Origin of the sequence: Portibacter lacus (assembly GCF_021533215.1) — a bacterium.
Lineage (GTDB): Bacteria > Bacteroidota > Bacteroidia > Chitinophagales > Saprospiraceae > Portibacter > Portibacter lacus.
Genome location: NZ_JAJNKA010000003.1, coordinates 461,372 through 519,042 on the forward strand (window position 1 = coordinate 461,372; position 57,671 = coordinate 519,042).

Consider the following 57,671-nt stretch of genomic DNA (forward strand, 5'->3'; position numbering starts at 1 on the left):
TGTTTCTTAGCTATTTCCACTTTTTCTTCAGTAGAATATCCACCGATCTCGATGATCTCCATCCGATCTAATAAAGCGGGCTGGATGGAATTCAGAGAATTTGCTGTAGCTATAAATAAAACCTTAGATAGGTCATATTCCATTTCTAGGTAATTGTCATAGAATGTTTCATTCTGCTCTGGATCTAATACTTCCAGTAATGCTGATGAAGGATCTCCTCTATGATCACTGCCTATCTTATCAATCTCATCTAATATAAACAATGGATTTCCTGAGCCAGCTTTTTTTACACTCTGAATGATTCTACCTGGCATTGCACCGATATAAGTTTTTCGGTGTCCTCTGATTTCACTTTCATCATGCAATCCACCTAAGGACATTCTTATAAACTTTCGCTGAATAGCATTTGCTATAGACTTCCCTAATGAAGTTTTACCAACTCCAGGAGGTCCTACTAGACATAATATAGGTGCCTTCATATCACCTTTCAATTTTAGAACTGCAAGGTGTTCAAGAATTCTTTGCTTTACATCTTCTAGACCATAATGATCTTTATCAAGTACTGTTTTTACTTTTTTCAAGTTGAAATTATCCTTAGTATATTCATTCCAAGGCAATTCCAGCATGAGCTCTAAGTAATTCATCTGAATAGAATACTCAGCAACCTGAGGATTCATTCTTTTAACTTTATCTAAAGTTTTAGAAAACGCTTTAGCTGCTTCTTCTGGCCATTTTTTCTTCTTTGCTTTTGCAGCAAGAACCTCTAGTTCTTCTTGTTGAGGATTCTGACCTAACTCTTCTTGAATCGTTTTTAATTGCTGGTTCAAGTAAAAATTACGTTGCTGCTCTTCGATGTCGCCTTTTACTTTAGAATCAATTTGGTTCTTAATCTCAAGCATGTTCAGTTCTGAACTCATATGCTTTAAGATGGTCTCAGCAGATTTCAAAGGGTCTTTAAGCTCTAACACTTTTTGCTTTTTCGCAACAGAAACATTAAGATTCGAAGCGATAAAGTTTTGCAAGAAGCTATGACTCTCTATGTTATTAAGCATCATTACAGCTTCCGATGGAATCTGAGGAGATAGCTCTATGATTTTCTTAGCCATATCTCTAATCGAGGAAATAATGGCTTCATATTCTAATTTATTATCAACAGGATCCATCGTTATCTGAGAAATCCTTCCATTAAAAAATGGCTCTTCGAACATCAATTCTTCGAGAACGAACTTCTTTCTCCCTTGAAGAATCGCCGTTGTAGAACCATCTGGCATTTTTATCTTCTTGATAATTTTAGCTACTGTTCCTACTTCATACAAATCTTCAGCATCTGGCTTTTCTACCTGTAGTTCTTTTTGAGAAACTACACCGATGAACTTATCATTATCAAAAGCTTCATTAACCGCAGCGATTGACTTATCTCTTCCGACAGTAATCGGAATCACAACGCCCGGAAAAAGGACCGTATTCCTCAATGCTAATATGGGGATTTCGCTTTTTATAACGTCATCGTAATTATCTTCACTTGCCCCTATAGAGAAAAAAGGAATAGATTCCTGATCATCTTGAACGGGTGCTTTTTTTATTGTTTCAAACATATTTTATTGCTATTTTATTGACTTTCGTCATGGCAATATTATAAGTCAATTTTTATACCACTACAAAAATCAATACGTAATTATGACAATATGTAATGTACGCATCTTTTTATGCGACAAAAAGTCAGATCAGGGTAAGTTTTATAATTACTATATACCTTTTATGTCAATGTTGGACTAAGCTTTTCCAAGTTTTTTTATGCCAATCTTCACTTCCTATACTTGCAAGTTTTCATTTAAACTATGGGGAAAAGCAATTAAAACTAAATCTTTCATTTCCATAATTGGATGCTCTACCTAGTTGTGTAGCTGCCAGCACATTTACATTTTTTATAGAAAATCACAGCTATGATACTGCTTTATAGTGGCACATTATGTTGCAAACCTGGCGAGCTCTATACCATATGCTCTATTTTGAAGTAAACAAGCAATACGATATTTTATTCTGCAAATTCGTACAAAACTGCCATTCACACCGATTTATTCTGGCCAAATGCAAACTTTCCATGTTTTTGAATGATTTGTCCATGCTGCAATTTGACATATGACACTACATTAGCTCACGAATCAAATAAACTGGAATAATATGGAAAAACTTAAATTATTGAACATTACCAACAACCCAAGTAAATCAAATACTAACTAAACTTGACGAAAAGGAGAATAACTAAGGGTTCAAATCAAACAAGTAGATTAAAAGAAATTTAAACCATTATAAAATTCACTGTATACATTTCTGGTGGGTAAAATATTTTCATTTTAAAAGACTGTTACGTTAGATATCTCCAAATAAAAATTTAAAAGTTAAGAATCCTTAATAGAGATTATTCATGAAATCTTGTAAGGGTTGTTGAACTCAAATAACACACTGTTAAAAGACTATTATTTTCTGCTACAAAAGAAAATTCACCTATTTATCTGAAATGAAATGAAAATAAATAAAAACACAAAATTTGCAAATTTCATACTTCTAATAGTTTTGCTTTTTATGTTTTCTAATTATGTTGACAAAGAAAAAAATGCGCTAGAAAACAAACCAGAACTAGTGGATCTTGTATATCCATTACTAGATACTGAAAATTCAAGGTGGTTTTTCTTTTCATCTGCAAGTAGGCCCTTCGGCATGGTTAATCTAAGTCCAGATAACCAGATAGGAGGAGCTTGGGGAAGTGGATATAGATACAATACGGATACCATAAAAGGTTTCAGTCACATTCATGCTTGGCAGATGGCAGGAGTATCCGTAATGCCAGTTATTGTTCCTAAAGAAAATCCTCACTCCATTTTTACAGATTTCTATTCCAAATTCAGCCATGAAAAGGAAAAGATAACACCTGGGTATCACTATTTAGAGCTGGAAAGATTTGATATAGCTACCTCCTTAACCAGTACTACCAGAACAGGATTTCATGAATATGCATTCCCAGATGATGGTAACGCCGCTATTTTATTTAATCTAAATACCATGCTCGGACCATGCGAAAATTCAAATGGAACTTTAGAGCAAAATAATGCTAGAGAACTTGCAGGAAGTGTAGTAATGGAGCCAACCCGAAGAAGACCAAAACCCTTAACTGTCTATTTCAAAGTCAAACTAAATTCTAAAATATCAAACATTGAAAAAGATAATAAAACTGGGAATTACCTAGTCAATTTAGAAAATCCAGCGGATAAAGTTTTAATGAAAATAAGTATATCCTATACTTCTTTAGATAATGCAGAGCAAAACATGGAAGTTGAGCTTCCGCATTGGAACTTTGATGAAACGGTACTTGATTCGAGAAAAGAATGGAATAGCCTACTGGGAAAAATAGAAATAGAAGGAGGTAGCCAAATTGATCAAAGAAGATTTTATACTGATTTATGGAAAGCACTACAAGGTCGGCGTATCATAAGTGATATCAACGGAGCCTACCCAGATCGAACTGGCGAAGATTTCAGAATCGGGCAGTTACCTCTCGATTCCGATGGAAAGCCTAAATTCAATCATTATAATTCTGATTCATTTTGGGGTGCGCAATGGACGATTAACACATTGTGGGGCTTGGCTTATCCTGAAATAATGGAAGAATTTGTTTACTCGTTATTGCAATATTATAAAGATGGCGGATTGATTCCAAGAGGACCATCAGGGGGGAACTATACCTATGTAATGACTGGTGCTTCTTCTACTCCCTTTATCGTAAGTGCCATTCAGAAGGGCATTGTTACCGAGGATTTAGATGAAATATACAAAGCTCTGAAAAAGAATCATATGGCAGGTGGAATCATGGAAAAGTCTGGATATGAGCACAATACTCAACTCGGAGGCGGATTAAGATATTACATCAAGTCAGGTTATGTTCCCTACCCTATCCCTGAAGGAAAATTCGGTGGACACCAAGATGGGGCAAGTTTGACGATGGAATATGCATATCAAGATTGGACGCTTGCTCAGCTTGCTAAAAAACTAAACTATGATGAGGATTATCAATACTTCATCAATAGGTCTAAAAATTATGCTAATGTTTTTGACCGCGAGGTGAACTGGATGCGCCCTAAGAATGTGGACGGAAAATGGAAAAAGAATTTTGATCCATACCAAGCTGTAAATGGATTTATAGAGTCGAATGGAGCACAATCAACGTGGTTCGTCCCTCATGATTTAAAGGGCTTAGCTCAATTAATGGGTGGCGAAGAAAAAGCCGTTGAAAAATTAAACAAGCAGTTCGAAGAAGCTGAAAAACTTAATTTTGCTGCAGGAACCTCTCACGCCTTAGAATCACATCCAGAATATAGGAGAGTTCCCATCAATTTTGGGAATCAACCTTCTATTCAGACCTCTTTCATTTTCAATCAAATAGGAAGACCTGATTTGACGCAATATTGGACAAGAAGGGTTATTGCTAAAACTTTTAGTGGATTATCTACGGAAACAGGATATAATGGAGATGAAGACCAAGGACTCATGGGAAGCTTGAATGTTTTGTTAAAGATTGGTCTATTTCAAATGAATGGAGGAACAGAAGACAACCCGCAATATCAAATTGGTAGCCCATTATTTAAGAAAGTAACTATTCACTTAAATGAGGATTATTATAATGGAGGACAATTTATAATTGAAGCTCATAAAAATTCTACAGAAAATATTTTTATAAATAAAGCCGAACTTAATGATAAGGCAGTGTCGGATCATGAAATTTCGCACCAAGAAATAACAGCAGGAGGAACCCTTAAATTAGAAATGGGGAAAATTCCGTCTAAAAGCAGCGCAATCAAATAATTAAATTTGATCACCCTTAATTTTATATTTTGAGGTATTTTTAGTCGAAGTGATCTTAAGATGAAATCAGTTCTAGAAGATTTATGAAAAAATTGTTTTTAATTATATGGTTCGGTTTTACTTGTTTTTTTTGTGCGTTTTCACAAAATATCAAGTTCGATCATTATAATGAAAATAATGGCTTATCCCATAATTCGGTTAGACACATTGTACAGGACAAATATGGTTTCTTATGGATAGGAACCTTCTCTGGACTTAATCGATTCGATGGGTACAATTTCAAATCTTACCTAAGTAATTCCTCGAAAGAAAATAATATCCTTAATGATGACATTACGGATTTAGTCTTAGATGAGCAAAAAAATAATCTTTGGATCGGAACCAGAAAGGGATTAACACTTTTTAAAACAGACACCCATAAATTCACTACATATTTACCAGAAGAAAATAATCCTAACAGTCTTCCAGAAGAGGAAATAAGATCCATTTATGTAGACAAATTCGAACGTATATGGGTGGGAACAAAGCGCATGGGTGTACATCTATTTCATATGAATGAAAATAGGTTCGAGAAAGTTAAAATCGAAGGTTTTAACTATATAAAATCCATTTTCGAAGATAAGAAAGGGAATATCTGGATAGGAAGTTATGATACTGGAGGCGTTGCGAAAATAACATTAGACTCTGAAGGGAATGTAGTTCAGATCGTGAAATATGACTTAAGTCCACTTGACTCCAACGAAAAAAACCCATACTTGTATCTCATCTATGAAGATGCGAAATCTGATATTTTTGCAGGTACACGAAAGGGACTATTTAAACTTAACAAAACTACAGATGTTTTCGAGGATCTCTATATAGAAGATTCTAAAATAAGAAGTGATTTAGGCCCCTATTTTTTAGATATTACCCGTGGCCCAGACAAAAAGTACTGGGTTGGAACATTGGGAGGTTTATTGGTATGTGATCAATTAGAAGATATTGCCAAAGGAACATTTCAGTGGCATTTTACTATCCTATCTGATAATACTTCACTAACAGATAATCTGGTTTCATCCTTATACTTTGACCCTTCTGGTGTCCTTTGGATTGGAACTGAAGATGGCCTTGACAAATACGATCCTTATGAAAATCAGTTTAACCTCAACAAGGGTATCTCCGTACACATCGGTGACAAAGCACCTAGAATAAGAGGCTTTGCGAAAACACATGATGATAAGATCATCGTGGCAACGAGACACAATGGTTTGTTTATTTCTAATAAGGAAAAATTTAAACCACTTTTCAATAATCAAGCAGATATCGCTTCGATCGCTTCTTTTGATGGGAAAACATTTTACTGTGGGCTTTGGGATGGAAAAGTCATCGTTTACAATTATATAACCAATACTTCTAAGGTTATTGACATCGGCGTTGGCCAATATCCTATTTTTTCCATTGAAAAATATGACGAAGATAATCTAGTCATTGGTTCATACGGATCTGGAGCGGTTGTTATAGACACAAAATCATTAGAGCAACAAAACTCTTCTGGTAATTTACTACCTGAATACGAAATTAATAGAATCACGAAAGGGAATCACAACATCATCTGGTTCGCTACGGAAACAGGAGTTGTTAAGTACAATATAGCAGATGAAGAGATAAACATTTACCAAGAAAAAAATGGACTACTACATAATAATGTCAGTGATATTCTGGAAGATAAAGAAGGAAAAATATGGGTAGCTACACGAAACGGTATATGTCTATACGACCCTGCTCTTGATCATTTCAAGCCATTAGAAAAACCAGAGGAACTGTCCAATAAGTGGGTAACCGATATGGTTAATGATGAGAATGGGAATATCTGGTTCAACATGAATAACAACAGTGTTGCTAAATTGAAACCAAACCGGGTAGACTTTAATATTTATCAAGTAAACAGTGGGAGTCGACTAGATTTTTTCAGTTCTAGTGGATTTTTCAATTTTAACAATTCTAATATTTACCTCGGTGGGAAAAATGGAATCATTTACTTTTCTCCTAATACGATAAAAGATAATACAAGATCACCTCGGCCATACATTTCTGAATTCAAAGTACAGAATAATGAGGTCGCTCCCTCCGAAAAAGTGAACGATCAGGTTCCTTTTGAATTTGATATAAATGAGGCTAAAAATGTCGAGCTTAGTTATGAAAACAGAAGCTTCTCACTAACCTTCTCCTCTCCTTCCTATTCTAATGAAAAACTCAACAAATTCGAATACAAATTAGAGGGTTTCGATGAAGATTGGATAACCACCAGCAGCAGTAATAGGACTATCCAGTATACCAACTTATTTCCTGGCAAATATGAATTCAAAGTAAGATCTGCGAATAATGATGGCTACTGGAGCGATGTTGCTAACTATAAAATCGCTATCAAACCACCTGTCTGGTTAAGTTACCAAGCACTCTTTATTTATGCCCTTCTTTCATTCTTAATATTTTATTTCATAAGAGAAGAATTAAGAAGTCGAGCAGTCCTGAAACAGGAATTGATTGGAGAAAAAGTAAATCGAGAAAGAGACGTTAAATTAAATAATGAAAAGCTGCGGTTTTTCACTAATATTTCCCATGAACTAAGAACCCCGTTAACCCTAATTTTAGGTCCTGTTAAGCAATTAATTGAATCTAGAAATGAAGAGGGTACAGAATATCAAAAAAGTAGATACAACCTTATCTATCAGAATGCAAATCGATTGTACAATCTGGTCAATCAAGTTTTAGATTTCCGAAAAGCCCAAACTGGAGAATTGTCCTTAAAAGTTTCGAGAACGGAAATCGTTGGATTTACGAGGAACATTTTCGATTTCTTCAAGGAACTAGCTTACAATAAAAAAATTAGTTACAATTTCAATTCAGATAGTGAAACCATCCATGGATGGATAGACAATGACAAGTACGATAAAATTCTATACAACCTACTCTCGAATGCATTAAAGTTTACCGACAATAACGGCAACGTAGACCTTTTCCTGCATCAACGTAATGGAAATATTATCGTAGAAGTAAGTGATAACGGAATAGGTATTCCACAAAAAAGTCAAGAGAAGATCTTCGCAAGGTTTTATCAAGACATGAGTAACAAGCATTATAATACGGGATCTGGAATAGGACTTTCCTTGGCAAGATCGTTAGTAGAGCTTCACAAAGGCGAAATTCAGGTCGAAAGTAAACCTAATGAAGGAAGTGTATTTACTATCGAGTTACCTATATTAAAAGATTCATACGAAAAAGAAGAGATTTTTGACATCATTTCAGCTAACAATGACCAGGAATCCTATAAATTAAATCTGCCAAAAAAAGTAATTCAGAATACGGATCTGAAGGAGAAAATCTTAGTCGTCGAAGACAATGTAGAACTGAGAAAATACTTGGTTGACTTTCTTACAGATTATTATAAAGTATATGAAGCTGAAAATGGTGAGGAGGGTTTACAAATATGCCGGCAAATAAGGCCCACATTGTGTGTAGTAGATGTAATGATGCCCGTAATGGATGGACTTGAATTTTCTAAAGAACTAAAAAGGGATGAGTTTATCAGCCATATCCCTATTGTTCTTTTAACTGCACTAACTGAGAACGACGACAAGGTAAAAGGGTATAATGTAGGGGCTGATGGATACTTATCTAAACCATTCGATTCCGCACTGCTTCGGACAATGATTGAAAACATAATTAAGACGAGAAAAGAATTGAAATCAAAATTCTCGGGAGATGCCGATAGTGGAATTGCCTTGTTAACTCACTCCTCTATCGATGAGGATTTCATGAAGAAAATCACTAAGATTATCGAATCTAATTTGACAGAGGTCGAATTATCCACTTCTTTTTTATGTCAAGAACTAAATATGAGTTCCTCTAAGTTATATCGCAAATTGAAAGAATTAACCGATATGGCACCTAACGAATTTATAAGAACCATCCGACTGAAGAAATCAGCAACTCTTTTAAAAACGAAGAAATACAATGTTTCAGAAGTTACGAATTTGATAGGTTTTAATGATCCATTATATTTTAGTCGCTGTTTCAAGAAGCAATTTGGATTTCCACCAAGTAAATTGTTGTAATGAATAGGATTGATTATCCATAAGCTTAGGAGGATTCTGCTTTATATTTCTATTTTTAGCATAGACTATTCACAGAACAATAATAAATCTCAATTAAAGCACCCCACGATGAAAATAAAAAATCCACTTCTCTTCATTACCCTTTGTATATTCTTGTGGACTTGTAAGACAGCCGAAAAGAACGAAGTTGCAGACATTCCATATGATGGAACTTGGGAATCACTGCAGCAAATGCCGGTTCCCGATTGGTTTAATGATGGAAAAATTGGCATTTTTATTCACTGGGGTCCGTACAGTGCAATAGGTCATCTGAAGAAAGGAAGAGGATATGCTGAGCATGTTCCAAAAGGGCTTTATAAAGACACAAGTTATTACTATCCTTATATGAGAGAACGGTGGGGAGCTGCGCCGCCAGAATTTGGTTACAAGGATATCATACCTGATTTCAAGGCTGAAAATTGGGATCCAGAGGAATGGGCCCATCTTTTTGCTGAAGTAGGCGCTAAATATGTGGTGATGACCGCTGAACACCATGACGGCTGGGCCAACTGGGATTCAGAAATCACACCCTATAATGCCATGGATATGGGGCCTAAAAGAGATCTAGTAGGTGATTTAGGTAAAGCTGTAAGGAAACATGGACTTAAGTACGCTCCATCTTATCATCGCGAGCGACATACTAGTTTTTTTACGACCAAACAATATCTAGTCCATCCAACACCGCATGATGATATTCTTGAAGAAATCAAAAAAAATCCAGAAGCAGAACGACTTTATGGCCCTTTTGGGTTTAGCAAAGAGGCAACAGATGAATACGTAGCAAGATGGAAGGAAATTCAAGAAAAATACCAACCAGATTTTATGTGGATCGATGACATCCCCATCTTCACTAGGGATGGCAACAACTCCCAAGTAGAACCCAAAGTTTTCAAGCCTGAGATTCAATACTTTTACGATCAATGTAGACTAATGATTACAGATTTCATGAATGATGCAAGTCAGAGAAATCATGAAGTATATATGAACAACAAGGGTGCAAACAGGAATTGGCCGGATGGGATAGGTTGCTTAGAAAAAGACAATTTGAAATTAAAAGTCATCGGCCCGAAGTGGCAAAGTTGCACCACTTTCGGAACGTCTTTTGGCTATCTGGAAAATGATAAATACAAATCTCCCGAAGCGATTATTGCGGAAATGGTCGAAGTGGTTTCTAGGAATGGTAACTTTTTAATCAATATAGGACCAAGGGCAGATGGAAGTATTGTCCAAGAACAGCAAGACTTGTTACATGAAATGGGGAATTGGCTGAGAATAAACGGAGAGGCTATTTATGGAAGTCGATATTGGAAAGTGAACCACCAAGAAAAAGGAAATCTAGCATTTACTACGAATGGTAAAAATCTATTTGCCATAGCACTAGAAAAACCAATTTCGCCCCTAGTCATTGAAGCTAGTAAAGGATGGAATCAGAATGATGTGAAATCCGTCAAACTTCTCGGATCTAATGCTAAGATTACGTGGAACTTAACTCCTGAAGGCTTAGAAATCATTCCGCCGTCTGACTTGGGTGATAGTCAATATGCTTGGTCTTTCAAAATTGAAACCACTAAAGAACAACATGAAACATCGGCTATTCAGTCTGATGTGAATAAAGCCTTGGAAAATCTTTAAATGATTAAAGAAAATGAGTATGTATGCTAAGGTGATATTTATAATATTGGTTTACTCGATGCTATCTTCTTGCGTCGAAGAAAAGAAACCAAACATTGTTTTTATCATGGCGGACGATTTAGGTTGGCAAGATGTCGGGTTTATGGGAAGTAAATGGTTCGAGACTCCTAATCTTGATCAGTTTGCAGCTGAAAGTCTTGTTTTTAATAATGCTTATATGTATCCAACCTGTTCACCTTCCAGAGCAGCGCTGCTAACTGGGAAGCATTCTTTCAGAACTGGAATATATAATGTTCCCGTCTTAGAACGTGGAAATGCAGAAGATAATATATTTTCAAATTGGTCAGTAGGTTTAGAACATCCGATGTATTCGGAACCACTACAAAAGGCAGGTTATCGATTGATTCATCTGGGCAAGTGGCATCTAGTCGGTCCAGCACCAGAACTTGAGGTCAATCAACCCTATCAACAACATCTATCACAACCTGGCAACGGAAATCTGGACTGGTTAGAAAAGCACCTTAAACCAGCAATTCAAGCCTACTACCCGTTAAGAAGAGGATTCAATAAAAATGTGGGTGGAACTTGGTGGGGAGATCCTGCCAGAGGATACATCGATGGATATCAATCTGAGAGTGGTGGATATAAAGCCCCATTTAAAAATCCATTTATTGAGGACAAAGCAGACGATGAATGGTTGACTGATCGATTAACGACTGAAGCCATCGATTTTATTGATCAAAATAAAGGTGAACCCTTTTTTGTGAACCTTCATTTTTATGCACCACATCGTCCTACCGTTCCTAGGAATAAGGAATGGCTTCAGAAATTCATGAATAAAATGCCCGATGCTGTTACAGGCCAAGGTGAAAAAAATCTGGAAGAAATAGCTGGATATGCGACTATGATTGAGTCCATAGATGAAAATGTAAAGCGAATTCTTGATTATCTCGATGCAGAAGGATTACGTGAAAATACCATCATCATTTTTACTTCTGATAATGGATATAATGGTATTCAAAGTGGTACTAATACCTTAAGAGGAGCTAAGGGGACCGTTTATGAAGGAGGAATTCGTGTTCCAGCCGTTATCAACTGGAAAGGTCACATAAATCCAGGTAAATCGAATACGCCCATTTGTGGTATGGATTATTTTCCGACGTTTTTAGACTTGGCACGTGTCGATGATTTTCAAGGCGAATTAGATGGCAATAGTTTATTTCCCATTTTATCGGAGAAACCATTTAATGAGCGACCACTTTATTGGCATATAGCTAGTACCTATAAGAATCCACCTTGTTCTATCATTCGAAAGGGTGAATGGAAGTTGATTCAATTTCTTAATGACGGCAAATTAGAACTATATAACTTAGCAGATGATTTAAAGGAATCTAATAATCTTGCAGAAGAAAAGCGAGAGGTCAGTAATCGATTGTTAGCAATGCTCACCACTTGGCGAAAGGAAAATAACGTGCCGCTTCCGCCTGCTTCGGTTCTAGAGTATTAGCTAAATGGCTGAGTTATTTAAGACACATCATTCAATATACTATATGAAAAAACAAATACAATTATTACTTCCAGTCCTCTTTATTTCACTCTGTGTTGCTTGCAATAATGACCAGCAATTAAAAACAAAAAATCAGGAAGAGTGGTCTATTGATTCGCAAGAAAACTGGACAATAAATACTGCTTCGCAAACTAATTTAGAAATAGCCGATGGTAAGTTACGCCCTAAGGATAGCATGGCTACATTCCAGAGTTCCATCAAAAAGTTTGATGACAAGCGATCCTTGAAGACGATCACATTTTCTCAGTCTCCAGAATGGTTAAATTGGGAACCCGTTCCTAATATTGGCCCTTCTAATCTGGGAGATGCTCCGGTAGCCCTACAGCTAGGTGATGGGAATTATTGGATGTTTGGAAGATATAGACTTCACAAAAGTCAGAAAGATGGTGAATTCAAGCCTGAGTCTACTACATTAGATGGTTATAAAAACATTGACCTAAAAACCACTCCTTTCGACAATCAGTTTAATGCGCCAGGAGGCCTAAAACCTAGTAAAGGTGGTTATCACGCTTGGCAAAGTAAAGACATGGTTAATTGGGTGCACCACGGACCAGTGACTGAAAAATTCTCCAAGTGGGTCACTTCTGCGGAATATGTTGATGGCAAATTCTACCTCTACTACGATTTTCCAAATGATCAAAATCCGCACCTATACATTGATGAAGATATAACAGATGGAATACCAGGGAAAAATATGGGAATGGCATTTAATGATCCGTCAGATGGATCTGATTGTGCAGTCATTCGAGATCTTGATGGTATTTTTCATATCATCGCTGAGGATTGGTCGCCTATTAATGCGTCGACGCACGCTTGGGATTCGCCTCTAGCAGTTCATGCGACGAGTGCAGACGGTTTTAATGATTTTAAAATTGTGAATTATCCAGTGGATGAACGAACCGAAGCCACCGGTAAGTTTGAAGAATATCCACATCCGCACTGGCATGCAGAAGATCCGGAAAACTACCCTAGTAAAATTGCGAAAGAAGATATTCCACAGCACAAAATTAAAGCTGGTGATCGACGTGCATTTGCTAAGTATGAAATCCATGAGCCAGAGCAAAGTGCATATGGAGATTGGGCATCTATTGCCATCGGCGGACAGAATTATTTGTTCTGCGATTTCGATCCGGCAGGTAGTCATGGAAGGGAGCATATGAGTGTTGCTTGGTTTACTTCCAGTGATATAAATGAGCCATTTACTTTCTGTGGTAATATAGGCCAAGGACATCCTGACCCAGATATTATGTTTGCCGAAGGTCAATTTTATTTACTTACACAGATGAATATCGATTATGTGAGCTCAGGACCATGGGTGGAAGGTGTAGAAGTCCGCGTAGGTGTGGATACCACGAATAATGGTATCATAGATCAATGGACGAAGTGGCAGGAAATCTCAGAAGAATATGATTACATAGAGGGTTTTGCGAAACAAGTAGCCAAATCTCCGGCTATGCCAGATGTGTCAGCGCTTCCAGAGGGATATGCCTTTCAATTTGAAGTAAAGCTAGAAGATCGAACATCAAACGCGTCGAAACCGATATTGGATAAAGTTGTTCTCGCATTTAACAAATAAGTAATTATGAAGACTAGATATAATCTATATTTTTTTCAATCATCAAAGAAGTTTAGAGACTAAGATGAAGCGAATTATTGACACACCACATCTTGTCATTTTCCTAGCTATTCCCTTAATATTCGGTTTGTCGTTTATTGGATATAATACCGTTATTGATCTTCAGTATCATGATACTTATATCGTAGTGGGTATGTTTCAATTGGGAATTACATTCTGCATTTTGCTTGGTTTCATAGGATTAATTTACTGGTTGCTCAGAAAAATAAGGTTAATCGCCTGGATGACGCAAGTTCATGTCTTGATAACCATATTGACTATAGCATCCATGGTCGTAAGTGGGGCATTAGCAGACACGTTATATGGTGAAAAATTTAACCCCATCAGCCTGATCATGTTTAATTTAACCAACCTGCTCCTTCTCAGCCAATTTATATTTGTCATCAATATCATTAAGAGTTTGATTAGGAAAAAACGAGAAATACAATAACGAAAACTATGTTTAAAAATCACAGCAATGCTTCAAACTTGGTTCTAGTATTCCTAATCATTCTTTTCGGAGCTTGCAACAATACTGGTGAAGTAAAATCTTCGATCAATTCTGATGTAGCAGAAAAGTCAATTACATTTACTTACCAAGATGTCAGTGGTATAGGGAAAGACAGTGTGTTTAACCGAAGAGACAACAGTGACATCATCAAAGTTGGTGATACCTATTATATCTGGTATTCTCGAATGGACAGTCCGATTACTTCTGGTTATTGGGCTACAATTTGGTATGCAACTTCGAAAGACGATGGTCATTCCTGGGAGGAACAAGGAATGGCACTGGGACTGGGTGATAAGGGATCATTTGACAGCCATTCGGTCTTTACACCAAATATCTTAGCACACGGTGGAAAATATTATTTATATTATACAGGCGTCCAACCCACTCCTGGCAACCCAGATGGCATTTTCGAAGGAAATCATACCACAGACTTTACAGCTATAGGGCTTGCAGTGGCTGATCATCCAGATGGCCCATTTAAACGAGTTGAAAACAACCCAATCATAAAGGTCAGTCAAACACCAGAAGATTTTGACAGTTATCGAGTAGATGATGCGAGTCTTTTGGTAAAAGATGGTCAAATATGGCTGTATTATAAAGGACGATCTATTATTCATGGATCGAAGGGTCCGGGACTAACGGAAATGAGTGTAGCAATAGCTGACAGACCTGAAGGTCCATATAAGAAACATAAAGGTTCACTTCTAGACAAAAGCCATGAAGTATTGATCTGGAAAAAAGGGAACAGTGTTGCTTCGTTAGCATCGATCAGCAAATCAATCAATTATGCAGAAGATGGTCTTGATTTTTCAGTAATGGCAGACAGCTTGACCAATATTCCGAAAGCACCTGGTTTGTTCCGACCGGACCTGGCAGGAAATGATACCAATGAAGAAACACCTGGGTGGGGAATTTCGATGACTGGCAAAAAAGGTGAAGTTTACTTGATTCGCTTTGAGATGGAGTAAGCTTATATAAATGCATGATTCAGTGCTACTTTAAACCTTATGTCTGTATATTAATAAAATATGCCAATTTCTGAATAAATAAAGTAAGCCGTTTTAACTCCAGGGGGATGGAAGTCTAGCTTTAGTCGGAGAGAAAACGATAAGACAAATGCTGCACTACATCAAGTAGTTAGTTGTTTACTATTTATATTCTTTTATTTTATTATCAATTAATCTTATCACTTTATCTTCCTCCAAATTTAAGATACTCATACTTAGTTTTATTATTTCATCATAGTTGTTAGTTTTATTATTGATAAGTTCGCGAATCCCTTCATCTCCTTTTATTTCAAAAATAACTTCACATATTAAAGCTCCTCCTGGGTAAGCAGCAGGATAGCCATTCCAGTCTGTTTGATTGTTTAAAATATTCTTTAATGAAAATGTCTCATTTATATTATAATCATGCGCCAATTTTTTCATTATTACTAAGTACTCTTCTAAATTTTCTTTTGTTCCCAAAAATGTTGCTAAGCCCTCTTCAATTACATGCCCTCTATTTTTATTCGTAGGAAGCAATTTATGAATGAATTCATGCGGATAAAACTCATCACCTTTGCTTGATAAAATCATACCTTCTCTTGCTTTTCCTGTTGTTATACCAGTAAAGTAGTAATCAAAATTTTCTAGCTCACCCATTTCATCAATATCATTTGCCAAATAGAATCTGAACTTGCTATGAAAATTAGGATTAAATCTTTGAATTATTTTATTGCAAAAATTTACTGCTTTTTTAGCTTGTAATTCATCAAAATCATGCTCGTCTGAATATACATATTCGATAAAACCTACTTGTTTTTTCTGCCATTTTCTTGTTTTTTCTACTAATAAGTTCTCAAGTTTCCAATTCCCTTCCTCTCTTAATGCATTTAGTTTATGTATACACCATACTTTTGAACCCACATAAGGTGGTTCTATAGCTGAGTTTGAATATAAGACCCTTATTTGATACTTTTCATTCTTAGGTTCAATGGAAAGAACGAATGGAGTATAAATTCTAAAAAGCTGACTACTGCTTATTCCATTGTATATACTAATTCTGGAGAAGTCAAAATCTTCAAATTGTGCCTTTTCTTCGCTGTTCCAATATGGATTATCATAAATCGAATCCGATTGTGAATTGATGTAATTTTCATATAAATCCAATACTTCTTTTACATCATTATTAGTAGTGTCAACCCTTGAACTTATATGTACTGTGATATGATCTTTCGTTCCTTGAAATAATTCATTATTCACCTTTTCTTCTTTAACATTGCCACTGTCACAACTAAAAAGGAGAAGGATTAATAGAAGTCTTATCATTATATTTTGTTTTTAATCGTTTCCCAACTGTGAATTGAAAGAGTAGCGACGACAATCGGAGGAAGTGCTTTTTGTGAGCTGTTAGATCTAGTTACCTTTTATCTACAATCCTATATATAGCTCATTAACTCTCCTCAGTAGGACAATAAATATCGTGAAATTAGAATTTTTTATCTAAGCCAATAGGAAACTTTGACTCTTAAATTGTAAAACATTAAGTCGCGTATTCTGAGTTTTGTAATGATTGGCTTTGAAAGCTTTGGTTAATTTTTAATAATTTGTCCTTTGTAAAGTTTCCTCATGTATTTTAATCTAATATGAAATTTTTTTTCACGTGTTTGTTCTGTCAGATATGTCTTCTGGGACTTAGCCAAAACTTAGAGTTTGTTACAATTGATAGTACACTCTTGAAGGGTGCCAATCGAGTTTATGCTATACTTTTTGATAGAGAATCTAATACAATTGTTGATGAAGTTGTGTTTGAAGAGTTCGATCATCATTTTGATTTTATAAAATTAAGCACGAAGAATATTAATTTAGAGAATCTTTCGGTTGGATTGATATACAATGGAATTTCAAGAATCAAATATGACAATAGTTATTCTGAGTTTAAAATATCGGATGAATTTGTTAGTGGTTTTATTATTTATAAAATTGAAAATTACCATGTGGATATTCTACCTAAATTAGGGCAGAATTTCAGTTTTAGTGATCGTTGGAGTTATAATTCAGATAAAGTCGTTTTAAATATTACGAACATTCCTCATCATTATGAGCCCTATAATACTCACGAATTTGAATACAAAGATTATGAATTTCGTAAGAATTTAATGCAAAGGGATACTAGGATAATTGACTATAATTTTAGTAATGATTGTATGGTAGATTTGCTTTTTTATTCTAATAAAATGGAATCCTTTAGACATTTGCTTGTACCTTGTTATGAGTTCGAAGCTGAAGGAGAAGTGATTAAAGATTTTACAGACATGGATAGCACTTTTTCCATTCTGAAAGTCAATACAGAACTTACCTCTAAAGATTTAGATATTCGAGGAAGTTCTGAATTTGGAGACAAGTTAAAGTTGAGGGAAATTTTAAACCATGAAGAACCAGCTAAAACCTTTATTTTTAGTGACAAGTATGGTATTAGTAATATCGAAGTGAATGCGCGTTTTGAAAAAGAAAAATTTTTTGATTGGGAAAATTCGATGACTAAAAGAGTTTATTTAAATAAGACTTTATCCTTAGTTGAATCTTTGACGATACCAGATTTTGAATTTATTGATTACGAGTTAGATGAATTTGACGGTTCGTTTTCACTTAGAACAGAGTATGAAATAAGTAATTGGAGAATAAGAGCTGAACTTGCAAGTCCTGTGAAAAATGCAGAAGGCTATCACGTTTTGAATTCGATAGTTTTATTTTGTGGTGATCTTAAGAAAATTACGATTCCTCCACTCAATAAAAGCGCACTTTTTAATTTATTTGGAATAGATAAAATTTTAATCAATAGACCTACCGTGATTGATTTAGAAAGCTATATAGATGGTTGGCAAGTGCTCTTTCATCAAGAATCTAATCTGCTTGATTAATAAATTAAGAGAAGAGGATAAATGACAAAAAGCTCTAATATCTTTATAACAAACACACTGATTGGATACTTGTTTATGATTGAGATAGAATAATTCAAACTCTAAATTGATCTGGGTACAATTGTAAATAAAATTAAACACTAGATTATATGTCAAAGAGTTTTCATGTAACTTGGAATAATCTTAAGGGTAAAACAAATAAAGAAATATTTATCACTAGAACTACAATTTCGGTTCCGGTCCCATCCATAACTCTAGTTTTCCTCCGTTCACAATCTCTTCATGCATAAGATAATATCTATCCAATGTCTTTCCATTCAATTCCATTTTCTGAATGAAGATGTTTACAGGTGAATTGTTATTCGCTATTATTTTAATTTCTTTTCCATCGTAGTATTTCGGATCCAGTTCTACCACAATTTCATTAAAAACTGGACTGGTGATTTCATACTTATTATCTCCTGAGTTAATAGGATGAATTCCCATGGCTGCTAGGATATACCAAGCAGACATCTGTCCTACATCTTCATTTCCACACAATCCATATGGCCCCACTCCGTAGGCCATTGGTATTATTGGTACATATTCCGATGTATGCGCCTGGAAAGAAAATTTATTTCGGTTGCGGGAATCCGAATTGGGGTGCAGCTGCGGATGGTATTTATAAAATAGAAAGACGCCCTCAATGGTCTGAAAGCGGACATACGAAGACCACCTTCAGTTTTCATAAAGAAGTTTTTAGTGCTCCTAATATATTAGGTGTTTTCGCAGGCCATATCCATCGAAATTCTGTAGAAGTTGTTAATGGAAAACCACAAATCATTACTGATGATAATGCGAGTGGTGCATTCTTAGATGTAGACTTCTTGCCATTAGAGGAGAAAGATAGTAAGTTGATCTGATCTAATAAAAACTCGGAAGGGTGTGATGTAACCTCGAATAGATTGTTAATCTTGTTCATTTTGCGGAGTAATAAGTCAATGTCTTATTATTATTATTATTATTATTATTATTATTATTATTATTATTACTGCTAAAGCTCTATTCCTAAATGTGCTAATGTTTCTAGATCTAAATGTCCAATTGGCAATCCATTTTCTCTTTGATATTCAATAAGCTTTGCCTTCGTTTTTTTATCCATTATATGGCTAAAACTTGTAAGCTTTATTCCGAGTGCAGTACGAACTTCTTTCAATAAACGACTCGTAACCTTATCAGCACACACTACCTCTCGCCATTCAATATATGCTCCTTTCTTGTTTAATTCATCAAAATAGTAGTACTCTAAAATGAATTCATCTGTAGCTTTTGTATTTTTTAAATACCCTTCAACATAAATTTCTTCAGCTTTTATCTCAACTAAACACCACACCATACAATCCTCAGGATTAGAAGACAAACAATTCACATCTCGACCTTTTGTTACCCATTTTTGATCTGCTTCCTTAATTACAATTGTGGTATCCGTAACGAAATTTTGTAAAATATTTTCATCATTTCCAACGTACACAGGATAAGCAATTTCATATTCTTCCTGCAAAGAAGTAAACAAGCATTTGGCATGGCATTTCCCAGGTGTATAAGGGGGCCGATCATTATCTTGAGATTTCATAGCATTGCTATAAAAGATGAAACATACCAAACTCAATATTTTCAACCACTTAAATTGCATACTTAATTTACATGATATAGTAATTGTCACTTATTAAAGTTATAATTTATTTTCTAAACCTAATGCTCACTCAATCTGATATTCATCATATAGATACTGAATTGCTTTTTCTATCACCTTATCATTGCCAGAGATAATATCTGTCGCGGTGTACTTCACATAAACATCAGGCACATGCCCCACCCCATCAAGGCTTTCCCCCATTAGGCAATAGAAATTGCTGAATAGAAAATCTATAATGCCATGCGTTCGGTAAGAATCGCATATTACTCACGGTCGAAAAATCTCCGTGTCGTATCTCCTATCTGGGTAATGTGCTCAAATGATTTCATATGGAGCAGGAAAACCTCTCCTGCACTTATCGTCTTCCTATCTGTTAAAACAATTACTGGTTTCAAATATGGATTCTGATCATTGGATAATGTTCGATATTCCTTCTTGTCATCGAAGTCATTGTGATCGAGCCCATTTCTAGTTTGGACAGTATTTTAAGCTGTTTTTACCAAATTTCTCTCTAGCAATAATGACCTCTTCATCAGTTAAGCCATTGAAATTATTTGCAGGCATCCTATTATTTTATTTAGTACTATGAGTTGATCTTAATGAACTGTTGCTAATTAGACTATAATCCAACAATGAAATTTTCATATTTATGTTTTTTCCATTGCTCAGCATAGCTTCATCGAGCTACCTACTCCTATCTATCTTCACTTCTAGTGATCTAATTAATCAAGATCTCTCATAGTTTTCTAACTTTTCTCAGCTTACTTCTGCAGAAACAATCTCCTCTTCCAAGTCAAACACCTCCTTCTTCTCTACCTCATCCAATTCAAATTTCAAATTGTCAATGATAAATTCCTGACGTTCTGGTGTATTCTTACCCATATAGTAACTCAAGATGTCTTCGATCTTCGTATGCTGAGTTAAGAAAACAGGTTCTAAGTGAATATTATCACCTATAAAATCTTCAAATTCATTTGGCGAAATCTCTCCAAGACCCTTAAATCGAGTTACTTCAGCCTTTCCTCTTAATTTCTTAATGGCATCTTGCTTCTCCTTTTCAGAATAACAGTAGAAAGTCGACTTCTTATCCCTCACACGGAATAATGGAGTCTCTAAAATATATAGGTGCCCTTGCTTTACGAGCTCAGGAAAAAACTGCAAAAAGAAAGTCAATAAAAGTAACCGAATATGCATTCCATCCACATCCGCATCTGTTGCAATTACAACTCGATTATATCTCAATCCATCAATTCCATCCTCTATGTTCAATGCGTGCTGAAGCAAGTTCAACTCTTCATTCTGGTAAACGATTTTCTTAGATAACCCATAACAATTAAGTGGCTTACCTCTCAAACTAAAAACAGCCTCTGTCTGCACATTTCTAGCCTTGGTGATCGAACCAGAAGCGGAATCTCCCTCTGTTATAAAGACCGTTGTATTTAATTTTAATTCATCATTGCCCTTGTTATCGCTATAATGAATTCTGCAGTCTCTTAATTTCTTATTGTGAAGATTCGCCTTTTTAGCTCTTTGATTAGCTAGTTTTTTGATTCCAGAGATTTCCTTTCTTTCACGCTCTGATTGTTGAATCCTTTTTAATAAAGCCTCTGCCGTTTCCGCGTTCTTGTGTAAGAAATTATCTAGGTGTAATTTCAAGAAATCAACCACAAATGAGCGCACTGATGGTGCATCCGGCCCCATATTGATAGATCCTAGTTTGGTTTTGGTTTGTGATTCAAATACAGGCTCTTCTACCCTTAGACTTATTGCTCCAACTACGGCAGTCTGAATATCTTTCGTATCAAAATTCTTTCCGTAGAATTCTCTTACTGCTCTTACTATTCCCTCACGGAAGGCTGCCAAGTGTGTTCCACCTTGAGTTGTGTTTTGTCCATTTACAAAGGAATAATATTCTTCACCATATTGCTCTCCGTGGGTTAAGGCAATCTCTATATCCTCCGCTTTCAAGTGAATAATCGGATATCTGATAGAATCCGGTTCTGCTTTACGCTCTAATAAATCCAATAATCCATTCTTAGAATAGAAAGTCTTACCGTTATATTTTATTCTCAGTCCTGAATTCAGGTATGCATAATTCCAAAGTTGATTTTCTATATATTCGGCTCGGAATCTGTAATTTTTAAAAATCTCATCATCCGGATTGAATTCAAATAAAGTACCATTCGCTTCATCCGTTTTTCTGACTTTATCATCTTCTTGTATAACTCCTCTGGAGAAAACCGCAATCTTAGTTTCATTATCTCTTATAGACTGAACCTTGAAGTAACTAGAAAGTGCATTAACTGCCTTCGTACCGACTCCGTTCAGACCTACCGATTTCTTAAATGCTTTACTATCGTACTTCCCTCCAGTATTGATCTTAGATACACAATCTACCACCTTACCGAGCGGAATACCTCTACCATAATCACGAATACTTACCTTGCCTTCATCAATTACGATTTCGATCTTAGTACCATGTCCCATAACATACTCATCGATAGAGTTATCTAGAATCTCCTTAACTAAGATATATATCCCATCATCTTGTGATGATCCATCTCCTAATTTACCAATGTACATCCCAGGTCTAATTCGGATATGTTCTTTCCAATCTAGGGACCTAATATTGTCTTCCGTATATTTCACTTCGCTCATAGTAGTGCAAATTTAATAAATCATATTAAAATTTTCCTTTATTTATACGGGAAACCAATAAGTACTAGGTAGATAGACTAGAATGAGGAGGTTAATATCGATAAAAAGAGCCTGAAAATTGACCTACATATCCACCAGCTATATAACAAATGAACGAACCGCTAGATAGTGACTGATTGCACCACCTAAAACAAACAAATGCCATACAAAATGAAAATACTTACGCTGGTCATTGGCATAAAAATAGACCCCTACCGTATAAAAGAATCCACCAAGAGCAACGTATAAAATCGTATCCAGATCAAAACTTTTAATAAACGGCTTAGCAATAAACAGAACCATCCATCCCATAGACAAGTATAAAATGATCGACATTTTCTCGAATCTACCGGTAAGAAAAATCTTAAAAATCGTACCCATAAGTACAATGCCCCACATGATGCTGAAGAAAATCCACGCTTTCGTGCCTGACAAGCATCCGAAAATAAAGGGTGTATAGGTTCCAGCTATCATAAAGTATATCGCAATATGATCAACTTTCTGAAGTTGGCGTTTTATAGAATAATTCTTAGAAGCGTGGTATAAAGTGGAACTGACAAATATGAACAGAAAGGAGAAAATGTATAAATTTTGAGGCCATTCGAATCCTAAAACTGGCAGGAATACTATACCAAATACAATACCTAAACCGTGCGAAATGGTATTCGCAAATTCTTCCTTCGCATTATACTGCATGAAATCTTACTCCTTATTTCTTTCTGGGAACATCTGTGCTACAAATGTGGGAAATGAAGCACTTCCATAATGCGCGAAACTACTTTCTGCTTTGACATCCAGAACATAAGTTTCTGCAAAATGATCTAGGAACTTGGTGAAATCCTTATATTCTATATTTTTAGAATTAGGTTTCGGATAGTATACGATATGATCTATACTGCCATCACTATTCCAAAAAAAGTTTATCCAAATTTTCAAACCTTTGATATCAAAACCTATCGCTTCCGCTTCTTCTTCCATATCTGCAAGCATATAGATCCATTTCTTATAGGCTACATCCATTGCATCATCACAGACATCTAAAAGAGAAGTCGTCGTATTACCCACTAGTTCACCATAAGCATTATCGTCTTCGGAGATCAAGAAAGTCACAGGAACTTTAGAGGATGAATCTGTACCAGTAGCACTTTGCGAAAAGACACTTGTACAAGATATAAGCAAGACCAGGATGTTACAAATTATTCTCATTAGCTATATAACTATAAATACTCCTAAATAATTATAAATCAAGGTAATAAATACGGTAATTATATAATAAAGTCTTTAGGGATTATACTAAATTCAATGATTAAATATAAAATTATAATTCAAGAATCTTGCCTAAGTTCAAAATTAATTTTATAGATTACTTAAAAATATAGAAGATGTGGATTGATTTAGGATTTTTAATTTTTCTGGGATATGGTTTTTACTTGGGATATTCAAGGGGAATCATTAAGACATTTTATGCTGTCCTTTCCATAATAATTGCGATCCTTCTTAGTTTTAAATTATCTCCATTCCTTATTGAATTCTTGGATTCTACCTTAAAACTTGGCGCCACTTTTAGCTTCATATTAGGTTTTATTATTTGCTTTATTTCTATTGTTTTTATAGTTCGCTTATTTGGGAAGTTATTTGTAAAAGTGCTAAAAACAGTCAAACTTAATTTTATAAATAAAATTGCAGGAGGAATTGTAATGGCGATGTTATTCATCGTTTGCTATTCTGGTGTGCTCTGGTTTTTAAATCAAACTAAAATAATTTCTGAACCCCAAACTGAAAAATCCATAACTTATGAATATCTAGAACCTATACCTAATCAAGCACGAGGTGCATTCTCACAGTTAAAGCCAGCATTTAGAGGATTTTGGGATAAGTCGACAGAAGCCATAAATCAATCAAAGAATACTGAAGAAATAGAAACAAATGAAGTTATTCAGAAATAGTCTCGGCAGCAACAATCAACCTTCTTTTGAGTATTTGCATGAAGAAGATACTGATTATGAAAGCTTTATTCCTTGGAAAAACAGCTTTTCAGGTAATAATTTTTTTGAATGGTTTCGTAGTAAGCTTTCAGATTTTGAGGAAAATGAGCTACAAAATGATAAGAATATTTTTTTCTTCAAAAACGAATCTACATTTGCTTTTAGAGTAAATGCAGACGTGTTAAATATCAGCCCATCTATCATATGGAATTACTGGAAAGACGAAGTTTTAGACATCGGCTATGTCTTAAAAAATAGTGAAACTGAATATAAAGACAAGGAAAATGTGCAGCGTTACTATCTAAAACCTAGACTAAAGCATAAGGTTGAGAAAGAGCAATTGTATGGAAACATTACGCTCGAACTTCTTAAAAATGAAGCAAAACCTCAGTATATCATGATGAAGTGTACATGGTATGTTGACCAAAACTTCAAACCCGCAAGAACTTATAACGACCTACTTAAGATTCTTACGAATTAATTGTATTCCAGAGTAAATCCTTCATCTGCAAGATATTTTCTCCTGTAACCGCTGAAAACCAAATAGATGGAATATCCTTAGGGATATCATCTGACATCATTTTCTTAAGTTCATCATCTATAAGGTCCGTTTTAGAAATACCTAATATCCTTTGCTTATCAAGCAGTTGCGGATTATACTTCTCTAGTTCACTTAATAAAATCTGATAAGCTTCCTTGATACTATCTGAATCTGCTGGTACCACAAAAAGTAAGACAGAGTTCCGCTCGATATGACGTAGGAACCTTAATCCAAGCCCTTTACCTTCATGAGCATTCTCTATTATTCCTGGAATATCCGCCATGATAAAAGACCTTCCATCTCGATATCCTACGATCCCTAAATTCGGAACTAAAGTAGTAAATGGATAATTTCCTATTTTAGGCTTTGCAGCGGATAATGAAGCAAGTAAAGTAGACTTCCCTGCATTAGGAAATCCAACTAATCCCACATCTGCAAGTACTTTTAATTCAAGTATTTTCCATTCTTCTACTCCTTCTTCTCCTTGCTGGGCAAATCTAGGAGACTGATTCGTAGAGGACTTGAAATGTGTATTTCCTTTTCCACCTCGACCTCCTGGAGCGATAATTTCGATTTGATCATGTTCGCTTATTTCGAAAAGTTCCTCTCCAGTTTCTACATCTCTAGCAACTGTTCCGAGGGGAACATCCAGAATAACATCTTCTCCCATGGCACCTGTCTGATTATTACCTTTTCCTATTCCTCCAGGACCAGCAATAACATGTTTTCTATACTTCAGAGGAAGCAAAGTCCACATCTGCTCATTCCCTCTCAAGATGATATGACCACCACGGCCTCCATCACCACCATCAGGACCTCCGTTAGGGGTAGATTTATCCCTAAAGAAGTGAGCAGAACCAGATCCACCAGGACCCGATCTACAGCATATTTTTACATAATCAACAAAATTCTTTTCAGACATTTAATTTTTCTATTCTATCACTAATTCTTCCGAAGATATCTTCTATACTCCCTTTTCCCTCTATGGATTGTGATTTCCCAAATTGGTCATAATAATTATATACTACGGCAGTAGTTTCATTATAAACTCTTATTCTCTTGCGTATCACCTCTTCACTTATATCATCCGCTCTTCCTGAAGTCTTTCCGCGCTCTAAAAGTCTTTTTACGATTTCGTCATCATCAACATTCAGCGCAATTAAAGCTGCAACTTGTTGGCCTTTGCTTTTCAATAACTTATCCAATGATTCTGCTTGCGGAATCGTTCTTGGAAAGCCATCGAAGATGTATCCTTCTACATCCGGGTTTGCTTCTACCTTATTGTTCAACATTCCGATCGTTACTTCATCAGGAACCAATTCCCCTTTCTCCATGAAAGCTTGAGCTTTAAGTCCTAGTTCTGTCTTATTGCCAATCTCATATCTAAATAAATCTCCCGTGGAGATATGAAGTAAATTGTATTTTTCAACAAGCTTCTTTGCTTGCGTGCCCTTTCCTGATCCGGGAGGCCCGAATAGTATTAAATTAATCATGTATTCCGTATTTGTATCTGAATCTGCTAAGTTAGGAAAAAAATAATTCCTTAGCCATTTAAAAAATGTAATCATATAATAATTCTAACACAAATTGAATAAATGAGTTCCATCTATCTAAATTACTCTCCTACCTCCTACAATACGTTTCTGCCAATAGGAAGAATTAGTAATATCCTCTTCGATTATTCCTCTCGAACTCGAAGCATGTATCATCCTTAATTCCTTTCTGGATTGCTTCGTCACAATACCAACATGATTAATTCTTTTCTTGCTTCCGAAGAATATTAAATCTCCAGGCTGTAAATCCTTAATTTTTACTGGATGACCTTGTAAAGACTGAGAACTCGAGTTAGCGCCTAGTTTAATATTATTTTTGCTAAAGACGTACGAACTAAAACCAGAACAATCAAAACCTCTAGGAGTTTTCCCGCCTGTTCTATATTTGGTTCCAATGTACTTTTGAGCTGTTTTTATAATGCGCTTTCTTTTTTGCCGATCGCTTCTTTCCGTATCAGATTCCATCATAAAACCTGAACTAACAATGAAGCTCAGAAGCAGCACAAAGAAGAAATATCCGTTTTGTTTATAGAAAGAAACTTTATAACTCATTATTTAAAGTTAGTTGAATTAGTAAATTGCTGTAACAGAAAGACTTGGTCTACGGATCAAGTCTTTTCTTTTTCAGATCCATTCTTGATATTATATATCAAAATTTAGACCACATTACTAAGCTTCAACACTTATAACATAGGAGCATCAGAAATTATTATACAAAAAAAGGGAATCCTAAGATTCCCTTTATATATAGTGGATATGTTCTTTCTCTATGCTTCTTCAGCAGTTTCTGCTGTTTCTTCTTCTTCATCTAAATCCAAATCGCCAATAGCTCCAGCACTCTTAAGTGCTCTTGGAATTGCAACTTGCGCAACTGGTGTAGCTAATGCACTCATCACTTCAACTCCTTCTCCTACTTCTACATCTTTTACTCTTACTGAGTTACCTAACTTAAGTCCTTGGATAGATACATAAAGTTTATCTACCAATTTGTCTGGAGTAGTTTTTATTTTAATAGTTCTCATCGTTTGGATAAGTTTACCACCATTTTTCACTCCTGGAGAATCACCTTTAAATGCAATCGGTAATTCAACTTTAACCTTAACATCATCAACTAATCTTAGAAAGTCAATGTGTACAATCGCGTCAGTAACAGGGTGCATCTGAATATCTTTCAATATACACTTGTGCACTGTTCCATCTATTTCGATTTCAGCCAATTTAAATTCAGGTGTATAAACTAAACCTTTAACTTGGTTAAATTCTACAGTGAAATATTCTACTTGGTCGTTTCCATATAATACACATGGAATCTTACCTTCTCTTCTTAGAGACTTTGAACTTTTAGTTCCTACTTCAGTTCTTTTTTCCGCTTGGACTTTAACAACATTCATAATGATCGTTGATTACTTATTTTTAAAAAGGACTGCAAAGATACTTTTTTATTTTAAAGTAAATATAATTTCAGCCATTCTTTATTAAATATTTCTGTGGATCAATTGATTATCGACCTGCTTTGCCATAAATACACAATTTTTCAGCAAACTTTCAAAGCTTATTAATTCAAAACGATGAACCTATTCATTCATATTAAATTGTATTATCATAACTTATATATTAATTTTGTGTAAAACTATCAACCTATGGATTTTTGCCACCTACATTGCCACACCCAATATTCATTATTAGATGGAGCTTCCGATATCGGAACGATGATGGATAAGGCAGTTCGAGATGGACAAAAGGCTGTTGCACTTACCGATCACGGGAATATGTTCGGTGCGTTCAAATTTGTTGCCGAGGCTAAAAAGAGAGGCATTAAAGCGATCGTAGGTTGTGAATTCTATCTTGTCGACGATCGTCACAAGCAATCATTTCTTAAGTCTAAAGGTGAAAAAGATAAGCGATATCACCAGTTGATGCTTGCTAAAAACCAGAAAGGCTACGAAAATCTCTCTAAATTATGTTCTCTAGGATTCATGGAAGGCCTGTATGGAAAGTTTCCAAGAATTGACAAAGAACTTATTCTGCAGTATTCAGAAGGATTAATTGCAACAAGCTGCTGTATCGGTGCCGAAATTCCACAAGCGATATTAAGAGGAGATCTCGAAGGTGCTGAAAACAAATTAAAGTGGTGGATCGATCTATTAGGAGAGGATTTTTATATAGAATTACAGCGTCATAGAGGTCTAGAAAATATTGACCAAACTGGCGTTTCTCAAGAAGACATCAACCAAGTTTTACTAGGATTTGCTAAGAAATATGACGTTAAAGTCATCGCTACGAATGATGCCCATTATGTAGAGGAAGAAGATTCGAATCCACATGACATCTTACTATGTGTCAATACTGGAAATAAAAAGTTAGATGAAAACCGATTCAAATTTTCAAGTTCTGATTTTTATTTCAAGACCAAGCAGGAAATGACAAGCATCTTCAGTGATGTGCCGTTTGCGATCGATAATACGATGGATATTTATAGTAAAATAGAAACTCCTCAGTTAGAGCGAGATATTCTATTACCTAACTTCCCGCTTCCTGCCCAATTTAAAAATCAACCAGATTACCTCCGACACTTAGTTTATGAGGGATCGAAAATGAGGTATGGTGAAATCACAGAAGTGATTCGAGACCGAATTGAATTAGAGTTAGGTATTATAAAGAATATGGGATTCGATGGATACTTCCTCATCACCCAGGATTTCATTGCGGCAGCAAGAGATATGGGAGTGGCAGTAGGTCCAGGTAGAGGTAGTGCTGCAGGTTCCGTAGTTGCATACGCACTGAAGATTACGAATATCGATCCTATCGGATACAACCTACTTTTTGAGCGATTCCTAAACCCCGAGCGGATTTCAATGCCGGATATTGATATAGATTTTGATGATTATGGCCGACAACAAGTAATCGACTGGGTAGTCGATAAGTATGGGAGGAACCAAGTAGCGCAGATCATCACTTTCGGTACGATGGCTGCAAAGTCCAGTATTCGTGATGTTGCAAGGGTGATGGACTTACCACTAGATGAAAGTGATAGAATTGCAAAATTAGTACCGTCTAAACCTGGTACTAAGTTCAAAAGTATATTTGGAGTAACGGAAGCAGAAGCGAAAGCAAAATGGCAAGGTGATGACTTCAGTGCAGTCCAGAAATTACAAGAAATTTCTAAGCAGAATGATCTATCAGGTCAGGTGTTAACATTGGCACAGAAACTAGAAGGATCTATAAGAAATACAGGTATACACGCAGCAGGTGTCATCATTGCGCCAGATGATATAACTAATTATATACCAGTCTCAGCTTCGAAAGATACAGATCTACTGATTACTCAGTTCGACGGAAGTGTAGTAGAAGATGCCGGAATGCTAAAAATGGATTTCCTGGGTCTGAAAACATTATCCATTATAAAAGATGCTATCGAAAACGTCGTTCTTCGATTCGGTGAAGAAAAGCGCATCGATCCAGATGATATTCCTGTAGATGATGAAAAAACTTATGAATTATTCCAACGAGGAGACACCATCGGAATATTTCAGTTTGAGTCTGAGGGAATGAGAATGAATCTTAAGGAATTAAAGCCTACTAACATTGAGGATTTAATTGCCATGAATGCATTATATCGTCCAGGCCCGATGGATCACATTCCTTCTTTTATCCGTAGAAAGCACGGCGAAGAGGAAATTGTCTACCCTCACGAGTGGTTAGAAGATCTGCTCAAACCCACGAACGGTATTATGGTTTACCAAGAGCAAATCATGCAAACCGCCCAGATCATGGCGGGTTACTCACTAGGCCAAGCAGATATGCTTAGACGGGCCATGGGTAAAAAGAAGAAAAGTGAAATGGATCGTCACAATGAAATATTTGTGAAAGGTGCTGTCGAAAAAGGAGTAGACAAAGACCAAGCAAATGATATATTTCAGATCATGGCCAAGTTTGCAGAGTATGGTTTTAACCGATCTCATGCTGCTGCCTATTCGATCCTTGCCTTCCAGACCGCTTATCTGAAAGCCCACTACCCTGCCGAATTTATGGCTTCCGTTCTTACCCATAATAAAAATGATATGGATAAGATCAACTTCTTCTTAAGAGAAGCGAAACGGGTAGGCGTGAAAGTGCTAGGTCCGGATATCAATGAAAGCCACTTGAATTTCACGGTTAACGATGCTGGAGATATTCGTTTCGGCTTGTCGGCGTTAAAAGGTGTAGGAGAAGGCCCAGTGAGCGAGATTCTTAGAGGAAGAACCACTGATGGCCCTTTTAAGAATATTTTCGATCTTACTAAACGGTTAAACTTAAGGGCCGTAAATAAGAAATGCTTAGAAAGTCTAGTTCTCGGTGGCGCCTTTGATTCTACCGACGACGGAAACAGGGCTAGGTATTTTCAGCCGTCTGACAAGTATGACACCTATATAGAGCATGCATCTAAATACGGGAACGATTACCAAGCACAGAAATCAATGTCTGAAAATTCCCTTTTCGGCGACTTGAGTGAAATGTTTTTGACAGAGCCAGAAATCCCAGTTTGTGAACCGTGGAATTCATTAGAGAAGTTAGAAAAGGAGAAGTTAGTAACAGGAATCTATATCAGTGGTCATCCGCTCGATGACTACCAATTAGAGATTAAGAATTTCACGAATTGTCCATTAGACAAGGCACAAGATGTATATGGCACCACATTAAAAATGGCAGGGCTAGTTACGCAAGCTTTCCACGGTGTATCTAAGAGAGGTACTGGATATTGCCGATTTGCATTGCAGGATTATAATGGAACGTTAGAACTGGCACTTTTCTCTGAAGATTTTATGAAGTATAATGACTTAATTCAGAATGGTGAAGTGCTTTATATCGAAGGTCATTTTGAGAAAAACAAACACAGTGATCGAGTATTTTTTAAAACGAAGGACATTAAGTTGTTAGATACCATCGGGAAGCAGCTTACTAAGTTTATTACCGTTTTAATACCAGCGAAGTATGTTAACCAAGACTTTATAGAAGATTTAAGCGCATTATGCACAACACACGAAGGAGAACATAAGTTAAAAATGGTAGTGATCGATCGTAAAGAAAAAGTGAAACTGAATCTGATCTCGAATCAATACAAAGTGAATGTTAACCACGAATTTGTGGCTGTACTAGATAAAATGAACATTAAATATCGTTTGAATTAGATGATTTATTTATTATTTTTTTTAGGTCAATTTTTTAATAGTAGTTCCATAATAAGTGTTACTACTTATGAATATGCGTCGGCTTCTGACACTTTAAGGTATCAGATTTTCGAACACTATGATGATTTAGAAAAAGAAATTCTTGTCCCTAAAGACGGAGAAATTCTAGTGGTCAATTTTTGGGCTACTTGGTGTGGACCTTGTGTTAAGGAACTACCTTATTTCGAGGAATTCAATGCTGCTAACAAAGACCGCAATATCAAAACAATATTAGTCAGTCTAGATTTTACAAACCAACTCAAGAAACGATATGTTCCATTCATAGAAAAACATCAACTTAAGTCTGAATTGTATATCCTAGATGATATGGATGCTAATACTTGGATCGACAAAGTGGATCCTTCTTGGTCAGGTACAATTCCAGCAACACTGATTATAAGAGGAAGTGAACGTGTATTTACTGAAACCGAAATGGAGTCGGTAGAAGATATAGAAAACTTAATTAAGCAACTCTAAAATAAAAAATGTTATGAAAAATGTATTTCTAAAAAGCTCAGCTTTACTGTTATTGTTCTTTTTTACTTTGGCGCTGACTGGGCCCGCTGATGGTTACAAAGTAGGTGATAAAGCAACTAATTTCTCCTTGAAAAACATCGATGGTGAAATGGTTTCGCTAAGTGATTATCCGGACGCGAAAGGCTACATTGTTATTTTTACCTGCAACGAATGTCCGTATGCTAAGATGTATGAAGATCGAATCAATGAATTAAATAATAAGTACGCTTCACAAGGATATCCTGTAATTGCAATTATGCCGAATGACCCGAATATGCAGCCAGGTGACAGTTTCGAAAACATGCAGAAAAGAGCCAAGGAAAAGGGTTTTACGTTTCCATACCTAATAGATGAGGGTCAAGAAATATTTCCTCAGTATGGTGCACAGAAAACACCACACGTATACTTGTTAGACTCAGATCATATAGTAAAATATATCGGAGCAATCGATAACAATCCGAAAGATCCAAGTGCGGCAAGTGAAAAGTATGTTGAAAATGCAATCGAAGCGCTAGAAGCCGGAAGTAATCCTGATCCGAGCATGACTAAGGCAGTAGGATGCGGAATCAAGAAAAAAAGAGCGTAAGTGAACCTTTAAGCTTCATTTATACAAAAATTAATTTCAGATAAAAAAGGTAGCCAATGCTTAGTGCGTTGGCTACCTTTTTTAATTTCAGAAGATAGAGTAGCATTCAGATGCCAGTATTTATAATTAAAAGATCCTTTGAATTTAACTAGAGATCTAAATGTGAATGCAATGGCATCTGTGGTTGACCTGAATTTAGATCGAGAGAAAGGGAGTAAATTAAAACTAAGTGTCCTAGACTCTAGACAAAACAAAATTAGAGTACCAAATTTGATGCAATTCTAAAATATCTATTGTGATATGTCGTCAATGAAAGAGATTTAATCGAGAGTATGAACACTAAAAAATTGACATAAAAAAAGATGAGACTGACCTTCATTGCTTAAGCCAGTGCTCATCTTAATATTATTGAGTAATATATATTGTCTATAGCTATTAGGATAGCTATGTATAAAAATCTTATTTCCTGCTATCTTAGAAGAGTGACATCTCCTCTGAGTAATACTTTTTCTTCATCGATTAAAGTTACCTTAGCATAGTAACTATATACTCCAGGACCTACATCGACTCCATTTGCTCTACCATCCCAGCCATCAGTTCCGCCACTATTAGGGCTTAAGTTTCTAATTTGATACATTTCATTCCCCCATCTGTCAAAAACTCTGAATTCATCTATACTCTGAATTCCTCGTCCTGTGAAGGCATTAAAATAATCATTGAAACCATCTCCATTAGGTGAAAAGGCATTCGGAAAGAACACTCGTACAATCTTAATGACCTCTACTAGGAGTTCATCTTCTGCAGTACATCCTTGGTCATCTTCTACATTTACCGTGTAGAGAGTAGTTTTGTTCGGGAAGATGGCAATTCTGCTGCAATCATCATTCAAGCATCCAAAATCTGTATTGGGCTCCCAATTTAAAGCATTAATTGGGTTAGGGCCTTCTACAATTACATTGATAACCGTAGAACTATCGCCCAGGTCAACTTGGATATCTGGTCCTAGATTCAAAATCAATTCCTCTGGTTGTTCAATGGTAAGTGTGGTATCAAATGAACATCCTGTATTATCAAAGATGGCAATATCGTATACCCCTGCAAAAACATTGGCACAACTATCAATATCCATCAAAGGTCCATTGTTAATTGAGAATCTAAATCCTGCTCCTGAACCACCAAAAACTTCATTGATACTAATACACGTTCTATCGCCGAAGCAAATAGGCTCAGCTGGTGTAGGAATATCTGCGGTTATAGGTTCTGGGGACATTATGATATAGGAAGTTGAATCGATACATCCATTAGCATCCGTCACCGTCACTTTATATTCACCAGGTCCTAGTCCACTTGCCGAACTCGAGGTAGAAATAGCTCCTTCCCAAGCATAATTGTATCCGCTTATCTCATCACCTCCTACGACATCTATAAATACAACACCATCTTCATCACTACTACAACCTAAGTCAATCGTCTCATCTGCAATACTAGCAACCAATGAATCTGGTTCTAAAATTTCTATGGAATCAAGTGTAATACACCCATTCCCATCCGCTAATACATATCTATGAAACCCTGGAGTTAAGTCTGTAACAGAAGCTGCATCGACACCCTGATCTGGCCAGAAATAAAGGTAGCCTCCTGATCCTCCCATAGAAGCTAGTGTCGCACTACCATCATCATCACCAAAACAAGTTATATTTTCTTGAACAAATGAATCAGGATCTAACATTAACGAATCAGGCGCAGAAATGGTAAAAAACAAAGTATCAAAACATAATTCATCTACCACGACCACGAACTGTTCTCCTGCTGCCAAATTAGTTGCAGTAGAAGTGTTATTATTAGATAATGGATCCTCTTCACCTGAAGACCAGATAAATCCATACCGCCCATTGTCTACAACTCCCCCACTTGCAGTAACCGTTGCAGAACCATCTGTAGAATAAGAACACAATGTAGGATTAGAGTTGTCTAATACTATATTGATTCCATTTGGTGCAGTTAACGTTAATGTGTCTACTTTAGAACAACCATCTACTTGGGTAACCGTTACGAAGTAATCACCTGCAGGAATGTTAGACAATACTTCAGATCCATTATCATTAGGGTGATCCCAAACATAAGTATAATCACCTGGATCGTTTACTGAAATTGCCAGATTTCCATCAGGACTATTAGTACATGTAGGTTCTGTCGGAATAACATTATAGGTAAAATCTGCACCTTCTAATATTTCTCTTGAATCCGTCTGAACACAACCCATTGCATCCGTTATCGTCAGATTATATACACCTGGGCCTAAATCTTCTATCTTCGCTGTATTGTAAGGGCCGCCTGGGCCTTCCCAAAGGTAAGTTTCACTTCCATCTCCATCTACAATTCTGACTTCCAGCCCTCCTGTTGTATTTCCTTCACAACCGATGTTGTCAATGATAATTCCTTCTATCGTAAAAGAAGCGTTCTGAACCAATGTAAAATCTCTGATATCCGTACAACCATTCGCATCCGTCACGGTCACTTCATAACTACCTGCATCTAGGCCCGTACGATCTTCATCTGTAACACCATCATTCCATAAGAAAGTATAAGGCATCACACCACCTTCTGGATCGATGCCGATTGTTCCTCCATCAGTAGACGTACATGGGTATGCAGCTGATGCATTCGTAATCAATGGTTCTGGATCTATTAAAGTAAATGTAGTATCTACACGACAACCATTTATTTCATCTGTCAATGTAAGTGAATAGGTTCCCGCTCCTAACGTTTGGAAAAATACGTGATCAGGTCCATTCACTTTTATACCTGCTGGATCTGTAGGCGAATTATTCGCATCCAGATTAAAGGCTTCCCCGTCGCTAAACTCCCCATAAACTCTGAAACTTGCATCGGTATCACCTGCGCATAGTATATTTCTATCAAATTCAAATCTCGCTTCTAACTCCTTTTCTGGCTCAATGGTGAAAAATTCTTCCCAAACACAGCTTTTAGAATCTGTCACTTGAATTCCGATAAGGCCTCCTTGAACTTGATTATTGGTAACAACATCACCAACATCAAAAGAAGTGGCCATCACATCTCCTTGCCATTTTATATTATAATCTCCACTCGAATTAGGTGTACCTCCTGTGATGGTTGCCGTTATTATACCATTTGTAGATTCAAGACAGGTAGGCATTGCATCTACATTGATTTCTACATTTATAGGATCTGTACCTATAAACTCATTCCCAACAACACTACATCCATTCGCATCGGTTACCGTAACACTATAATTTCCTTGGGTTAATCGATCTATATTATCATTATTAAATATCAAGTTAGACCATTCGTAAGAATAAGAACCATCAGAAAAAGTTGTTCCTCCATTAACATTAGCTTGAATCTCTCCATTAGAGAAATTAAAACAAGAAGGATCTGTTCCAGTAAGATCTACACTTAATGGGTTTCCATTTCCGATGGTGACTGGGATGATAATATTAGTACCTGTAGCATCTGTAATTGATAATTGATACCCACTACCTGGTGCTAGGTTTCCTATAGAAATCATAGAACCTTCCATTACGTTACTACCTGAAGTAGGTGAAAACGCACCTATTAATTGGTACGAGTATGGTCCTGTTCCTCCAAAAACTTGAAATGTAAGAGAACCAGAAAAACTGGAAGCAGCTGCATTACATGTATTAACTAGTGCAGTAAGATCCGCGCCTGGGTCTATACAAGCTTCTCCTGGGTTCTGAGTCACCGTTAGTGGATAAGTAATATTAACATCATCGGGATCTTGTTGCTCGACAGAAATAGGAATGACATTCCCCGTTATAGAAATATCAGAACACCCTCCTAAAGGTGCATCATCATTCACATCAAAACAAATATCGAAAATGCAATTACCATCTGTGACATTCTGCCCTAGGCCTTGCTGATCTATCCATACTAGTCTAATAACTCCATTTGCAGCCGAACTGGTTTCAAAACTACCTTCACTAAGAAACAGCAAATTTAGATTACTGAAGGAATTAAATGTTAAAAATCTTGGATCGAATGAAATCGTAAATTGCATTGCATTAATATCTACAAAATCTTCTACGCAAAAACTTACACATTGCGAACCTCCTTGTACATCTGTAAAAGAACCGATATTAAACGTTACAGCTCCATCGTTTTCCGTAAAGCTAATTTCCATAGCTGCACCACAACTTTTCTCATCTTCCACATAAATTACATAATCTCCTTCTTCTGGCACGGTAAAATTGATCACATCATTATGAGTAAATCCCGATCCTAAGATGGTTCCCCTCACTCCAATATCGCCCACTTTATATATTCCGAGGTCGCTGTAGTTTGTGCCATCCCATTCAGCTACACCACCACTTACTTGAAAACTTCCAGCTAGAGGATTCCCTCCTACATCAGTTTGTTTATTTGAAATTTCTACTGCATTCAAGTAGATTACCTGAAATGCTTGATCTGGCCTAACGTTCACTTCACTACTCGAATTCTCTACAACAGTATTTCCTGCAAAATCATCAAAAGTAATCGGCGCAAACCACATTTCTTCTGGATCACCTCCATTAAAGAAATCTTGAACTTGTCCTTCATTGAAAAATAAAGCCTCTCCATCAACCTGATCTCTATAAGAGTAGAAACCATTTGCCACTAAGGGTGGTGGATTATCTTCTAGACCATTATCAGCAATTACATTCGAAATCGACGGGCCTGTAATACCAGGATTAGGCTGAGATTTATAAAATGCATATCCTATTCCAGGGATAGTAAGTGGATCAGGATCAGCACAAGCTGCTACACTATTTTGGTTTTCGATGGTAAATTGATCTTGATAGCAAAGATAAATTGGCCCTGGAAAAACAGTAGAATTACTCTGACCATCAAAGTTAATTAGATTAAGATCTCCTGCATCTTCTGGACATCTTGTTGTCGAGATAGTTTTCTCGCCTAGTTCAAAATACACCTCCTCAATATTTTGGGCATTTCCCATCCCCAAAAACATTGAAAAAAGGATAACCCCGAAAATTCCTCTTAAACTCATCTATGATTTTTACGTTTCCAAAATCCTGTAACTGCGCAAAGATACATAAAGGATTTCTTTAATATGTTCTGATCTTGTTTTATTCCCGCATAAAAAACGATCTACTGTCTTCAATATTGCTAAAACGTCATCCTTTATTGCACCTTTTGTTTTGACGCCGCAAATATGAAAAATGCTGCTTGATTTCCATATATGAATCTGCGACTTTGTCAGCCAGGATATATATTAACATTAATATTGTATAATGAATTTTATCAGAAGCCTTATGAATTAATAGCTCAGAGCTAATAATTCTTAAAAGACTAGCTAAACTTATTCACTATTTGCGGTACATAAACAAAAAAAAGATCATCCCCGCTTAAAAGGATGATCTGGAATAAATTTTAAAAATTAGTGTGTGAGCACCACTTTTGGTGCTGAAATTTATTTTACGAGCCCTTCCAGGCTGAAGTCTTCTTTTAAAATGTTTTTGAATCCGGTCGCTTCTTCCTTTGTCTCGAACGCTCCCATCATTACTTTATAAACTACTTTTCCATCCGCATAATCATTGAGTACAATCACTGGTTCTAAAAATTTGCTTTTTAACGCATTAACCATGTCATAAGTATTTTCGAATTCTTTAAAAACACCTAATTGGATTCTAAATTTTTGATTTGCTGGTTTCGTTGTATTAACAGACGGCTTAGCAACTTTTTGCTTCGTGTACGATTTATAAGAATCACTGATCGTTGTTTTCGGTGAACTGTTAATCGAATGCTTTACTTGAATTTTATTTTCATCCTTATTATGAAAGGTTAAAAGCTTAGCCATATTTCTAGAAGAAAGCGTCTCTTCTACCCTTGCTACTAGTTCTCCGCTCGAATTAAAAATCAATATAGTAGGAAGAACACTAACCTGAAATCTTTCTTTTATACTATAACCATCTAGATCATCTATGTCAATTTTTAATGACACATAATTCTCAGTTAACAAGCCTACAACTTCCGTATCATTAAAAGTTGTTTCCTCCATCCACTTACAAGGCGTACACCAAGTGGCATAAAAATCAACAAAAAACAGTTTTCCTTCATCGCCTGCCTTCATCTTAGCTGATTCAAAATCTCCATCAAAAAAATGAATGGAATTGGGATTGTTTTCAGCATTAGCAGAATAAAGAAACAACAGACATAACATCATGGTTATCATTCTCATAATTCATCATTTTTTGGGTAGCTAATACATTACGTAATTCTGCAACTTATTATCTACTGGTTTCTAACAATTTAGATTATGCAAAAAGGATACCAATTCGAAAATTCGCAGTAATTTAATATGATTTTTAATTCATTTTTCAATTTATTATATACATATTACATTGTATATTAATGCTATATAGTTAATTATTATTCGTCATGCGAAATGTGAAGAAAAACCATTATTCATTTAATTTTAGAATATTGTTAACATTTTTCATAGTTTCGCACCTCAAATTGAATTTCAATTATGGGTAAAACCACAGCGGCAATAACTGGTGTCCACGGATACGTTCCTGAATACGTCCTTACTAACAAGGAGTTAGAACAGATGGTAGAGACTAGTGATGAATGGATAACTTCCAGAACAGGAATAAAAGAACGTCGAATTTTAAAAGGAGAAGGCTTGGCTGCTTCTGATATGGGCGTTAGTATGGTTCAAGGTTTGTTAGAAAAAACAAATACGAATCCAGATGATATAGAAATGGTTATATGTGCTACTGTAACAGGTGACATGAGATTTCCAGATACAGCTAATATTATCTGTGATAAGGTAGGAATCAAAAATGCTTTTGGTTATGATATAAATGCTGCTTGTTCAGGATTTTTATTTGCCCTTACTACTGGTGCTCAATTCATAGAAAGTGGCCGACTAAAGAAAGTTATCGTTATCGGTCTAGATGTAATGTCTTCTATCGTAGATTATACGGATCGGACTACTTGCGTTATTTTCGGAGATGGTGGAGGAGCTGTGCTTCTTGAACCGAATGAAGAAGGTTATGGATTAGTTGATTCTGTTTTTAGAGGAGATGGTGCAGGTAGAAACTATCTTAATATGGCAGGCGGTGGTTCATTACACCCGGCTTCAGAAGAAACGGTTAAGAAAGGTATGCATTATATATTCCAAGAAGGTCGGCCTGTTTTCAAGGCCGCAGTAAAAGGAATGACAGAGACGGTACAGCAGATTTTTGATAGAAACAATATAACGAAAGATGAGATAGACTGGTTAGTTCCGCATCAAGCTAATATGCGTATTATTAATTCAGTCGCAGCTTTTGCAGATTTCCCAATCGAGCGTGTTATGATAAACATAGAGAAATACGGAAACACAACTGCAGGAACCCTCCCACTTTGTCTTTGGGATTATGAAGACAAGCTTAAGAAAGGAGATAATTTAATATTAACTGCTTTCGGAGGTGGATTTACTTGGGGCTCCACCCTACTAAAGTGGGCATATTAACTTATATTAGATTAAATTTTAAAAATTTATAATGGCAAGTACTTCAGATATAAGGAATGGTTTATGTATAAAATACAGCCATGATATTTTTTCAGTAGTTGAATTTCAACATGTTAAACCTGGAAAAGGAAATGCATTCGTAAGAACAAAACTTAAAAGTCTAACATCTGGTAAAGTTTTAGATAATACATTCCCTGCTGGACACAAGATTGAAGTGGTAAGAGTAGAAAGAAGAAATTTCCAATACCTATATAAAGATGATATGGGTTTGCATTTTATGGATCAAGAAAATTTTGAACAAATTAGACTTCAAGAAGAACTTGTTCCTGCTATAGGCTTACTTAAAGAGGGAGCAATAGTAGAAGTTTTATTCAATACTGAAGATGATTCTCCACTTACGATGGATATGCCACAATATCTTGTATTAGAAGTAACTTACACAGAACCTGGATTAAAAGGAGACACCGCAACGAATGCGATGAAACCTGCAACTGTAGAAACTGGAGCTGAAATAAGAGTTCCATTATTTATCAACGAAGGAGACAAAATCAAAATCGATACTGCCTCCGCGTCTTATGTAGAAAGAGCAAAACAATAAAAATGAATTACAAAGAAATCGTAGATTTAATAAAGTTGGTCAATAAAACAGACTTGACTGAGGTTAAAATTCAAGATGGAGAATTCAAATTAGATATCAGGACAAAAAATTATTCTGCTGCTTCGAAGAACACTATGAATATTCCGCAGCCTGTTTACCAACAAGCGCCTATTCAAGCGCTACCTGCAGAACAGCCAGCAAGTCCTGTTATTCCTGATTTAAAGCCAACCGAAAGTAAGCCAGCAAGTGATGCTAACTTATTAGAAGTTAGATCTCCTATTGTAGGAACATTTTACAGATCAGCTTCACCTGATAAACCACCTTACATTAAGGTAGGTGATTCAATAGAAGTGGGTTCGGTAGTCTGTATCGTTGAAGCAATGAAATTGTTTAATGAAATAGAATCCGAAGTAGCAGGTAAAATTGTTAAAGTTGTAGTTGAAGATGCAAGTCCTGTAGAATACGATCAGGTGCTGTTTTTAGTTGATCCTAGTTAATTAACATATAATTTATGTTCAATAAAATTCTCATTGCAAATAGAGGAGAAATTGCATTACGAATTATTCGTACATGTAAAGAAATGGATATTCTTACAGTCGCTGTATACTCTACAGCTGATAAGGATAGTTTGCACGTGCGGTTTGCTGATGAAGCTGTATGTATAGGACCTCCCTCTTCCACAGAATCATATCTAAGTATTCCTAGAATTATGGCTGCTGTGGAAATTACTAATGCCGATGCTGTACATCCAGGATATGGATTCTTAGCAGAAAACGCAGATTTCGCTGAAGTTTGCCAGCAATATGGTATTAAATTTATCGGACCTACACCGGACATGATTCGGAAAATGGGTGATAAAGTAACAGCTAAAGAAACCATGATTAAAGCAGGTGTACCTGTGGTTCCTGGTTCTGATGGTCTCGTAAAAGATGTTGCACACGGCCAGAAAATTGCAGCCGATATAGGATATCCAGTTATCATCAAAGCTACAGCTGGTGGTGGTGGTAAAGGAATGAGAATTGTCAAGTCAAAGGACAAATTCGAGGAAATGTGGGATAGCGCTAGAAGAGAAGCAAAGTCTTCCTTCGGTAATGACGGTATCTATGTAGAAAAATTTATAGAAGAACCTAGACACATTGAGTTCCAGATTATTGGAGACCAATTCGGTAAAGTGATTCACCTTTCTGAAAGAGACTGTACGATACAACGTCGACACCAGAAATTGATAGAAGAATGTCCTTCTCCGTTTATGACTCCTGAATTAAGAGAAGAAATGGGGATTGCTTCCATAAAAGCAGGCTCATGTATCAATTATGAAGGTGTAGGAACAGTCGAGTTTCTAGTGGACAAGCATCGTAAATTCTACTTCATGGAAATGAATACTAGAATTCAAGTAGAGCATCCAGTGACGGAGGAAGTGATAGACCACGATTTAATAAAAGAACAAATTAAAGTAGCCGCTGGAGAACCTCTTTCTGGTGAAAATCACATTCCGCAATTACATGCAATAGAATGTAGAATCAATGCAGAAGATCCGTTTAATGATTTCAGACCTAGTCCTGGAAAAATTCAATCTTTCCACTCTGCTAAAGGTCATGGTGTTCGAGTAGATACACATGTATATGCAGGTTATACTGTTCCACCATATTATGACTCTATGATAGCGAAGCTCATCTGTAAAGCTCAGACAAGAGAAGAGTGTATTACAAAGATGAGAAGAGCGCTGAATGAATTTATAATCGAAGGAATTAAAACGACCATACCTTTCCATAAGCAATTAATGGAAAATAAAAAATTTATTGAAGGAGACTTTAATACATCTTTTATGGATACATTCGAAATAAAAGAGGAATAACAATTAAAATATGAAGGGGATCAGGGATCTGTTCGGATACTTTAAGAACTATATGTCCTATGTCCTAGCGGCAATTGGGTCGAATATTTTGATGGCGATCTTTACCGTTTTCTCTATCCCTTTGATTATTCCTTTTTTTCAAATCCTGTTTCAGAAAACACCGGAAATCCCTGTGAAACCTGATAACATCACGGATGTTATCGGTCACTTAAATTATTACTTTTCAGACTTAATCTTATCATTAGATAAAAAAGAGGCCTTGCTTTATGTCTGTGCCTTTATTGCAATCGTATTCTTTTTTAAGAACCTGTTTCGATATTTAGCTTTATTCTTTCTTGCTCCTGCCCGAAACGGGATTATCAGAGACCTAAGAAACCAAATCATGGCAAAATATATGGACTTGCCACTTTCTTTCTACTCAGACGAAAGGAGAGGTGATCTTCTTTCAAGAATCAGTGCAGATGTTCAAGAAGTGGAAGCAAGTGTTCTGAATGTGATAGAAGCCATCTTCAAGGCACCTCTTATCATCGCAGGGAGTCTCATCTTCATGATCTACATCAGTCCACAGTTGACCTTATTTGTTTTTGTTCTACTTATCGTTACCGTCTTTATCATCGGTGGTGTTTCGAAAACACTTAAGAAACAATCTCATGCAGCTCAAAAATCATTGGGCGACATCATCAGTATTGCAGAGGAAAGTATTTCTAGCATGCGAATCATTAAAGGATTCAATGCGGAAGAAACCCAGAAGAAAAAATTTGATGTTGTAAATAATCAATACAGACATCGATTAACAAGAATTTTCTGGAGACGTGATCTTTCATCACCTCTTTCTGAATTCCTCGGTATCGTAGTAGTGACCATTCTACTATATTATGGCTCTACCTTGGTCTTTGATAACAAACTAGAACCAGAAACATTTTTCGCTTTTATATTTGCTTTTTATCAAGTAATCGAGCCCTCTAAGCTTTTTTCAAGTGCCTATTATAACATCCAGAAAGGTATGGCAGCATTAGAAAGAATCCAAGTTATATTGACCAATGAAAATGAGATTAAGAAAGACTCTGGTAGCCAGCTCAAAGAAACATTTGACAATACCCTAGAAATAAAAAATCTATCTTTTAAATTTCCAAATTCAGATATAGCAGTACTAGACGACGTAACATTGACCATTAAAAAAGGTGAGCACTTAGCACTCGTAGGAAGCTCTGGATCGGGAAAGACAACGCTTGTCAATTTACTTCCTAGATTTTATAATATTACTAATGGTGAAATACTGATAGACGGGCAGAGTATTAAAGAATTTGACATTAAAAGTCTGAGAAATTTATTTGGAATTGTTTCTCAAGAACCGATTCTTTTCCACGATACCATTAAAAACAATATTTCATTTGGGATGTCTGATAAATCAGATGAAGAGATTATCGAAGCCGCAAAAATTGCCAATGCTCATACATTTATACAGGGATTAGATGATGGTTATGATACGGTAGTCGGTGATAAAGGCTCCAAGCTAAGTGGTGGCCAAAGACAGAGAATTACCATCGCTCGAGCTATTCTAAAAGATCCAGCGATTCTAATTTTAGATGAAGCAACATCAGCGCTAGATGCTGAATCTGAGAACTTAGTGAAGGAAGCATTAGAAAAAGCAATGTTAAATAGAACCGTCATCACAATTGCTCATAAATTTTCCACCATTCAGAACGCTGATAAGATCATAGTCATGAAACATGGGAAAATAATTCAAGAAGGGAAGCATGAAGACTTGATGAAATTAGGAGGAGAATATTTAACAAACCTTGAGTTACAAAGAATATAATTTCAAATTTTTCTAAGTTAATGTCAAGTTAAAAAAATAAAAAATTTAATTACTCAGTTCTTAGAAGGCTATTACTTTTGTAGTTTCGTGATTCCAATGAAGAAATGTAGAATATTCCTGTTTATTTTTCTCTTACCATTTGCCCTAAAAGCACAGGTAAGTTTGGACGAAGCGAACCTGCCAGTCTTAGACGATATATTCAAAACCTTCATCGATGATATGCCTTCTGTTAATTTGAAAAAGCAAGGGCAAGATCAAAATTGGGATTTCTCTTCTTTATCCTCGGGACTTGCTTATCAAAAAATCTTGCAGTCTAAGGATGTTGATATGCTTCCTACGAATTTCGAATACGATTTTCTTATCAAGGAAAACAGTAATACCATTCGCTTTTATAAAAGGACTGGGAAAAGGATATATGAAATTGGTATGCAACGACCTCATCCTCTTAATTCAGCATATAATGTAATTTCTAAGTACGATGCTCCGAAATTAATTACATATGCACCATTACGCTATAAGGATGACTTAACCAATAGATCCACCATCTACTTCACCTTGCCAGGTACTGAGATACCGCAAATTGTAAACAAGCGACTTCCCGTAACAGCTGATTCGATTCGTATTAAAATACAAGAAGTAGCAGACTTTAGGGTAGATGCATGGGGGACCTTAACCTTATACTATGATCGTTTCGAGGTTCTAAGACAAGAAGTATCCACTAGAATAACTAAAACACTAGAAATTCACAGTGCGGGGAAATGGTCGAAAATTAATAACAACATCTTAGATCCGGCGGGTGATTTGCTCGGAACTTCGTCAGAAAAATTCTATTTATTCTTATCCGATGAAGCAAAAAATCCCATTGCTAAAATCATTATAAATGAAGCTGGCGACCCTGTTATTGCCGAAATTACAGCACCGGAAGAATTAAATAAAATAGTGAGTAATGATTTAACTAGTCAAGAAATAGTCTTATCTCCGAATCCGACCTATGGAGAAGTCAAGCTAGAATTGATGAATCTGGATTATGGGGAATACGACTTTGTGATTTCTAATGTAATTGGAAAAAAAGAATGGGGTGAGAAAATAGTTATTGATCGAAAGCTGAACAGCTTCAAGTACAATTTTTCTTTTCTAGGTAAGGGCACTTATTTCTGGGCTTTGCTAGATGCTAAGGGTCAACGAATTATCACTAAAAGACTTGTTATAATAACTCCATAAATTTCAAGAAGCGCGTCCATTATTCAAAATTTTAGGCGCAACCTGTAACAATTGATGCAACCTCTTCGTCTTCTTGGTGTCCTTAATATAAAAATATTCATGATGAAAAAAATTACACTAATTCTTTCCATAGTCCTATTGGGACTAAGTATTAATGCACAAAAAGATGAAACTATTTTTGGTCAAAGTGGAATTCGCTTTACAGGAATCTGGGGTGGATCTACGACATCTATTAATGGATTTCAAGATGACTTTGATTTCATCGGTGGCGGATTTTTCGCATTTGAATTTAACAAAAGTTTACTCCTCGGATGGGATAACTACGAAATGAGAAGTACGTTAAATGACGGTGGTAAATTTTCACTTACAACACATAATTTCTTAGTAGGATATACACCTTATTCTTATAAATCATTTCATCCTTACTTCTATACATCTGTAGGAAATGGTATCGCCGATGTTAAATCTGAGGGAAGGGATCGGATCTTGAGTGTTCAGCCATCTATAGGTCTTGAACTCAATGTTTTCAGATGGTTAAGAATAAGTCTCGACGGAGGTTACCGCTTTATTAGTGGATCTGATTTTACAAGTGTTAGTGATCAGATGCTATCAAGTCCTTTCGTCGGTGTAAGAGCAAAGTTTGGGTGGTCTTGGGGTAGATAAATGATGAGCGGAATAACAAAAGTAACCATAGGAGGTCGAGCAATACTAGTTAAAAGAGAAGATCTTCTTCATCCTTACGTTTCAGGAAACAAGTTCCGTAAACTCAAGTACAACATACTCCAGGCCTTAGATCTAGGTGCTTCTGAAATCATTAGTTTTGGGGGTGCCTTTTCTAATCATATACACGCATTAAGTTACGCTTGCAAGTTTTACAATATCCCTCTTGTTCTTTTCATTCGAGGCGAAGAAATCGATAATCCAACGCTCCGGTTTGTCAAGCATAATGGTGCAGAGCTTATTTTTGTCGATCGTACTAGCTATAGGGAAATAAAAACGACAATTGCTTTTGCGGAGTATCCTAATGCTTATGTAATTCCTGAAGGAGGTAGTAATAAATTAGCACTTGAAGGCATTAAAGAGATGATGTCAGAAATTAAGGAGACGAATATACATTATTGCGTCCCTTATGGATCTGGAGCAACAAGCATTGGTATGATGGCAGCAATGCAAGATACAGATCACTTACATGTCTTTTCCGCTTTGAAAATGAAAGATTTTGCCGCTGATTTTAAGGAACGGAGTATTAGCCTCGACGTACCGATCAGAAATGTTACTTTTCATGATCAATATCATTTCGGAGGGTTTGCAAAACACCGTCCGGAACTAATTCAATTTATCAATCAATTTGAAATTCCTCTAGATCCACTATATACAGGAAAAATGATGTTTGGGATAGCAGATTTGATTGAGTCAAATTATTTTGCACCAGAAGATAAGATCATTGCTATTCACACTGGAGGACTACAAGGCATAGCTGGTTTTAATGCTCGTTTCGGTAACTTAATCAATCCTCAGCATTCTCAATAAATGCTTCGATTACACGAGGAAAATAAAAATGTTCTAATTCTAATACTTTCGATGCAATTACACTGGGCTCATCGGTAGGCTCTAATTCTTTACTTGCTTGGAAGAGAATTTTGCCATCATCATAGACTTCATTAACGAGATGTATGGTAATACCTGATTCTAAATCTTTATTCTTGTATACTGCTTCATGAACATGTCTTCCATACATACCTTTGCCGCCATATTTAGGAAGCAATGAAGGGTGTATATTGATAATTCTTTCAGGATAAGCCTGAATTAGGTAAGATGGAATCTTCCATAAGAAACCAGCAAGAACTAACACTTCAATATTTAGGGACTTCAGTTTCTGGAGAACAATATCTTCTGAGTTAAACTGGGATTTATTAAAGACAAATTTTTCAATATGGTATTCATCTGCGAGCAAAAGTACACCAGCATCCTTTTTATTGCTCAATATCAATTTGACACTAATCTCTTCATGCCCCTTCAGATATTCTAAAATAGCCTGAGCGTTCGAGCCTCTCCCACTCGCAAAAATGGCAATATTAGTCATTTATCTTCCTCTAAGTTGATTGTAAAGATTTGTTTGAGATGGATCTATTTCCGTTAGAATATCATACAGCTGATTGATTTGTCGACTGTCTGACTGCTTGAATATTTCCACTATTTCATTACGCTTACCATCCATAAACATTTGAACTGCGATAGAGTTAGGAGCAGCTGCATTCACCGCTTGGACATCTTTTAATGCTGATACCATCGCCGCTTTAGCTTTTCCTATATCATTGGCCGATTCGTCTAATCCTAAGCGGTGATAATAGTAATATGCGTCCCGTAATTTTCTTGTTCTAGGATTTAACATCGTTTCTATCATATCTGCTCTACTGTTATCAACTGAAACGCTCCATCCATTATCAGAGCTAGCGCCAGCAGGAATAACTTGAACAATGTTCTGTGCTATCTGAAAATACTTTTGCCCTCCTTGAGGTGAAAAAGTATCATAATCTACACCTAGAATGTAGTGTATATAGTAAAGCAATACAGACGATAGGTTATCCTTATAACTATTAATATTATTTTCTAAAGGTTGAGATTCTACATAAGAGAATGGAATTCCACCATCGTAGTAGTTAATTACTTGAGACGAATAATCACTATTATAAACAGGTCTGATTGATTGTATTAAAATATCAGCAACAAAGGAAGTTGGTGAAGGATCTTCCACAATCGTTATTTGGATGTTTCCTTTAATTCTTTCATCCCTTTCGAATTCATCATCCGTCCATTTATTATTATTAAAAAACTCTTCAATGGCACGCTCTAGTCCGTTAAACACTTTAGGATCTACTTGTTTCAATGTAGGACTGACAGTAACCTTAACATTGAAATCCAGCTCTTGCGATTGCAATGCAAGTGAAGTACACATTAATAATATAAATAAAAGATTTCTTATCATTTTCATTTGTTCTCTTCTTAAAACAACTCAACCACCTGATCTATTATATCCTTTGCTACTTTTTTCTTGCTTTTCAATTCAAATTTAATAATTGGTCGATTTGCGAAAATGAATTGGACTTTATTGGTATCGTGAGAAAAACCGGCTCCCTTATCTTCTAGCGTATTCAGAACTATAAAATCGAAGTTCTTCCTTTCTAGTTTACCTTTTGCATTTTCTATAGCATTATTCGTTTCTAGGGCAAATCCAATTAGTAATTGATTCTTCTTTTTATGCCTTCCCAGATGAGCTGCAATGTCTGTGGTTCTTTTCAAAGCGATACTCAGATCACCATCTTTCTTTTTAATCTTTACATCAGATTTATTAAGAGGCGTATAGTCTGCAACAGCTGCAGCTAAGATTGCCGCATCACAGTTGTTATAATGCTCCACACAAGCCTCATACATCTGAGCTGCCGATCTAACTTTAATCAACTTAATACCTGCATGAGAAGATTTAAAACTTCCTGGACCTTGCACTAAGATCACTTCCGCGCCTCTTCTTGCAGCATGTTCAGCAATCTCGACGCCCATTTTGCCACTTGAATTATTCCCTATGAATCGTACAGGATCTAAATCTTCATACGTAGGTCCTGCAGTAACTAATATTCGTTTCCCAGCTAAATCAGATTTGATATTGAAATTTTGCTCTACAAATTCTACGATTTGGTCTGGTTCAGCCATTCTCCCCTCTCCTACTAATCCTGAAGCTAATTCACCAAATTCAACTGGTATTAGTAGATTACCATATTCCTTTAGCAGGTCAATGTTTCTTATCGTTGATGGATGTTTCCACATGTCCAAATCCATTGCTGGAGCGATGCAAACAGGACATTTAGCCGACAAGTAAGTTGCGAGGAGCATGTTATCAGCAGCGCCATTGGCCATTTTTGATAAGGTATTCGCAGTAGTAGGAGCAATAATCATTGCGTCTGCCCAAAGTCCTAATTCTACATGATTATTCCATGTATCAGAATCAAAGAGATTGCTATGAACGGTATTTTTCGAAAGAGTGGAAAGTGTAAGAGGGGATATAAAAGCTTTGGCAGCTTCCGTCATGATTATCTTGACATCATGACCATTTTTAACTAATAAACGAGTTAGTATCGCAGCTTTATAGGCTGCAATACTTCCTGTAATTCCTAGAATGATATTCATTCATTATTATTTCGATCTCTATTTTTGTATTCTACTTTTAACTGGCCATTAAGGTATTCGCTTGTCGCAATAACAGCTGGATTAGGTAGTCTTTCGTAAAATTTAGAGATTTCTATTTGTTCTTTGTTCTCATGAACTTCTTCAATTGCATCAGTAGTTACAGCAAATTCTTCTAATTTACCGTGTAACTCTTCTTTTAGTTCTACTGCTAATTGATTAGCTCTTTTAGCGATTATTTCTAATGTTTCATAAACGTTGTGCGTTTTTGAAACAAACTCCTCCATATCTTTTCCTTCTAGGTTAGGATCTATTCCTTGAACTTGAGTCTTTAAGTCATTCATACTGATAAAGATTTTATCTGTTTGTTAGCATTTTCAATATCACTTTTCAACTCCTTAAGGAATTTACTTCTTGGATACCTTTTCTTAAACTGATTATAGTACTTTAAAGTTTCTTCGAAACGTTCTTTTTTCTTGTCGAAAATACTATTAGCAGCCAATAAATATGCCGATTTAATTATATAATAATTTACTTCTTGGTAATTTTCTGTATCTGGGTAATCAAGCAACACGTTTTTAAAAGAAGTAATTGCTGATTGATATTCTTTAATCTTAAAATACAATTTGCCTTCTTCGAAAGCTTTCACCTCTAGCTTAGCTCGTAACTCCTCGATCATATCATTACTCTTATCTACTTTGTCACTCGTTGGGAAATTATTAACGAACAATTGCAAATCAGCAATAGCTTTTTTAGTATAAGTCTGATCTAATCGATAAGATGGTGATAACAAGTAATTCGAATAAGCGGACATGAATGAAGCTTCTTCTTTTCTAGAGCTGTTCCCGAAGGTCTTAGCATAACTATCAAAGTAATGAGAAGCTAGGATGTAATCACCTAATTCATAATGAGTATAGGCATAGTTATAAAATATGTCATCTGCTTCTTTCTTACCACGGTAAAAAGGAATGATGATATCATAAAGCGATTGCGCTTTAAGATAATTTTCTTGCTTATACTGTTTCGTTGCTTCAGTAAGTATTTTAGTCGGATCATTACTTGTACGAATTTTTTCAAATTCCGTCTTACAAGATGAAAAGAAAATCAAAATAGCTATTAAAGCCGAAAAGAATTTAATGGATCTACTCATGCGGGCACAAAATTACACTTTTTTTAATAACGAACCAAGTTTAATAATGTGATATAGTCCGAATAGAACTTAAAGTACATCTTAACACTAACAAATCAATAAACTTAGTATAAGTAAAACGATGTCAGATGATTAACTAATCATCCAGATAAATAAATTAAAATAAAAAAAATGACCTATTCCCAGTCGATCATATTTGAATTAGTGAAAAGGGTATCTCTGACTGGACTCGAATCTGTTAAAACCTCTGACACATCCATTATAAAAGTGCTTGATTGTCCTATACCATCACTTTGGTTATTATTAAAAACGATGTTTGCACCATTGTTTGAAAATCTTGGATTATAATCTGCCGTTCCTCCAGCTTTTCTATCAGAAATATCTAATAAGATTTCATCATCTAGATCGTAATAGTATATTCTTTTATTGAGTGGTATACCATCTGTAGAGAAAGATGATAACTCATTATAAGTAAAAACAATTTGTCTTCCAGAGGGAGAAAACTGAGCATGAGACAACTGACCATTCAAAGAATCTAATATTTCAACTTGTTCATTAAGTGCAATATCATATAAATATAATTTAGAATCATTTCCGGAAGGGCGCTCAGTCGTTACAACAAGTTTGCCTCCATCTATCGAACTATAGTCTACTGAAGAGATGATATCTCCAAAGGCTTGGAATCCATATTCCAATAATCCAGTCCCATTTCTAGTAATACTAAAGATTCTATCAAAATCCATGTATATAAGTCTTTCACCATTTTCAGACCATGTAAAAGGTGTTTCTAAAATGTCTTTAGTTCTTAACGGCCTTGTAGATGTAACCTGATTTACATTGTCTCCATTTCTATCCATCATAAGTATATGGACATCTCCTTCTAGCAATGATAAATAAGCTATTTTATCTCTCTGTGGTGAAAATGTTGGTCGCCAATGATTATTCGCATTATAAGTAATTTGAACATACTCTCCTGCTGGAGATCCTACAAAAACCTGGTCTATACCATTAACCTTTCTGACAAAAGTATATCTAAAAATATCGCTTGGAAACTCTTTGGTTTTAAAATTCCATGTAGGACCTAAAGTTTTCAAACCGTCCGAATCCGTAACTTCTACTTGCCAAAAATAAGTCGAATTAAAAGATAAATCTCTTACAACTACAGACGTATCAAGACTTTCAGCAATAATTTTTTCTGGAGTAATATTATCAGGTCTGAAAAACAATACTGTATAAAGAAGAGAGTCATTATCATCTGAACTAGACCATCGAAGATTTATTTCTAAATCCTGTTGCTCCGAATTTTGGCTTGGAAATGGGTTAAATGGTGCTTCAGGAGGAGAAAGTACAACCGAGTCTCTTTCCATTAATATTAGAATCTTATTATTATCAAGGTCTTCGATATTAAAACTTGTCAATGTTGATTGGTAGCCATCTACAACAACTTTAATTGAATAAATACTAGATGTCAAACTATCAAGAACAAATCTTCCGAATTCATCACTAATTCTAAGCTCAGTTACAGGATTCGTAGAAATTTTTGCATTTGGAATTGGTTCAAGGGTTTCTTCATCTGCAACTTCACCTGTTACATTGTTATAGACATCAAGATTACCAAAATCTTCACGACAAGATGTATACAACAATACGATAGTAAAAAACATAAAAAAATACTTCCTCATTCCTTAATAATCTTTTTACGATTAAACTGATGCTTAAATCCTATTCCAAATTGATAATAATAATCAATATATCTTCCACTTTCTAAGCCGTCAAAATCATCTCTTAAGAATTGATTATAATCCAAAGATAAATTAATAGCAGAATTTTTATTGATATAAAGATCAATTCCCAATCCAGCTTTAACTTTAGGATTACTGTTCGAGAAATCTTCTGTGAATGCTGAACCAAGCCCTATTTTCAAATAAGGGTTTCTAACAGCATTTTGAAGGAACTTATATCGAAGATCTACAGAAAACGGATTAATTCTTTTATCTACATATTCCACAGTAGACAACCTTCCGATTCCGATCATACTACTTAGACCCCAATTTTTATTTAATTCATAATGTGCTGCAATATTACCTCCAAGATTTAATCTAGCATATGGAAAATCACCTTGATAGTATGTGCCAAATAAGTTAGAAGACACGGAAAACTTATTAACCTTATCTAATGTTTTCACACCTAAATAATTTTCTAAGTCACCTTCTGTAATTTCCCTATCGTATTCCTCCATCATCATAATAGCTTCTTCTTTGTAACTTGCGTCTACATTCCACAAACCTGATTTTATTCCTTCTAATATTAAAGAATATACAGCTTTCTGAAGTGCTTCGGTTACAGCAATATCTGAAGGCTCATTAAATGTTATGCCTGTTTCTGCTTCTAATAACCTAGAAAATTTCACATATCTGAATACTCCTCCGTCTATAGATTGCGAAAGAATTGTTTTCGAAGTGGTAATATTTTTTAATACCTCACCTGTTTTCGTTGCAATAGCTCTAAGATAGACGGTAACTCTGTCTTGTCGATATGCGGCAGAACCACCGCTTCCAAAATATCGCACACCTATACCTCCTGTTAATATATTCGCATCATAAGAAACGATTCCGCCTTCTAAGATTACACCAGCAAAAAGTAATGGATTTACAAGTAATTTAGATTCACTAGAATTATCATATTGCATTCTAGTTTGTCTAATGATTTTGCGCTCATTGAGCAAATTCCCTATATTCTCTCTTTCTATTACTTTGAACCATCCTGAATCATCTAGTGCCTTTATTAGAATATTTGTGCCGCCTTGGGTAACGGCAGTTGAAAAACTAGAACCTATTTCGGTAGGCTTATATTGACCGGTCTGATCCTTGAACTTATATACCGCTACGACAACAGGATCACTAGGCTTAGGTAGGTCAATTAATGTCTTTTCGAGATTAGTTTTACTTGCAATCCTAGCTTCTGATACTTGAATTGGTTGATTAAGTATTACACCACAAGAAGTCATGGCTAATATCAAAAGCAAAAGACATATATAGGTTATTCTCATTCGCAGAATCTTAAATTAATCGTATGGTACTGTAATTTGGGTCTGACTACCCGTAATAATATCATTTATCGTAACGATAAGACCATTAACTCCAGGAACAATATCTACTACTAAATTCCCTACTTCAAATGTTCCCACCTCGAGTCCATTCTCTCCAAAAATTTCACTACTTCTTAAAAGTTCACGTCTTAATTCACTTAAAAATTGCTGATTGAAATCACCTTCGAAATCAGCCAATAAGTCCTCTAAGTCACTTTCAGGCTCTTCATATGTATTTTGAGCATTAGCCGAATTAAGCAACCAGCTGTAATTTAGATAATTACCGCCAAAAGCTGGATTCTTTGGTGTATACACCAAATCTTGACCAAACATAAGAGAAGTTGTAAATAATACTATTCCTAAAACTGTGATTGCATTTTTTATTTTCATCTTATTAATTTTAAATACCATTCCAATCTCCTCCGATCTCATCATCTCGAGTTTCTTTTTCGCTTAATTTATTTCTTACGGATCCTATCGTAAATGCTAATAATTGAGGTATAAATTCTTCATTGTCTTTTAGAAAACTATCTACGACTAATTCTCCATCCAAGTATACTTTTAACTTTGTTGTCCTAAATCTAAATGGGAGTTCTTCAAATTCGATGGTATAATCAGATAAACCTTTAGGAGAAACCCAGTTCTTTTCAAAAAGCTCAAAAAAACTACGACCTATCGGTGTCCTTGTACGATCTATTTTAAGTCCCCCTAAATCAATTTCTATATCTCTAGGACCGCCTTTGCTGTTAACATTTTTAAAACTATTAGGAAAATCTAATGTAAGTGAATCTTTGCTAATAAGCGAATCCCTTTGATACAAATCCAATCTAATTATAGATTGAGAAAGTACCGAGTATTCTAAAGTAGCGAAATTGAAATTTGATACTGTTTTGGGGGCTACTATTAAGACTTGGTTATAGTCTTTTTGAATAGGTCTAAAGCTTAAATTTTGAGATTGAATATTTACCTTAGCGTTAAAGTTTTTCTTTAAATTACTTGCGTTTTCAATCTTTATATAAAGTAATATTTCTGTGTCGAATTGCTCATAGGCAATTTTAACCCTGAAATCATTTGCAGAAGAAATGACAGAAGTCAATGCAAATACAATAGCTAATGCGATATTCTTAATCATAACGCTAAATTTACTATTTTCAAGGCAGTTTATAAAATTCTACTGTTTAGTTTCAATGATGATTTCCATATCTCTACCATACATTTTGACCTCTAAACCACTATCTGAAATTCCTTGAACATTATGATTTAATCTCAAATTATTACCATTTTGTATCACAATAAAATTACTATCGTCTGCTTTAATGAAATTCTGATCCAGATAGTTATTGTTTCCTATTTGGATATTAGCTACTTTAGTTGAGGAACTAAAATTAGTAGACTCCATATAATTATGTCCTCCCTCTTGTAAAATATCTATACTATTTTCAAGTCCATTTTGAGTAATAAATAATTGATTAAAATCTCCTTTAACGCGAGCATTAGCTTCATTCACTCCTACTTGCTTAAAGCTTATCAGATTATTGCTTCCTTCATTTATAGATAGGCTAACAACCTGCCTTTCGACAAAATTACGTTCTTCGAACAAATCTAAGTTACTTTTAATTTCTCCTTGGTCATTCTGGATAACCACTTGACTATTCGCCATATGAGAAATGAATACTAAAAATAAAAGTAAAAGATATTTCATAAGTTTTTAGATTAAATCAATGGCGAGATATAAATCTCGCCACCGATTTTATTTTATTAAATGTAGAGTTTTTTATACTTCTAACAAGTAATATTGATTTTACTCTTGTGTAACGTTTACAACATTTAAGTTAGACTCATTAGAGATAACAACTGTCGATAAACCAAGGAAATCTTGAGTTATAATCACTTCATTATTACTACTTTCATTTTCAATGGTTACTGAAGAATCATTTCCTCCTAAAGTCAAATAAGAATCAGTTTGTAAAACATCTACATAGTTATCACTTGAATCATCATCAATAGTTACTTCTGATATCTGAGACCATCCATCTTGAAAAACATATACAAAGTTATCTGAACTTTCATCACTTATTGCAACAGTAGATGCATTATCAGTACCATCACTTCCTGTATACCAAGCTGGAGCCTGAACAACAATAACCTCATTGTCGTCTGAACCATCTGTAATTTCAACTGTAGAAGAGTTAAAATCTTCTTGTTGATCAACTTCAACGTAATTTCCATTACTGTCATCTATCAACACTTCAGATTCATTTCCTCCTACAAAAGCTACAGCTAAATCATCTTGATATATTATAACTTCATTATTATCTGCATCATGATCTAATACAACACTTGAAGTATTATCTGAAAATGCCTGAAATACATTTACATAATTTCCATCAGAGCTATTATCTGCTGAAACTGAAGAAAGATTTCCTCCACCGAATCCAAAATCATCTTGTGTTACTATTACAAGATTCTCATCAGAAGCGTCATTAATATAAACTGAAGAAACATGTGTATCACCTGACTGGAAAACACTTACAATATTATCATCAGACTCATCTAAAACGTCTACTGTAGAATTCAAATCAAAATAAGAGAATTGATAAACATCAATAATGTTAGAATTAGACTCATCGTCTATAGTTACAGCAGAAGTAGAAGCTACTTGCGCAGATAACGAAAAGGATAGCATCAATGCTAACGCGAAAAAAAATAGATTTTTCATAAAATTAAAATTTTTAAAAGTTTAAAAAGATTAATTGAATAGATACTAAGGGACACCGTAGAAATGACTTCTGAAACAGAAATTATAGCACACTAAAGAAGGTCGATATGAATCAACTAAGCTATAATACAACATGTGTAAGTAATTGTTTGGAGTTTCTTGTTGGCTTTTATTAGTATTTAGGCAATTAATTGGTTAATTAAGATTATAAATAAACTTGCTCACCTTTTAACTTTAATTTGACAGGATTTTAACTAGATACTATTTTGGTTATGAGGTCAAGCTAAAATTAGACAATGATGCAATTAGTATTTATAATTAAGGTATTTCAAATATAAACAATACAAAACAAAAAGTAAAGTATTTGAGAAAGAAATATATTTAAAATTTAATTATGAAAAAAGCCCAGGCGAAAATACAATCACCTGAGCCCTCTAATATAATTACCTAATTACCTAATTAGATTTTTAATCACATGAGTTATCCCAGACTGTGCTCTAAACAGCAAGCTCAAAAATTCAATTCGAATTTCATCTACTTAATA

48 protein-coding genes (1 of these 48 cut by a window edge) are annotated in these 57,671 nt (G+C 35.4%); 22 read left to right on the plus strand and 26 right to left on the minus strand.

Translation table 11 applies throughout. The features are described from left to right. Window positions 1–1,595 carry the 5' portion of an endopeptidase La gene (lon, locus tag L2586_RS07040; protein WP_235292115.1) on the minus strand. It extends 814 nt beyond the left edge of the window, so only the first 1,595 of its 2,409 coding nucleotides appear in the window; its start codon is at window positions 1,593–1,595; its stop codon lies beyond the left edge, outside the window. A 928-nt stretch (window positions 1,596–2,523) separates the two neighbouring features. Here lon and L2586_RS07045 point away from each other — a divergent pair. From L2586_RS07045 to L2586_RS07075, 7 genes are all read left to right on the plus strand, one after another. Next, window positions 2,524–4,857, plus strand: coding sequence for a GH92 family glycosyl hydrolase (locus L2586_RS07045; RefSeq protein ID WP_235292116.1), 2,334 nt, complete (start codon window positions 2,524–2,526; stop codon window positions 4,855–4,857). Between the two features lie 83 nt (window positions 4,858–4,940). After that, complete coding sequence (locus tag L2586_RS07050; RefSeq protein WP_235292118.1) at window positions 4,941–8,951, plus strand: hybrid sensor histidine kinase/response regulator transcription factor; 4,011 nt, start codon at window positions 4,941–4,943, stop codon at window positions 8,949–8,951. A gap of 108 nt (window positions 8,952–9,059) precedes the next feature. Then, on the plus strand, window positions 9,060–10,622 hold the full coding sequence (locus L2586_RS07055) for an alpha-L-fucosidase (RefSeq protein ID WP_235292120.1): 1,563 nt from the start codon (window positions 9,060–9,062) through the stop codon (window positions 10,620–10,622). Window positions 10,623–10,635: 13 nt separating this feature from the next. Beyond that, on the plus strand, window positions 10,636–12,129 hold the full coding sequence (locus tag L2586_RS07060; RefSeq protein ID WP_235292122.1) for a sulfatase: 1,494 nt from the start codon (window positions 10,636–10,638) through the stop codon (window positions 12,127–12,129). Between the two features lie 43 nt (window positions 12,130–12,172). Then, window positions 12,173–13,765: a glycoside hydrolase family protein gene (locus L2586_RS07065; protein WP_235292123.1), complete on the plus strand. Its 1,593-nt coding sequence runs from the start codon at window positions 12,173–12,175 to the stop codon at window positions 13,763–13,765. Between the two features lie 64 nt (window positions 13,766–13,829). Beyond that, window positions 13,830–14,255, plus strand: coding sequence for a hypothetical protein (locus tag L2586_RS07070; RefSeq protein WP_235292125.1), 426 nt, complete (start codon window positions 13,830–13,832; stop codon window positions 14,253–14,255). Between the two features lie 8 nt (window positions 14,256–14,263). Further along, a complete protein-coding gene (locus L2586_RS07075; protein WP_235292127.1) occupies window positions 14,264–15,283 on the plus strand; it encodes a family 43 glycosylhydrolase in 1,020 nt (339 codons plus the stop codon). Window positions 15,284–15,463: 180 nt separating this feature from the next. Here L2586_RS07075 and L2586_RS07080 read toward each other — a convergent pair whose 3' ends face one another. Continuing rightward, complete coding sequence (locus L2586_RS07080; RefSeq protein WP_235292128.1) at window positions 15,464–16,627, minus strand: hypothetical protein; 1,164 nt, start codon at window positions 16,625–16,627, stop codon at window positions 15,464–15,466. Window positions 16,628–16,944: 317 nt separating this feature from the next. Between L2586_RS07080 and L2586_RS07085 the strand changes: the two genes are divergently transcribed. After that, a complete protein-coding gene (locus L2586_RS07085) occupies window positions 16,945–18,219 on the plus strand; it encodes a hypothetical protein (RefSeq protein ID WP_235292129.1) in 1,275 nt (424 codons plus the stop codon). Window positions 18,220–18,441: 222 nt separating this feature from the next. Here the strand turns inward: L2586_RS07085 and L2586_RS07090 are convergent, their stop codons facing one another. Then, entirely contained in the window at window positions 18,442–18,786 is a 345-nt protein-coding gene (locus tag L2586_RS07090; protein ID WP_235292130.1) for a glycoside hydrolase domain-containing protein, read from the minus strand. Between L2586_RS07090 and L2586_RS07095 the strand changes: the two genes are divergently transcribed. Then, window positions 18,765–19,121, plus strand: coding sequence for a hypothetical protein (locus L2586_RS07095; protein ID WP_235292132.1), 357 nt, complete (start codon window positions 18,765–18,767; stop codon window positions 19,119–19,121). The two genes, L2586_RS07090 and L2586_RS07095, sit on opposite strands and share 22 nt — an antisense overlap. 131 nt (window positions 19,122–19,252) lie before the next feature. Here L2586_RS07095 and L2586_RS07100 read toward each other — a convergent pair whose 3' ends face one another. From L2586_RS07100 to L2586_RS07120, 6 genes are all read right to left on the minus strand, one after another. Further along, window positions 19,253–19,831: a peptidoglycan-binding domain-containing protein gene (locus L2586_RS07100; protein ID WP_235292134.1), complete on the minus strand. Its 579-nt coding sequence runs from the start codon at window positions 19,829–19,831 to the stop codon at window positions 19,253–19,255. Window positions 19,832–19,957: 126 nt separating this feature from the next. Next, window positions 19,958–20,095, minus strand: coding sequence for a hypothetical protein (locus L2586_RS07105; protein ID WP_235292136.1), 138 nt, complete (start codon window positions 20,093–20,095; stop codon window positions 19,958–19,960). A gap of 62 nt (window positions 20,096–20,157) precedes the next feature. Further along, entirely contained in the window at window positions 20,158–20,289 is a 132-nt protein-coding gene (locus L2586_RS24790) for a S41 family peptidase (protein WP_348535583.1), read from the minus strand. Between the two features lie 361 nt (window positions 20,290–20,650). Beyond that, the gene (locus L2586_RS07110; protein WP_235292137.1) at window positions 20,651–22,552 is read right to left on the minus strand and encodes a DNA topoisomerase IV subunit B; all 1,902 of its coding nucleotides are present in this window, start codon (window positions 22,550–22,552) and stop codon (window positions 20,651–20,653) included. A 138-nt stretch (window positions 22,553–22,690) separates the two neighbouring features. Continuing rightward, complete coding sequence (gene trhA / locus L2586_RS07115; protein WP_235292138.1) at window positions 22,691–23,287, minus strand: PAQR family membrane homeostasis protein TrhA; 597 nt, start codon at window positions 23,285–23,287, stop codon at window positions 22,691–22,693. A 6-nt stretch (window positions 23,288–23,293) separates the two neighbouring features. Then, window positions 23,294–23,797, minus strand: coding sequence for a hypothetical protein (locus L2586_RS07120; protein ID WP_235292139.1), 504 nt, complete (start codon window positions 23,795–23,797; stop codon window positions 23,294–23,296). A gap of 176 nt (window positions 23,798–23,973) precedes the next feature. Between L2586_RS07120 and L2586_RS07125 the strand changes: the two genes are divergently transcribed. Both L2586_RS07125 and L2586_RS07130 read left to right on the plus strand, forming a co-directional pair. Further along, window positions 23,974–24,537 carry a CvpA family protein gene (locus L2586_RS07125; protein WP_235292141.1) on the plus strand — a complete coding sequence of 188 codons (564 nt, stop codon included), beginning with the start codon at window positions 23,974–23,976 and terminating at the stop codon, window positions 24,535–24,537. Beyond that, entirely contained in the window at window positions 24,518–25,057 is a 540-nt protein-coding gene (locus L2586_RS07130; protein ID WP_235292142.1) for a hypothetical protein, read from the plus strand. The genes L2586_RS07125 and L2586_RS07130 overlap by 20 nt, the downstream gene beginning before the upstream one ends. On the opposite strand, the gene obgE is transcribed toward L2586_RS07130, so the two are convergent. The 4 genes from obgE to L2586_RS07150 form a co-directional block, all read right to left on the minus strand. Beyond that, a complete protein-coding gene (gene obgE, locus L2586_RS07135; protein WP_235292143.1) occupies window positions 25,047–26,039 on the minus strand; it encodes a GTPase ObgE in 993 nt (330 codons plus the stop codon). The genes L2586_RS07130 and obgE overlap by 11 nt on opposite strands. Continuing rightward, complete coding sequence (locus L2586_RS07140; RefSeq protein WP_235292144.1) at window positions 26,032–26,610, minus strand: adenylate kinase; 579 nt, start codon at window positions 26,608–26,610, stop codon at window positions 26,032–26,034. The genes obgE and L2586_RS07140 overlap by 8 nt, the downstream gene beginning before the upstream one ends. 117 nt (window positions 26,611–26,727) lie before the next feature. Further along, complete coding sequence (locus tag L2586_RS07145) at window positions 26,728–27,222, minus strand: C40 family peptidase (RefSeq protein ID WP_235292145.1); 495 nt, start codon at window positions 27,220–27,222, stop codon at window positions 26,728–26,730. A gap of 215 nt (window positions 27,223–27,437) precedes the next feature. Beyond that, on the minus strand, window positions 27,438–28,061 hold the full coding sequence (locus L2586_RS07150) for a 50S ribosomal protein L25 (RefSeq protein ID WP_235292147.1): 624 nt from the start codon (window positions 28,059–28,061) through the stop codon (window positions 27,438–27,440). Between the two features lie 249 nt (window positions 28,062–28,310). Here L2586_RS07150 and dnaE point away from each other — a divergent pair, with 249 nt between their 5' ends. Genes dnaE through L2586_RS07165 form a run of 3 tightly spaced genes read left to right on the plus strand, consistent with a single transcriptional unit; the run spans window position 28,311 to window position 32,979 of the window. Continuing rightward, window positions 28,311–31,838 (plus strand): DNA polymerase III subunit alpha, encoded by a 3,528-nt coding sequence (gene dnaE, locus L2586_RS07155; RefSeq protein ID WP_235292149.1) that lies wholly within the window; start codon window positions 28,311–28,313, stop codon window positions 31,836–31,838. Then, entirely contained in the window at window positions 31,839–32,354 is a 516-nt protein-coding gene (locus L2586_RS07160; protein WP_235292150.1) for a TlpA disulfide reductase family protein, read from the plus strand. A 13-nt stretch (window positions 32,355–32,367) separates the two neighbouring features. After that, window positions 32,368–32,979: a thioredoxin family protein gene (locus L2586_RS07165; protein WP_235292151.1), complete on the plus strand. Its 612-nt coding sequence runs from the start codon at window positions 32,368–32,370 to the stop codon at window positions 32,977–32,979. A gap of 469 nt (window positions 32,980–33,448) precedes the next feature. On the opposite strand, the gene L2586_RS07170 is transcribed toward L2586_RS07165, so the two are convergent. Continuing rightward, window positions 33,449–38,026 carry a T9SS type B sorting domain-containing protein gene (locus L2586_RS07170; protein ID WP_235292152.1) on the minus strand — a complete coding sequence of 1,526 codons (4,578 nt, stop codon included), beginning with the start codon at window positions 38,024–38,026 and terminating at the stop codon, window positions 33,449–33,451. 423 nt (window positions 38,027–38,449) lie between these two features. Further along, window positions 38,450–39,217 (minus strand): thioredoxin family protein, encoded by a 768-nt coding sequence (locus L2586_RS07175; protein ID WP_235292154.1) that lies wholly within the window; start codon window positions 39,215–39,217, stop codon window positions 38,450–38,452. A 291-nt stretch (window positions 39,218–39,508) separates the two neighbouring features. Here L2586_RS07175 and L2586_RS07180 point away from each other — a divergent pair, with 291 nt between their 5' ends. The 8 genes from L2586_RS07180 to L2586_RS07215 all read left to right on the plus strand — a co-directional run bounded on the left by L2586_RS07180 (window position 39,509) and on the right by L2586_RS07215 (window position 47,521). Continuing rightward, on the plus strand, window positions 39,509–40,498 hold the full coding sequence (locus tag L2586_RS07180; protein ID WP_235292155.1) for a beta-ketoacyl-ACP synthase III: 990 nt from the start codon (window positions 39,509–39,511) through the stop codon (window positions 40,496–40,498). Between the two features lie 31 nt (window positions 40,499–40,529). Further along, entirely contained in the window at window positions 40,530–41,096 is a 567-nt protein-coding gene (gene efp, locus L2586_RS07185; protein WP_235292156.1) for an elongation factor P, read from the plus strand. Window positions 41,097–41,098: 2 nt separating this feature from the next. Beyond that, the gene (gene accB / locus L2586_RS07190) at window positions 41,099–41,593 is read left to right on the plus strand and encodes an acetyl-CoA carboxylase biotin carboxyl carrier protein (RefSeq protein ID WP_235292158.1); all 495 of its coding nucleotides are present in this window, start codon (window positions 41,099–41,101) and stop codon (window positions 41,591–41,593) included. Window positions 41,594–41,607: 14 nt separating this feature from the next. Beyond that, window positions 41,608–42,951, plus strand: a complete 1,344-nt coding sequence (gene accC, locus L2586_RS07195; protein WP_235292159.1) for an acetyl-CoA carboxylase biotin carboxylase subunit — start codon at window positions 41,608–41,610, stop codon at window positions 42,949–42,951. A 10-nt stretch (window positions 42,952–42,961) separates the two neighbouring features. Next, complete coding sequence (locus L2586_RS07200) at window positions 42,962–44,770, plus strand: ABC transporter ATP-binding protein (protein WP_235292160.1); 1,809 nt, start codon at window positions 42,962–42,964, stop codon at window positions 44,768–44,770. A gap of 96 nt (window positions 44,771–44,866) precedes the next feature. After that, on the plus strand, window positions 44,867–45,991 hold the full coding sequence (locus tag L2586_RS07205) for a hypothetical protein (RefSeq protein ID WP_235292162.1): 1,125 nt from the start codon (window positions 44,867–44,869) through the stop codon (window positions 45,989–45,991). A 102-nt stretch (window positions 45,992–46,093) separates the two neighbouring features. Then, entirely contained in the window at window positions 46,094–46,654 is a 561-nt protein-coding gene (locus L2586_RS07210) for a hypothetical protein (protein ID WP_235292163.1), read from the plus strand. Between the two features lie 3 nt (window positions 46,655–46,657). Next, the gene (locus tag L2586_RS07215; RefSeq protein ID WP_235292164.1) at window positions 46,658–47,521 is read left to right on the plus strand and encodes a 1-aminocyclopropane-1-carboxylate deaminase/D-cysteine desulfhydrase; all 864 of its coding nucleotides are present in this window, start codon (window positions 46,658–46,660) and stop codon (window positions 47,519–47,521) included. On the opposite strand, the gene purN is transcribed toward L2586_RS07215, so the two are convergent. The 11 genes from purN to L2586_RS07270 form a co-directional block, all read right to left on the minus strand. After that, a complete protein-coding gene (gene purN, locus L2586_RS07220; protein WP_235292165.1) occupies window positions 47,499–48,074 on the minus strand; it encodes a phosphoribosylglycinamide formyltransferase in 576 nt (191 codons plus the stop codon). The genes L2586_RS07215 and purN overlap by 23 nt on opposite strands. After that, complete coding sequence (gene porD, locus L2586_RS07225; RefSeq protein WP_235292167.1) at window positions 48,075–48,983, minus strand: type IX secretion system protein PorD; 909 nt, start codon at window positions 48,981–48,983, stop codon at window positions 48,075–48,077. Window positions 48,984–48,994: 11 nt separating this feature from the next. Further along, entirely contained in the window at window positions 48,995–50,173 is a 1,179-nt protein-coding gene (gene coaBC, locus L2586_RS07230) for a bifunctional phosphopantothenoylcysteine decarboxylase/phosphopantothenate--cysteine ligase CoaBC (protein WP_235292168.1), read from the minus strand. After that, a complete protein-coding gene (locus tag L2586_RS07235) occupies window positions 50,170–50,514 on the minus strand; it encodes a DNA-directed RNA polymerase subunit omega (protein ID WP_235292171.1) in 345 nt (114 codons plus the stop codon). The genes coaBC and L2586_RS07235 overlap by 4 nt, the downstream gene beginning before the upstream one ends. Next, a complete protein-coding gene (locus L2586_RS07240) occupies window positions 50,511–51,320 on the minus strand; it encodes an outer membrane protein assembly factor BamD (protein WP_235292172.1) in 810 nt (269 codons plus the stop codon). Before L2586_RS07240 ends, L2586_RS07235 begins: the two co-directional genes overlap by 4 nt. A gap of 176 nt (window positions 51,321–51,496) precedes the next feature. Next, the gene (locus L2586_RS07245; protein WP_235292174.1) at window positions 51,497–53,002 is read right to left on the minus strand and encodes a carboxypeptidase-like regulatory domain-containing protein; all 1,506 of its coding nucleotides are present in this window, start codon (window positions 53,000–53,002) and stop codon (window positions 51,497–51,499) included. Further along, window positions 52,999–54,369 (minus strand): CsgG/HfaB family protein, encoded by a 1,371-nt coding sequence (locus L2586_RS07250; RefSeq protein WP_235292175.1) that lies wholly within the window; start codon window positions 54,367–54,369, stop codon window positions 52,999–53,001. The genes L2586_RS07245 and L2586_RS07250 overlap by 4 nt, the downstream gene beginning before the upstream one ends. A gap of 15 nt (window positions 54,370–54,384) precedes the next feature. After that, window positions 54,385–54,798 carry a curli assembly protein CsgF gene (locus L2586_RS07255; protein WP_235292176.1) on the minus strand — a complete coding sequence of 138 codons (414 nt, stop codon included), beginning with the start codon at window positions 54,796–54,798 and terminating at the stop codon, window positions 54,385–54,387. Window positions 54,799–54,808: 10 nt separating this feature from the next. After that, window positions 54,809–55,540 carry a curli production assembly/transport protein CsgE gene (locus L2586_RS07260; RefSeq protein ID WP_235292177.1) on the minus strand — a complete coding sequence of 244 codons (732 nt, stop codon included), beginning with the start codon at window positions 55,538–55,540 and terminating at the stop codon, window positions 54,809–54,811. Window positions 55,541–55,579: 39 nt separating this feature from the next. Then, window positions 55,580–56,110 carry a hypothetical protein gene (locus L2586_RS07265; RefSeq protein WP_235292178.1) on the minus strand — a complete coding sequence of 177 codons (531 nt, stop codon included), beginning with the start codon at window positions 56,108–56,110 and terminating at the stop codon, window positions 55,580–55,582. Window positions 56,111–56,209: 99 nt separating this feature from the next. Beyond that, the gene (locus L2586_RS07270) at window positions 56,210–57,127 is read right to left on the minus strand and encodes a hypothetical protein (protein WP_235292180.1); all 918 of its coding nucleotides are present in this window, start codon (window positions 57,125–57,127) and stop codon (window positions 56,210–56,212) included. Between the last annotated feature and the right edge of the window lie 544 nt (window positions 57,128–57,671).

Excerpts from the sequence above, each read along its gene's own strand:
- obgE (WP_235292143.1), bottom strand. The coding sequence starts at position 26,039 with ATGTCTGAAAAGAATTTTGTTGATTATGTAAAAATATGCTGTAGATCG.
- coaBC (WP_235292168.1), bottom strand. The coding sequence starts at position 50,173 with ATGAATATCATTCTAGGAATTACAGGAAGTATTGCAGCCTATAAAGCT.
- L2586_RS07200 (WP_235292160.1), top strand. The coding sequence starts at position 42,962 with ATGAAGGGGATCAGGGATCTGTTCGGATACTTTAAGAACTATATGTCC.
- L2586_RS07125 (WP_235292141.1), top strand. The coding sequence starts at position 23,974 with ATGTGGATTGATTTAGGATTTTTAATTTTTCTGGGATATGGTTTTTAC.
- L2586_RS07205 (WP_235292162.1), top strand. The coding sequence starts at position 44,867 with ATGAAGAAATGTAGAATATTCCTGTTTATTTTTCTCTTACCATTTGCC.
- L2586_RS07120 (WP_235292139.1), bottom strand. The coding sequence starts at position 23,797 with ATGAGAATAATTTGTAACATCCTGGTCTTGCTTATATCTTGTACAAGT.
- L2586_RS07080 (WP_235292128.1), bottom strand. The coding sequence starts at position 16,627 with ATGATAAGACTTCTATTAATCCTTCTCCTTTTTAGTTGTGACAGTGGC.
- L2586_RS07100 (WP_235292134.1), bottom strand. The coding sequence starts at position 19,831 with ATGAAATCTCAAGATAATGATCGGCCCCCTTATACACCTGGGAAATGC.
- L2586_RS07175 (WP_235292154.1), bottom strand. The coding sequence starts at position 39,217 with ATGAGAATGATAACCATGATGTTATGTCTGTTGTTTCTTTATTCTGCT.
- L2586_RS07210 (WP_235292163.1), top strand. The coding sequence starts at position 46,094 with ATGAAAAAAATTACACTAATTCTTTCCATAGTCCTATTGGGACTAAGT.
- L2586_RS07085 (WP_235292129.1), top strand. The coding sequence starts at position 16,945 with ATGAAATTTTTTTTCACGTGTTTGTTCTGTCAGATATGTCTTCTGGGA.
- L2586_RS07070 (WP_235292125.1), top strand. The coding sequence starts at position 13,830 with ATGAAGCGAATTATTGACACACCACATCTTGTCATTTTCCTAGCTATT.
- L2586_RS07255 (WP_235292176.1), bottom strand. The coding sequence starts at position 54,798 with ATGAAAATAAAAAATGCAATCACAGTTTTAGGAATAGTATTATTTACA.
- L2586_RS07170 (WP_235292152.1), bottom strand. The coding sequence starts at position 38,026 with ATGAGTTTAAGAGGAATTTTCGGGGTTATCCTTTTTTCAATGTTTTTG.
- L2586_RS07240 (WP_235292172.1), bottom strand. The coding sequence starts at position 51,320 with ATGAGTAGATCCATTAAATTCTTTTCGGCTTTAATAGCTATTTTGATT.
- L2586_RS07050 (WP_235292118.1), top strand. The coding sequence starts at position 4,941 with ATGAAAAAATTGTTTTTAATTATATGGTTCGGTTTTACTTGTTTTTTT.
- L2586_RS07260 (WP_235292177.1), bottom strand. The coding sequence starts at position 55,540 with ATGATTAAGAATATCGCATTAGCTATTGTATTTGCATTGACTTCTGTC.
- purN (WP_235292165.1), bottom strand. The coding sequence starts at position 48,074 with ATGACTAATATTGCCATTTTTGCGAGTGGGAGAGGCTCGAACGCTCAG.
- L2586_RS07165 (WP_235292151.1), top strand. The coding sequence starts at position 32,368 with ATGAAAAATGTATTTCTAAAAAGCTCAGCTTTACTGTTATTGTTCTTT.
- L2586_RS07235 (WP_235292171.1), bottom strand. The coding sequence starts at position 50,514 with ATGAATGACTTAAAGACTCAAGTTCAAGGAATAGATCCTAACCTAGAA.
- L2586_RS07065 (WP_235292123.1), top strand. The coding sequence starts at position 12,173 with ATGAAAAAACAAATACAATTATTACTTCCAGTCCTCTTTATTTCACTC.
- L2586_RS07105 (WP_235292136.1), bottom strand. The coding sequence starts at position 20,095 with ATGGGGGAAAGCCTTGATGGGGTGGGGCATGTGCCTGATGTTTATGTG.
- trhA (WP_235292138.1), bottom strand. The coding sequence starts at position 23,287 with ATGCAGTATAATGCGAAGGAAGAATTTGCGAATACCATTTCGCACGGT.
- dnaE (WP_235292149.1), top strand. The coding sequence starts at position 28,311 with ATGGATTTTTGCCACCTACATTGCCACACCCAATATTCATTATTAGAT.
- L2586_RS07265 (WP_235292178.1), bottom strand. The coding sequence starts at position 56,110 with ATGAAATATCTTTTACTTTTATTTTTAGTATTCATTTCTCATATGGCG.
- L2586_RS07110 (WP_235292137.1), bottom strand. The coding sequence starts at position 22,552 with ATGAGCGAAGTGAAATATACGGAAGACAATATTAGGTCCCTAGATTGG.
- L2586_RS07150 (WP_235292147.1), bottom strand. The coding sequence starts at position 28,061 with ATGAATGTTGTTAAAGTCCAAGCGGAAAAAAGAACTGAAGTAGGAACT.
- L2586_RS07045 (WP_235292116.1), top strand. The coding sequence starts at position 2,524 with ATGAAAATAAATAAAAACACAAAATTTGCAAATTTCATACTTCTAATA.
- porD (WP_235292167.1), bottom strand. The coding sequence starts at position 48,983 with ATGAAAATGATAAGAAATCTTTTATTTATATTATTAATGTGTACTTCA.
- L2586_RS07245 (WP_235292174.1), bottom strand. The coding sequence starts at position 53,002 with ATGAGGAAGTATTTTTTTATGTTTTTTACTATCGTATTGTTGTATACA.
- L2586_RS07055 (WP_235292120.1), top strand. The coding sequence starts at position 9,060 with ATGAAAATAAAAAATCCACTTCTCTTCATTACCCTTTGTATATTCTTG.
- L2586_RS07095 (WP_235292132.1), top strand. The coding sequence starts at position 18,765 with ATGGCCCCACTCCGTAGGCCATTGGTATTATTGGTACATATTCCGATG.
- L2586_RS07180 (WP_235292155.1), top strand. The coding sequence starts at position 39,509 with ATGGGTAAAACCACAGCGGCAATAACTGGTGTCCACGGATACGTTCCT.
- accC (WP_235292159.1), top strand. The coding sequence starts at position 41,608 with ATGTTCAATAAAATTCTCATTGCAAATAGAGGAGAAATTGCATTACGA.
- L2586_RS07130 (WP_235292142.1), top strand. The coding sequence starts at position 24,518 with ATGAAGTTATTCAGAAATAGTCTCGGCAGCAACAATCAACCTTCTTTT.
- accB (WP_235292158.1), top strand. The coding sequence starts at position 41,099 with ATGAATTACAAAGAAATCGTAGATTTAATAAAGTTGGTCAATAAAACA.
- L2586_RS07075 (WP_235292127.1), top strand. The coding sequence starts at position 14,264 with ATGTTTAAAAATCACAGCAATGCTTCAAACTTGGTTCTAGTATTCCTA.
- L2586_RS07145 (WP_235292145.1), bottom strand. The coding sequence starts at position 27,222 with ATGAGTTATAAAGTTTCTTTCTATAAACAAAACGGATATTTCTTCTTT.
- L2586_RS07090 (WP_235292130.1), bottom strand. The coding sequence starts at position 18,786 with ATGGCCTACGGAGTGGGGCCATATGGATTGTGTGGAAATGAAGATGTA.
- L2586_RS07215 (WP_235292164.1), top strand. The coding sequence starts at position 46,658 with ATGAGCGGAATAACAAAAGTAACCATAGGAGGTCGAGCAATACTAGTT.
- efp (WP_235292156.1), top strand. The coding sequence starts at position 40,530 with ATGGCAAGTACTTCAGATATAAGGAATGGTTTATGTATAAAATACAGC.
- L2586_RS07270 (WP_235292180.1), bottom strand. The coding sequence starts at position 57,127 with ATGAAAAATCTATTTTTTTTCGCGTTAGCATTGATGCTATCCTTTTCG.
- L2586_RS07160 (WP_235292150.1), top strand. The coding sequence starts at position 31,839 with ATGATTTATTTATTATTTTTTTTAGGTCAATTTTTTAATAGTAGTTCC.
- L2586_RS07060 (WP_235292122.1), top strand. The coding sequence starts at position 10,636 with ATGAGTATGTATGCTAAGGTGATATTTATAATATTGGTTTACTCGATG.
- L2586_RS07250 (WP_235292175.1), bottom strand. The coding sequence starts at position 54,369 with ATGAGAATAACCTATATATGTCTTTTGCTTTTGATATTAGCCATGACT.
- L2586_RS07140 (WP_235292144.1), bottom strand. The coding sequence starts at position 26,610 with ATGATTAATTTAATACTATTCGGGCCTCCCGGATCAGGAAAGGGCACG.